Annotated in this window: 49 protein-coding genes (1 of these 49 only partly in view); 19 read left to right on the top strand and 30 right to left on the bottom strand. The window is 41.6% G+C overall.

The genetic code is table 11. The annotated features are described in order from the left end of the window. A protein-coding gene (locus QY309_03590) for an alkane 1-monooxygenase (protein ID WKZ60562.1) crosses the window boundary here: on the top strand, positions 1-891 show its 3' portion. The gene continues 207 nt to the left of window position 1, outside the view; only the last 891 of its 1098 coding nucleotides appear in the window; its start codon lies off the left edge, out of view; it ends in the stop codon at positions 889-891. Here QY309_03590 and QY309_03585 read toward each other — a convergent pair. Continuing rightward, positions 860-1984 carry an OmpA family protein gene (locus QY309_03585; GenBank protein ID WKZ60561.1) on the bottom strand — a complete coding sequence of 375 codons (1125 nt, stop codon included), beginning with the start codon at positions 1982-1984 and terminating at the stop codon, positions 860-862. The genes QY309_03590 and QY309_03585 overlap by 32 nt on opposite strands. Next, a complete protein-coding gene (locus QY309_03580; protein WKZ60560.1) occupies positions 1981-3009 on the bottom strand; it encodes a LysM peptidoglycan-binding domain-containing protein in 1029 nt (342 codons plus the stop codon). Before QY309_03580 ends, QY309_03585 begins: the two co-directional genes overlap by 4 nt. A gap of 203 nt (positions 3010-3212) precedes the next feature. Between QY309_03580 and QY309_03575 the strand changes: the two genes are divergently transcribed. After that, complete coding sequence (locus QY309_03575) at positions 3213-4538, top strand: NfeD family protein (GenBank protein WKZ60559.1); 1326 nt, start codon at positions 3213-3215, stop codon at positions 4536-4538. 53 nt (positions 4539-4591) lie between these two features. Here QY309_03575 and QY309_03570 read toward each other — a convergent pair whose 3' ends face one another. Continuing rightward, positions 4592-4996 carry a hypothetical protein gene (locus QY309_03570; GenBank protein WKZ60558.1) on the bottom strand — a complete coding sequence of 135 codons (405 nt, stop codon included), beginning with the start codon at positions 4994-4996 and terminating at the stop codon, positions 4592-4594. Positions 4997-5165: 169 nt separating this feature from the next. Here QY309_03570 and QY309_03565 point away from each other — a divergent pair, with 169 nt between their 5' ends. Next, on the top strand, positions 5166-5300 hold the full coding sequence (locus QY309_03565; protein ID WKZ60557.1) for a hypothetical protein: 135 nt from the start codon (positions 5166-5168) through the stop codon (positions 5298-5300). A gap of 2 nt (positions 5301-5302) precedes the next feature. On the opposite strand, the gene ftsZ is transcribed toward QY309_03565, so the two are convergent. From ftsZ to mraZ, 14 genes are all read right to left on the bottom strand, one after another. Beyond that, positions 5303-6895 carry a cell division protein FtsZ gene (gene ftsZ, locus QY309_03560; protein WKZ60556.1) on the bottom strand — a complete coding sequence of 531 codons (1593 nt, stop codon included), beginning with the start codon at positions 6893-6895 and terminating at the stop codon, positions 5303-5305. A gap of 37 nt (positions 6896-6932) precedes the next feature. After that, positions 6933-8240, bottom strand: a complete 1308-nt coding sequence (gene ftsA / locus QY309_03555) for a cell division protein FtsA (GenBank protein WKZ60555.1) — start codon at positions 8238-8240, stop codon at positions 6933-6935. Positions 8241-8292: 52 nt separating this feature from the next. Beyond that, on the bottom strand, positions 8293-9057 hold the full coding sequence (locus tag QY309_03550) for a cell division protein FtsQ/DivIB (protein WKZ60554.1): 765 nt from the start codon (positions 9055-9057) through the stop codon (positions 8293-8295). After that, entirely contained in the window at positions 9047-10447 is a 1401-nt protein-coding gene (gene murC, locus QY309_03545; protein ID WKZ60553.1) for a UDP-N-acetylmuramate--L-alanine ligase, read from the bottom strand. The genes QY309_03550 and murC overlap by 11 nt, the downstream gene beginning before the upstream one ends. A 4-nt stretch (positions 10448-10451) precedes the next feature. Next, positions 10452-11618, bottom strand: a complete 1167-nt coding sequence (gene murG / locus QY309_03540) for an undecaprenyldiphospho-muramoylpentapeptide beta-N-acetylglucosaminyltransferase (GenBank protein WKZ60552.1) — start codon at positions 11616-11618, stop codon at positions 10452-10454. A 39-nt stretch (positions 11619-11657) separates the two neighbouring features. Continuing rightward, on the bottom strand, positions 11658-12035 hold the full coding sequence (locus QY309_03535) for a four helix bundle protein (GenBank protein ID WKZ60551.1): 378 nt from the start codon (positions 12033-12035) through the stop codon (positions 11658-11660). A 63-nt stretch (positions 12036-12098) separates the two neighbouring features. Continuing rightward, positions 12099-13280, bottom strand: coding sequence for an FtsW/RodA/SpoVE family cell cycle protein (locus QY309_03530; GenBank protein WKZ60550.1), 1182 nt, complete (start codon positions 13278-13280; stop codon positions 12099-12101). Further along, positions 13277-14632 carry a UDP-N-acetylmuramoyl-L-alanine--D-glutamate ligase gene (murD, locus tag QY309_03525; protein ID WKZ60549.1) on the bottom strand — a complete coding sequence of 452 codons (1356 nt, stop codon included), beginning with the start codon at positions 14630-14632 and terminating at the stop codon, positions 13277-13279. Before murD ends, QY309_03530 begins: the two co-directional genes overlap by 4 nt. Then, positions 14629-15873, bottom strand: a complete 1245-nt coding sequence (gene mraY / locus QY309_03520; GenBank protein ID WKZ60548.1) for a phospho-N-acetylmuramoyl-pentapeptide-transferase — start codon at positions 15871-15873, stop codon at positions 14629-14631. The genes murD and mraY overlap by 4 nt, the downstream gene beginning before the upstream one ends. 2 nt (positions 15874-15875) lie before the next feature. Then, a complete protein-coding gene (locus QY309_03515; protein WKZ60547.1) occupies positions 15876-17339 on the bottom strand; it encodes a UDP-N-acetylmuramoyl-L-alanyl-D-glutamate--2,6-diaminopimelate ligase in 1464 nt (487 codons plus the stop codon). Further along, positions 17339-19426 (bottom strand): penicillin-binding protein, encoded by a 2088-nt coding sequence (locus tag QY309_03510; protein ID WKZ60546.1) that lies wholly within the window; start codon positions 19424-19426, stop codon positions 17339-17341. The genes QY309_03515 and QY309_03510 overlap by 1 nt, the downstream gene beginning before the upstream one ends. Beyond that, positions 19416-19802, bottom strand: a complete 387-nt coding sequence (locus tag QY309_03505) for an FtsL-like putative cell division protein (protein WKZ60545.1) — start codon at positions 19800-19802, stop codon at positions 19416-19418. The genes QY309_03510 and QY309_03505 overlap by 11 nt, the downstream gene beginning before the upstream one ends. A 39-nt stretch (positions 19803-19841) precedes the next feature. Then, positions 19842-20750 (bottom strand): 16S rRNA (cytosine(1402)-N(4))-methyltransferase RsmH, encoded by a 909-nt coding sequence (gene rsmH / locus QY309_03500; GenBank protein WKZ60544.1) that lies wholly within the window; start codon positions 20748-20750, stop codon positions 19842-19844. Positions 20751-20755: 5 nt separating this feature from the next. After that, entirely contained in the window at positions 20756-21196 is a 441-nt protein-coding gene (gene mraZ / locus QY309_03495; GenBank protein WKZ60543.1) for a division/cell wall cluster transcriptional repressor MraZ, read from the bottom strand. Positions 21197-21611: 415 nt separating this feature from the next. Between mraZ and QY309_03490 the strand changes: the two genes are divergently transcribed. From QY309_03490 to QY309_03480, 3 genes are all read left to right on the top strand, one after another. Further along, on the top strand, positions 21612-22403 hold the full coding sequence (locus tag QY309_03490; protein WKZ60542.1) for a type II CAAX endopeptidase family protein: 792 nt from the start codon (positions 21612-21614) through the stop codon (positions 22401-22403). A 46-nt stretch (positions 22404-22449) separates the two neighbouring features. Further along, the gene (locus QY309_03485; protein ID WKZ60541.1) at positions 22450-23550 is read left to right on the top strand and encodes a serine hydrolase; all 1101 of its coding nucleotides are present in this window, start codon (positions 22450-22452) and stop codon (positions 23548-23550) included. A 377-nt stretch (positions 23551-23927) separates the two neighbouring features. Next, entirely contained in the window at positions 23928-24551 is a 624-nt protein-coding gene (locus QY309_03480; protein WKZ60540.1) for a metallophosphatase domain-containing protein, read from the top strand. Between the two features lie 18 nt (positions 24552-24569). Here QY309_03480 and QY309_03475 read toward each other — a convergent pair whose 3' ends face one another. The 3 genes from QY309_03475 to QY309_03465 all read right to left on the bottom strand — a co-directional run bounded on the left by QY309_03475 (position 24570) and on the right by QY309_03465 (position 35949). Continuing rightward, on the bottom strand, positions 24570-25946 hold the full coding sequence (locus QY309_03475; GenBank protein WKZ60539.1) for a hypothetical protein: 1377 nt from the start codon (positions 25944-25946) through the stop codon (positions 24570-24572). A gap of 430 nt (positions 25947-26376) precedes the next feature. Beyond that, a complete protein-coding gene (locus QY309_03470; protein ID WKZ60538.1) occupies positions 26377-31704 on the bottom strand; it encodes a DUF6443 domain-containing protein in 5328 nt (1775 codons plus the stop codon). A gap of 288 nt (positions 31705-31992) precedes the next feature. Next, positions 31993-35949: a hypothetical protein gene (locus QY309_03465; GenBank protein ID WKZ60537.1), complete on the bottom strand. Its 3957-nt coding sequence runs from the start codon at positions 35947-35949 to the stop codon at positions 31993-31995. 275 nt (positions 35950-36224) lie between these two features. On the opposite strand from QY309_03465, the gene QY309_03460 reads away from it, so the two are divergent. After that, complete coding sequence (locus QY309_03460; GenBank protein ID WKZ60536.1) at positions 36225-36863, top strand: response regulator transcription factor; 639 nt, start codon at positions 36225-36227, stop codon at positions 36861-36863. Positions 36864-37409: 546 nt separating this feature from the next. On the opposite strand, the gene QY309_03455 is transcribed toward QY309_03460, so the two are convergent. The 4 genes from QY309_03455 to QY309_03440 are packed head-to-tail and all read right to left on the bottom strand — an operon-like array spanning position 37410 to position 40470. Further along, the gene (locus QY309_03455; GenBank protein WKZ60535.1) at positions 37410-38717 is read right to left on the bottom strand and encodes a hypothetical protein; all 1308 of its coding nucleotides are present in this window, start codon (positions 38715-38717) and stop codon (positions 37410-37412) included. Continuing rightward, a complete protein-coding gene (locus QY309_03450) occupies positions 38710-39156 on the bottom strand; it encodes a hypothetical protein (protein WKZ60534.1) in 447 nt (148 codons plus the stop codon). Before QY309_03450 ends, QY309_03455 begins: the two co-directional genes overlap by 8 nt. Further along, positions 39149-39856, bottom strand: a complete 708-nt coding sequence (locus QY309_03445; protein WKZ60533.1) for a hypothetical protein — start codon at positions 39854-39856, stop codon at positions 39149-39151. Before QY309_03445 ends, QY309_03450 begins: the two co-directional genes overlap by 8 nt. 23 nt (positions 39857-39879) lie before the next feature. Continuing rightward, positions 39880-40470 (bottom strand): hypothetical protein, encoded by a 591-nt coding sequence (locus tag QY309_03440; GenBank protein ID WKZ60532.1) that lies wholly within the window; start codon positions 40468-40470, stop codon positions 39880-39882. 223 nt (positions 40471-40693) lie between these two features. Here QY309_03440 and QY309_03435 point away from each other — a divergent pair, with 223 nt between their 5' ends. Both QY309_03435 and QY309_03430 read left to right on the top strand, forming a co-directional pair. Continuing rightward, a complete protein-coding gene (locus QY309_03435) occupies positions 40694-41272 on the top strand; it encodes a recombinase family protein (GenBank protein WKZ60531.1) in 579 nt (192 codons plus the stop codon). A gap of 255 nt (positions 41273-41527) precedes the next feature. Then, complete coding sequence (locus QY309_03430; GenBank protein WKZ60530.1) at positions 41528-41881, top strand: hypothetical protein; 354 nt, start codon at positions 41528-41530, stop codon at positions 41879-41881. Positions 41882-41912: 31 nt separating this feature from the next. Here the strand turns inward: QY309_03430 and QY309_03425 are convergent, their stop codons facing one another. The 6 genes from QY309_03425 to QY309_03400 form a co-directional block, all read right to left on the bottom strand. After that, positions 41913-42644, bottom strand: a complete 732-nt coding sequence (locus QY309_03425) for an ATP-binding protein (protein ID WKZ60529.1) — start codon at positions 42642-42644, stop codon at positions 41913-41915. A gap of 147 nt (positions 42645-42791) precedes the next feature. Beyond that, positions 42792-42953 carry a hypothetical protein gene (locus QY309_03420; GenBank protein ID WKZ60528.1) on the bottom strand — a complete coding sequence of 54 codons (162 nt, stop codon included), beginning with the start codon at positions 42951-42953 and terminating at the stop codon, positions 42792-42794. A 315-nt stretch (positions 42954-43268) separates the two neighbouring features. Next, a complete protein-coding gene (locus QY309_03415; protein WKZ60527.1) occupies positions 43269-44318 on the bottom strand; it encodes an IS481 family transposase in 1050 nt (349 codons plus the stop codon). A gap of 74 nt (positions 44319-44392) precedes the next feature. Continuing rightward, positions 44393-45004: a TniB family NTP-binding protein gene (locus tag QY309_03410; protein ID WKZ60526.1), complete on the bottom strand. Its 612-nt coding sequence runs from the start codon at positions 45002-45004 to the stop codon at positions 44393-44395. Further along, a complete protein-coding gene (locus tag QY309_03405; protein ID WKZ60525.1) occupies positions 44985-46883 on the bottom strand; it encodes a Mu transposase C-terminal domain-containing protein in 1899 nt (632 codons plus the stop codon). Before QY309_03405 ends, QY309_03410 begins: the two co-directional genes overlap by 20 nt. Before the next feature lie 2 nt (positions 46884-46885). Continuing rightward, the gene (locus QY309_03400) at positions 46886-47563 is read right to left on the bottom strand and encodes a TnsA endonuclease N-terminal domain-containing protein (GenBank protein WKZ60524.1); all 678 of its coding nucleotides are present in this window, start codon (positions 47561-47563) and stop codon (positions 46886-46888) included. 257 nt (positions 47564-47820) lie between these two features. Between QY309_03400 and QY309_03395 the strand changes: the two genes are divergently transcribed. The 10 genes from QY309_03395 to QY309_03350 all read left to right on the top strand — a co-directional run bounded on the left by QY309_03395 (position 47821) and on the right by QY309_03350 (position 57544). Beyond that, positions 47821-48360, top strand: coding sequence for a hypothetical protein (locus QY309_03395; GenBank protein WKZ60523.1), 540 nt, complete (start codon positions 47821-47823; stop codon positions 48358-48360). A gap of 15 nt (positions 48361-48375) precedes the next feature. Continuing rightward, complete coding sequence (locus tag QY309_03390; protein WKZ60522.1) at positions 48376-48771, top strand: hypothetical protein; 396 nt, start codon at positions 48376-48378, stop codon at positions 48769-48771. An 8-nt stretch (positions 48772-48779) separates the two neighbouring features. After that, positions 48780-49589 (top strand): ImmA/IrrE family metallo-endopeptidase, encoded by an 810-nt coding sequence (locus QY309_03385; GenBank protein WKZ60521.1) that lies wholly within the window; start codon positions 48780-48782, stop codon positions 49587-49589. Positions 49590-49889: 300 nt separating this feature from the next. Further along, the gene (locus tag QY309_03380; GenBank protein ID WKZ60520.1) at positions 49890-50399 is read left to right on the top strand and encodes a hypothetical protein; all 510 of its coding nucleotides are present in this window, start codon (positions 49890-49892) and stop codon (positions 50397-50399) included. A 74-nt stretch (positions 50400-50473) separates the two neighbouring features. Next, positions 50474-51523 carry an IS481 family transposase gene (locus QY309_03375; protein WKZ60519.1) on the top strand — a complete coding sequence of 350 codons (1050 nt, stop codon included), beginning with the start codon at positions 50474-50476 and terminating at the stop codon, positions 51521-51523. A gap of 291 nt (positions 51524-51814) precedes the next feature. Then, on the top strand, positions 51815-52366 hold the full coding sequence (locus QY309_03370; protein WKZ60518.1) for a hypothetical protein: 552 nt from the start codon (positions 51815-51817) through the stop codon (positions 52364-52366). 194 nt (positions 52367-52560) lie between these two features. After that, the gene (locus QY309_03365; GenBank protein ID WKZ60517.1) at positions 52561-53544 is read left to right on the top strand and encodes an ATP-binding protein; all 984 of its coding nucleotides are present in this window, start codon (positions 52561-52563) and stop codon (positions 53542-53544) included. Between the two features lie 346 nt (positions 53545-53890). Beyond that, on the top strand, positions 53891-55096 hold the full coding sequence (locus QY309_03360; protein WKZ60516.1) for a TlpA disulfide reductase family protein: 1206 nt from the start codon (positions 53891-53893) through the stop codon (positions 55094-55096). An 83-nt stretch (positions 55097-55179) separates the two neighbouring features. Continuing rightward, positions 55180-56355, top strand: a complete 1176-nt coding sequence (mnmA, locus tag QY309_03355; protein WKZ60515.1) for a tRNA 2-thiouridine(34) synthase MnmA — start codon at positions 55180-55182, stop codon at positions 56353-56355. Between the two features lie 112 nt (positions 56356-56467). After that, positions 56468-57544 carry a glycoside hydrolase family 130 protein gene (locus QY309_03350; GenBank protein ID WKZ60514.1) on the top strand — a complete coding sequence of 359 codons (1077 nt, stop codon included), beginning with the start codon at positions 56468-56470 and terminating at the stop codon, positions 57542-57544. Positions 57545-57671 lie beyond the last annotated feature (127 nt).

The following is a 57671-nucleotide window of genomic DNA, read 5'->3' as shown; positions in this document are numbered from 1 at the left end:
CGGTTTGTCACGTATGTGTGGACATACATTCAGGTTGCTTTTATAATCTGGGCTTGTTATGCAGTAACCACCGGAACCTTGCTATCACTTACCGAATGGTTTGGCTTTGTACTCAGCGTTGCACTTGTAACCGGAGGTATCGGTATAACCGTTGCACATGAACTCGGGCATAAGAAATCGGCATGGGAAAGATTTTACGCCAAACTTTTATTGATGACGGTGTCATACATGCACTTTTACGTGGAGCACAACCGCGGACATCACGTTTGGGTGGCCACACCACTTGATCCGGCCACAGCCAAAAAGGATGAAAACTTCTATCAATTCTGGGTTCGTTCCGTATTTGGTGGATACCGGCACGCATGGAAGCTGGAGAATGAGGTGATGAAGAAAAGAGGACTCCCTGTATATCACTGGAAAAACACCATGATTGCATTTACCCTCCTGCCCATCATTTTTTGTGTGGCGATTACAGGTGCATTTTCGCTATGGCTGGGTGAAGTCACCTTGACTATTCCTGTGTTTTTCTTTGCTCAAAGCTTTTTGGCTTTTACTCTTCTGGAGTTGGTGAACTATGTTGAACATTATGGAGTCAGCAGAAGAGAAGTTTCTCCTGGAAAGTATGAACGTGTAAATCCACTGCACTCATGGAATGCCAGTCATCTAATCAGTAATTTTTTCTTATTTCAACTGCAGCGCCATTCCGATCACCATGCTTATGCGGGAAAGCGATATCAGATTCTCAAGCATTATGATGAAAGTCCGCAGTTGCCGTATGGATATCCTACCATGATTTTGATGGCACTTGTTCCACCCCTTTGGTTTACTCAAATGAATAGTCGGCTGGAAGACTGGACAACTAAAACTTACCAACAGGCTCCGGTGCTGTAAACCGAATCTCTACCCTGCGGTTGATCATTCGTGCTTCGTCTGTTTTTTCAAATACAATTGGTCTTGTCTTTCCAAAACCAAACGACTGAATGCGTTCCGGTTTAATTCCTTTTGAAATAAAATAATCGGCAACACTTCGGGCACGATTACGCGACAGGGTAAGGTTATACTCATCGGAGCCAATAAAATCGGTATGCCCGGATAGCCGTACATTGAAGGTAGGATTGGTTTTCAGTATATCAACAACCATATCCAACTCTCTAAATGAAGATTTGAGTAACATATAGCTATCAAACTCAAATTGAATGTTCTTCAAAATGTAATCGCGATCCAGTTCAATATGCTCAGACGAAAATTCTGTACGCGACAGTGTAATTGGGGGCACTGAATCCAGCGGCTCAACGGAAACATCATCGATAAAATAATATGCACTATTCACCAACATGTTACTCTTACCAATTCGTTGTGGCAGTCGTGTTGATTTGGTTTGTGTATTATTGTAAAAATTGCCGATGGTCACGAAGCGCTCCCCACCGGTTGCCTTGAACTCCATAACCGCATGCTCCCACGAGCCCGTTTTGGAAGTTATTGCTGAATCAGTTTCAACAGAAAGAATCGGCACTACATCAATAAGCTGATCGTGATCGTACATAAGTTGCTCTGATGAAAGGTGTAAGCCAATACGGTTAGCCGCATACACGGCATAGGAGGCCAGCTTGTAATAAAACTCCACCCGGTAGCGTGTTCCACTTCGCAGGGGTTCTGCCAGTTCGCATTGAATGTATTCGCGGTAGTTGTTGTCATCGGTACGACTCATCCACACATAAATACCCACATATCCCTTTCCGGTTTTTGCATTTGATGATCCGGCCCAGTTATAGGGTACATCGGCTTCGCCCCAACTGCACGCGTGAAATTGATCGGGTGTGCCGCGCGTGGCAGAGACCCAGCCCGGAACGATGAAATCTTTGCGATCAGTGCTGAAGCTATGCGGACAACGAATAAGTTCTTCAAAGCTTGGATTAGGCACCAGGTTTTGTGCCCATGCTGAAAACGACATAAGCCATCCACCTAAAAGTGCCAGGCGAATCATTTGTAATAGGTAACTTCTACACGAAAGCGGGGATCAATCGCGCCTAACCTGTCGTAGGCTGATTTTGAAATTTTGATGACGAGCTTATCCGTTAATGCCGTATCCGGAAGTTTGCCGATTACCCGAACAAACACCTCACGGTTATTCATTTCATTGCGGATTTTCAAAATGGTTCCCACAGGTGCGGTGCGGTGCAACGCCAGGTACTTTCGGTTGCCTTCCGTTCCGTCAATCAATTCGGCCAGACCAGATTCCTTAATCTCGTCTTTATTGGTTACGGATTCAGATATGGTGACAACCGGTGCTTTTACCTGGGGTGTAACTTCCGTTTTTGTAACCGGTACTTCTGTGTTGACTGGAGTTGGTGTTGTTGTTTGTTGTGTTGTTTCAACAACCGGATTGGCTTGAGTTTGAGAAGTGCTATTGTAGATTGGCTGGGCCACAAAAAGAACCTGTCCGATACTTAATTCTTCTGAGGTCAGGTTATTCCAGGTTTTCAATTGATCTATTGTGGCACCATACTGACGTGAAATACTGAACAACGTTTCCTTTTGCGCCACGGTGTGAACGGTGCGGGCCGATTTCATTTCCATCGGCTGAGCTTGTGGCATACCGGGAATCGTGTTTGTGGCTTTAATCACCAACTCCTGACCAACTGAAAGCGAATTGTCGGGCAGGCTGTTCCATTGCTTAATCTCGTCAATGGTTACGTTGTATTGTCGCGAAATGGAAAACAGCGTTTCCTTTTCAGCAACCTTATGCACCGTGGCCCCTTTCGGAGTTTTCGGGCTGGGAATATAGGGTACTTTAAGAATCTGGCCAATTTCCAATCCCGCATCAGCGGTCTTGTTGAATTCCAAAATCTGCGTAACAGTTACACCATATCGCCTGGAGATACCATATAGGGTCTCCTTCTCTCCCACTTTATGGATGACAAATGTTTTTCCGTTGATGGTCTCAATCCCGATCGAATCTTGCGGGGGATTAAAAAATGAGAGACCAGTAATAATCAAAAATTTAATCATACTACTCAGTAACGAACCTCCCGGTTACTTATTTTGATACCAAATTACACAAACTTAAAGCCGTAAAAAAGGCTAAATCTGCTAAACCTTACCCATTCTGGTAACAAATAACCCGCCAAAAAAATGCCCCAATGCCGAATGCCTTTAAGGGTTGCTTAATGGCTATTTTTGTACGTATTTACCACACGATAAAGTCGAAATATATGAGGTTTCTTTTCTCCATGCTGTTTGTCATTTCGGTTGCTTCCATCGTTTACGCGCAGGAACCAACTGTTATGGTAATGGAAATCAAAAGCGAAATAGACCCCAGAACCAACCGGTATGTTGAATTGGCCCTTGATCATGCAAAGAAAATAAATGCCGACATTGTGATTATTGAAATGGATACCTACGGAGGTATTCTTACCGATGCCAAGGAAATTGTTGATCGCATCATGCAGTATAAAAAGCCGGTGTGGGTGTTCATCAATTCCGATGCCGCTTCAGCAGGTGCCCTGATCTCTATTGCTTGCGATAGTATTTACATGTCGCCAGCAGCGAGCATTGGGGCAGCGACTGTGGTAACCGGAACGGGTGAAAAAGCACCTGACAAATATCAATCGTATATGCGGGCTATTATGCGCACTACTGCAGAAGAAAACGGACGCGACCCGAGAATTGCCGAAGCCATGGTTGATGAGGACATTGCCATTGATAGTGTTACCGAAGCCGGGCAGATCGTAACGTTCTCAACTTCAGAAGCTATCAAATTTGGTTTTTGTGAAGCTAAGGTTGAATCCATTGAAGAAATCTTAGAGCGAAATAAAATTGAAAAGTACAACCTGGTTCGGTTTCAATTAAAAGCTACCGATAAAGTAATTGCCTTTTTTCTGAATCCGTTCATCAGTGGGCTACTTATTTTGATCATTATTGGAGGAATATATTTTGAACTTCAAACACCCGGTGTTGGCTTTCCACTTTTTGCTGCCGGGGTGGCGCTCATACTTTATCTGGTGCCTTACTACCTGAACGGTCTTGCCGAAAACTGGGAGATCATTGCTTTGTTTTGCGGCTTAGCATTAATTGCAGTGGAGATTTTTGTGCTTCCGGGATTTGGCGTTGCCGGTATTGCCGGCATTTCCCTCACGGTAATGTCGCTTATCCTGATCATGATTAACAACGATGCCTTTAATTTTGATTTCGTACCTGCGAATGAATTGCTGTATGCGGTAGCGGCAACCTTTGGCGGAATTTTAGGTGGGATCATTCTATTGTTTGTTGGTGGTTCGCGCTTGCATGAAACCCGATTCTTTAAACGCATTGCACTTACCGATACCCAGGAACGGGAAAAAGGATTTACCGTAAGTGCGGCTGCGCAATCCATGAAAGGAAAAACGGGAGTAGCCCATACGGTTTTACGTCCAGGTGGGAAAGTGATGATTGAAGGACAACTTTACGATGCCTATACCCGTGGAGAATACATTGAAAAAGGTGATGCCATTGTGGTTCTGGATGATGAGACAACTTCGCTACGCGTAAAGAAAGCATAAAAAAAGTCATGGGCACTAACGCCCATGACCTCACTTCTAACCTAACACGTGTATCAGTATTGCTTGTACGCTGTTGCTTCCAGAAAATCAGTTCGGGAGTTATTGTACAAATCCTTTACCCGATAGCTAAGCGAAATACTTGAGGCATATATGGTTCCCACGCCTTCTACTTCGTAACCATTCACTACCTGACGCGGGATAGTTAGTTTATCGTAATTGATGACGGCCCGGACGCTGATGTTCACTGCATAAAAATTGTCAATCCAAACCTCATCGGAATAATTATTCGACCGTTCGATCCACACGGAGAAGGAGGTATAATCATTAAACGTCTCACTATACTCCTCAACATCGTAACGTCCGATTACACGTTCACGAGAATCGTAAACAGGATCGTAATAGTAAAATTCGCAGCCCGATAATCCGATCAGCAAAGCGAAGAAAAGTAACCGTTTCATAACAATTGAAGTTGGTATACTGCCTGTATTGCAAGGATGGGGCCAATCTGAATACCAAAATTATGCAACCCTGAAACGTGGTTTTCCGTAGCGCTAAATCATAAAAAAAGCCCCGACCGTCTGTCGGGGCTTCTCAAAGGTAAAAAATGGTTCCCGTTAGCCGGGATTAATGAAAAGGCATACCGGTGCCGGCAAAAAATATTTACCACCAACAACCACTACGAATGGAGTAAAATACCAGTCGCACCGGAAATGCCATACCTTTGAAATCGTTGATCGGAATCGGATCATTTCTTCTACCTGAGATCAGTCCACATTATCATGCAGGAACTTGTTGTTCCCCAGAATATTGTTGTCGTCATTCAGGTTATACTTGCTTATAAACGACTCAGAAGAATGGGGAACATTATCCATCTTGATTCCTCTGCGTAAGTATGCCGGTAATGCCCACTTCTCGTTGAACTCCTCCTTGGTCATTTCCTGCTTACGCGCAGTCTTCAATTTCTCCTTACGTTCCTTGGCTTGCTGCTCCAGGCGCTGACGGGTATTGCGCAGTTCCATCATGCCTTCCTCATTAATGATCTGATCGCTGTACTTTTCATGTGTGCGATCAAACTCATCTTCGTCATCGGCAAACAAACCGGCATCACCATCATCCGTATCATCGTCATCATTAAATGTTGAATCGATGCGATTGAAAGGACCTGTAAAAACAACTTCGTCTTCATGTTTTTCAGGTTTTTCTTCTTTCGGCTCTTCCGATACTTTCAATTGTACTTCGCGAGGAGCACCGATGGCATTGTCCTGCTCGAACAACCAAATCTGGTTACGCTCCAAATCATGCACTTTTTTTTGCTCAGGCTCCTTTTTTGCAGGTTGTTTTTCAACAACCTCTTCATCCTCGTGTTCTTCTTCACGATCAAAACCGGTGGCAATTACAGTTACGCGTAAACGGTCACCCAGACCAGCATCAACACCGTGACCGAAAATAACTTCGGCATCCTGACCGGCTTGCTGTTGGATGTATTCGGTGATTTCCATCAGCTCGTCCATCTGCAACTCAGCTTCTGCACCGGAGATAATAGAGAGTAATATTTTCTTGGCTCCCATAATGTCGCAGTTGTCGAGTAGCGGAGATGCAAGTGCACCACTGGCCGCATTGCGGGCACGATTTTCACCGCGTGTTTCCGCAGTACCCATTACAGCAGGGCCGGCATTATACATGACGGTACGTACGTCCTGGAAGTCAACGTTAACATAACCCGTAAGCGTGATAATCTCGGCAATTCCTTTGGCCGCAGTAGTTAATACGTTATCGGCTTGTGCAAATGCTTTACCGATCGGCAGGTTTCCGTAAATCTCCCGGAGTTTATCATTTAAAATCACCAACACGGTATCACAACTTCTGCGAAGTGCTTTAATACCAATGTCAGCGAGATCTTTCTTTTTCTTTCCTTCAAAAGCAAAAGGCGCGGTAACAATACCAACTGTTAAAATGCCCATGCTCTTGGCTATTTTGGCGATAACCGGGGCAGCACCTGTTCCGGTTCCTCCGCCCATACCGGCAGTCACGAAAAGCATTTTGGTGCCTTCCAGAAACTCACGGATTTGTTCCTTGCTTTCAATGGCTGCGCCTTTACCTACTTTAGGATTGGCTCCACAGCCAAGTCCTTCGGTAAGTTCTTCACCAATTTGCAACTTCGTAGGAATAGGGCTGCTTTTCAGCGCCTGCAAATCAGTGTTACACACCACAAATTCTACGTCTTTAATGCCCTGACGATACATGTGGTTCACGGCATTGCTGCCTCCTCCCCCAACACCGATCACCTTAATGATCGAGCGAGGTGTACTCGCCTGATGCTTGGGAATGTCGAATTGGTAAGATCCGGATTCAATCATGATTGTATGGTTTTAGTGGTTGATTCATTTTTAAAACTTAGTATTCATTCTTTCCGTCCAGGTCATCAATCAACAAACTCTTGGTCTTGGTAAGAATTTCATTGAAGAAATTACGGGACGATACAGCTCGCTTCGCTTTAGGCGTAGCCTTAATTAGCTCACGCGCTTCACGATAACGATCTTGCCGCTCATCAAGCGAGCGGAAGCCCGCCAACACCAGGCCTACAGCCGTGGCGTACATCGGACTTTTTACAACCTCAACTTTTCCTTTGCCGAGGTGTTCATTCGGATAACCGATACGCGTATCCATACCGGTCATATATTCAACCAGTTGTTTCAGGTTGCTAAGTTGTGCACCACCACCCGTGATGACAATGCCACCGGCCAACCGGTTTTCAAATCCTGAGCTAATGATTTCTGCATGCGCCATTTCAATAATCTCTTCCATGCGCGCCTGAATAATGTTCGCCAGGTTTTTGGTTGAGATTTCTTTTGCTGAACGATTGCGAATACCAGGAATGGAAACAATTTCATTTGGGCTGGCCTCTTCTGAAATAGCTTTACCAAAACGGGTCTTCAATTGTTCAGCTTGCTGCGGAAGAACCATTAAGCCTTGTTTGATATCATTGGTGACGATGTTGCCACCGAATGGGATCACAGCGGAATGACGAATGATGTTATCATAGAAAATGGCAATATCGGTTGTACCACCACCGATGTCAATCAGACAAACACCTGCTTCCTTCTCTTCATCGCTAAGCACAGCCAGGCTTGAAGCAAGCGGTTCAAGAATCAAGTCTTCAATTTCCAAACCTGCCCTGCGCACACACTTGTTCACGTTGTTGATGGCATTGGTCTGTGCCGTAATGATGTGGAAGTCTGCTTCAAGGCGCACACCCGACATGCCAACAGGTTCTTTAATACCTTCTTCGTAGTCGACCATATAGTCTTGGGGCATTACATGTATGATCTGGCTGCCGGGAGGAACGACCATGCGGTACATATCCTGCGTGAGGCGTTCCACATCATCAATGGTAATTTCTTCTTCTTTGGCAGAGCGTGTAATGCCACCATGCTGAATAAAACTCTTGATGTGCTGACCGGCAATGCCCACGTTTACCACGCCAATATCAATGCCTGCCTGATCTCCGGCTTCTTTGATGGCGCGTTCAATGGCGTACACGGTTTTATCGATGTTGAAAACAATACCTTTTACAACGCCTTCCGATTCAGCCTTGCCCATGCCCAATACTTCGAGCTTGCCGAATTCATTTTTGCGCCCTACGATGGCACAAATTTTTGTTGTGCCTATATCGAGTCCGACTACTATTTTTTCGTGTTCCATATTGTACTGTGTTATAGTGGTTGTTAATTTTTTTGGTTTACGTTATTTCATTTTATTCCGCAACGATCTGGCCCGCATACTCCAGGCTAACCCGTTTGTATTTATTCCATCCCATTTGCGGTAATATTTCTTTATAAAAAATTTTAAGCTTCCTCAATTTGATGTTCAGATCTTCGGCCCTTCCAAACTCAATGGTTTGGCCTCCAACTTGCGGAATAATGTTGATCCTACCCTTGCTATCCATATCTAGCTGCGCGATCTGCGCCCGCCAGAAATCATCCTGTCCGATCGTATAAAGCATTTCCATTAACTCATCGCCATCTTCATGTTGCCGGATGTTTTCCAGCGTCATGAAGTTTTTCACATACGAACCACTAATCAGGACCACGCGCGCTGTAAACTTTTCCGATGTGGGCATGATCGTACCATCTTCACTGATGTACGCATCAGGTCCATCCGATCTGATGATTCTGGCAATGGGTCTTCGTAGTGTTGCCTTCACTACCAGGTTTCCTTTTACATCGCTATACAACTGCGCGTTTTCAATAAACCGATCGGCCTTGATGCGCTTTTCAATTTCTTTGAGGTTTAACCGACTCAGACTTGCTCCCTTCAGATTGGCGTAGTCAAGTTCCATCAGCTCAATAATATCCTGCTCATCGATAAAATGATTTTCACGAATGTTCTCAATTTTGATGACGATATCTTTCACAGCAACTTCACCGTGCTGGCCTTCACTAAACCCAATAAGCACGAACAGCACAACCATGGCCGCACCAATTTTTACTTTCTTACCGATGTTGAACTTAATTTTCATAACGCTTCACCAACAGGTTTTTAATCGGTTGAACAAACGTATCAATATCCCCGGCACCTACCGTGGCAATTACCTCTACTTCGTGGTCAGCCAGCTTTTGCATCAGATCAGCTTTTCCACACCGAATTTTCACAGCACTGGTAACATCCTCCATCAGCATATCCGAATCCACACCCGCAATCGGTAGTTCCCTTGCCGGGTAGATATCCATCAAAAACAGTTCATCCGCAAGGCTCAGGCTTTTTGAAAAGCCGGGAGCAAAGTCGCGGGTACGTGTAAACAAGTGCGGTTGAAATATTACCGTTAACTTCTTACGCGGGTACATGGACTTCACCGATTTCAAGAATGCCTCAATCTCCGTTGGGTGATGCGCATAATCATCAATGAAAATCACCTTATCGTTCTGATACACAAATTCAAATCTGCGCTTCACACCTTTAAAGGATTCCAGTGCAGTTTTGATTTCACCAACCGTAACACCGCAAACATGCGTGGCAATAGCAGCCGCTACTGCATTTTCAACATTATGAAAACCGGGGACACCGAGCCTGATTCGTTCACCCTGACCACCAAAACCAATCAGGTCGAACTCAAAAAATCCGCTATGCGCAGTAATGTTGCCGGCAAAAAATTGTCCCCGGCTCATGCTGTAAATGTATTTTGTCAGATGTGTTACATCACCTGCCAGTTTTTCTTCAATTGATTCATGAATAATCAATGATCCGCCAGGCTTAACCTGACGTATAAAATCTTTAAACGACTGAATCATGCTGTCGTGATCACCGTAAATGTCCAGGTGATCCGGATCAGCGGATGTAACCACCGCTACCTCAGGGAAAAGACGAAGGAACGAACGGTCAAATTCATCGGCTTCGGCCACGACCAGCGTATCCGCATTTACTTCTCCATGCATCACCAGGTTTGATTCGTAGTTCGTGGTGATGCCTCCTAAAAACCCAACCATGTTCTTTCCGGCAGATTTTAAAATATGCGCTACCATGGATGACGTGGTCGTTTTACCATGTGTACCGGCTACCGCGATTGTCTTGTAGTTGCGGGTAATCAATCCTAAAATTTCAGATCGCTTGATAATCGTATAGCCAGCCTTAAGCAGGTAATTGTATTCCTTATGATCTTTTGGTACAGCCGGAGTAAGCACCACCAGCGTTTCGCTCTTCCCTTGCAATACAACTTCCGGAATATTAGCAACAGAATCATCGTAATGAACCTGCATGCCTTCCGCCTCAAGCTGTTGCGTAAGCGTTGTTGATGTACGGTCATAGCCCGAAACTGAAAGTCCCTTCTTTTTAAACCAACGCGCCAACGCACTCATGCCAATGCCGCCAATGCCGAGGAAGTAAATGTTGCGATATGTATTCAGTTCGTTCATGTAATCAATTCATAACCACCGACAAGGTTTTCAGGTTGTCTGCGGATATTTTCTTTTCGCTTGCGCCTATCAGTGTTTCCACTTCATTCACGATGTCGCGTGTAGCGAATGGCTTAGCCAATTCCGTAATCCTTGCCTGAAGTTTTTTGGTGCGCTGATCATCAAACAACAGGCGTAAGGCTTCTTCCACCAGGCGTGAAGCAGCATCTTTATCGCTGATCAAAACAGCTGCTTCCTGATCAGCTAACGCTTTCGCATTTTTAGTCTGGTGATCCTCTGCCACGTTTGGCGAAGGAACCAGAATGCACGCCTTCCCGGTCACACACAATTCAGAAACTGCCAAGGCACCTGCACGCGAGATCACGACATCTGCTGCGGCATACGCCAAGTCCATCTCCTTCACAAAGTCATGCACCCGAATTCTTCTCAGATCATATTTAGCCACACCCGCCTTACACGTTTCGTAATATCCCTTTCCGGTTTGCCAGATTACCTGAACACCGGCATCAATTAATTTTTCAATGCCTGCCAGAATGCTTTCGTTAATGGTGCGTGCACCCAGGCTTCCACCAATGACCAGCAGCGTTTTGATGTTGGCCTCAAATCCGTATTTGTTCAATGCCTGTTCGCGCTTCCTGCTGATGTCCAGAATATCTTTCCGTACCGGGTTTCCAGTGAACACAATTTTTTCTTTAGGGAAGTATTTCTCCATACCCTGATAAGCCACGCAAACCTTACTCACTTTTTTAGCCACTTGCTTGTTCGCTAAACCGGCAAATGAATTCTGTTCCTGAACAATAGTGGGAATACCCAGGCGCGTTGCCGCCATCATAATCGGTCCGCTTGCATAACCGCCCGTTCCAATGACAACATTCGGTTTGAAGCGCTTCAGAATCACCATGGCTCGCAGGTAACTCGCAATCACCTTAACCGGGAACATGAGGTTTGAAATAGTAAACGATCGTTGCAAACCGCTGATCCAAAGTCCGATGATTTTATAACCCGCTTCAGGCACCCGCGTCATCTCCATTCTTCCTTTTGCACCAACAAAAAGAATTTCTGCGTCCGGATAACGCTCCCGAAATTCATTGGCAATGGCTACCGCAGGAAAGATGTGACCTCCTGTTCCGCCTCCGCTGATGATTAGTCGATATGGTTCTTTTTTGTTCAACAAATGAGTTATTAGTATTCAGTATTTAGCATATAGTATTTAGTCACCCTTGATCGATTTTATATAGCCTTCTAAAATTCTTCCAACTTCGTCAGCGTTGCTCTTTAAAGCTGATGTATCTGTATATTGAAGATCGTGAGCAAGCATGAGGAAGTATTCCGTTTCAGACAAAGAGCCTTGGCTAATATTTAGTATTCTCACCTTATCCTTGTCACTTCTCTTCTTAAATGCTTCTGCAATATTTGCTGCTACAGAAACTGAGGAACGTCTTATTTGAGAAGTCAATCCAAAGATTTCTTCTTTTGGAAAGCCTGAGCTTACCTTATAAACCGCTAGCGCCAATTGATGGGCCTTTTGCCATACAATCAAATCGCGAAACGATTTTGCAGGTTCCCTATGCTCTTTTTGCTTACTCATCTATAATTACAATCAAAAAAAATTCTATATCCTAAATCCTAAATACTAAATCCTAAATTCCCCCTATGCTGCTTTAGCCTCTATGTTCTTACTATCTTCTGTCCGCATTGTTTTCTGCGACCATGTTTCATCACGTTCGCCACGGCTTACGCTGAGTATAATCCCCAGTGAAAGACCGGTAAATACCATGGACGTTCCACCCATACTGATGAGTGGTAACGGCTGACCGGTAATTGGACCTAACCCCACCACAACACCCATGTTGATCATAGCCTGACAGACGATATCAAAACTTAATCCGGCAGATAACAAACCCGCAAAGGCTCGCTCACTGTTATATGCCGCTTTCATTCCACGATGCAGTAATACGAGGTAAAGCATCAACACCACAATGCCGCCCAGCATGCCGTACTCTTCAATCACAATGGCATACACGAAATCGGAATACGGGTGAGGCAAGATGTTCCGTTGATCACTGTTGCCCGGACCCTTTCCGGCAATTCCTCCTGTTGCGATGGCGATGTGCGCATGCTTCGCCTGGAAGGGTAGTTCCTTTTCTCCTTGCACGTATCCCACAAAATCATTCACGCGGTTCATTACTGTACCGCCACGAACACCAAACTTGAACGCCAACGCTCCAAAGAGAATACCTACAAACATGAGCATGGCCAGATATTTTGAAGGAACACGACCAATAAACATGATGAGCATACAGGTGAGCAACAACAATACTGCAGTCGACATGTTAGTTAAAGCGATCAACCCACAGATAATGCCGCACCAGAATAGAATAGGAATCAATGACTCCTTGATGTCGTCAATATTTTGTTGACGCTTGCTCAACATGCTAGCCAGGTTTACAATAAGTGCCAGGCTGGCAAAGTCGGAAGGCTGAAATGAGCCGAAGAACGGAACTTGAATCCAGCGTGAAGCTTCATTGATTTCTGTACCGTTCTTAAATGTGTAAATCAACAACGGAATACTGATCCATAAAGCAATGCGTGAAAGTTTAGAATAGTATCGGTAATCCACACGATGTGCAAACCACATGGCCGCTAAACCGATGATGACATGTAAGGTATGCGTGAACAAATATTTTTCAGGACTTACCGCACGCTTAAACGCCAGTGTTCCAATAGATGAATACACAACCAATATGCTGATCATGGATAAAATGAACACTACGGCCCAAATCACCCGATCGCCCTGCAGATTTTCATCTACCCATGTTTTTACTTTGTTCATGCCAATTGATTTTCTACTTCCTTCTTTAAATCCAAAACCGCCTTACGAAACTGATCACCCCTGTCTTCGTAATTCTTAAACAGATCAAAACTTGCGCAGGCAGGCGAAAGCAACACTACATCACCGGGTTGCGCTTCGCTAAGTGCCAATCGAACCAGTTCTGAAACCTGTTGGGTTTCCTGAATACGTTTCACGATTCCACCGAAAAAATTCTTCAGCTTATCATTCTCCATACCCAGGCAAATCAAGGCTTTCACCTTTTTGCTCACCTGATCTTTAACCAGGTTGTAGTCATTACCTTTATCAATACCACCCGCAATCCAGATCAACGGCTGATCATAACTACCGAGTGCATATACTACCGAATCAACATTGGTGGCTTTTGAATCATTGATGAAGTCAACTCCGTTGATGGTGGCAATGTATTCCAACCGATGCGGAGCATTCTTAAAGGTTTTCAGTCCTTCGCGAATCGCCTTCACCTTTGCACCAGCCAGGTAGGCTGCGGAAACAGCCGCCATCGTGTTGATCAGATTGTGCGGGCCTTTCAACGTAGTTTCTGATTGCGCAATCTCAAAAGCCTCATCAAATGAAAAACACATGTGCTTACCATCGAACTTCACCGCTGTGTCTGATTTCAGACTGATGTTTACCAAATGTGGGGTTGGTTTTTGTTTGCTTATTTCAGCATCAATGCGTTCATCATCGGCACAGTAAATGAAGTGATCAGCAGCATCCATGTTTTGAATAAGTTTGAACTTGGAGGCCACATAGTTTTCCATTTTATACTCATACCGATCAAGGTGATCGGGTGTGATGTTAAGCAGCACACCAATGGCAGGCTTGAATGTTTTTGTTCCGTCTAACTGGAAGCTGGAAATCTCCAGCACATACCAGTCGTGATTACCGTGGGCGATTTTACCAGCCAGACTTTCACCTACGTTGCCGGCCAGGGCCACACTGAATCCTGCACTCTTTAATAAATGATAGGTTAACAGCGTAGTAGTAGTTTTTCCATTTGTTCCGGTAATGGCAATCACCTTACCCTGAATAAATCGGAAGGCAAATTCAATCTCATCAATTACTTCAATGCCTTTTGCTTTCAGCTTTAAGATGATCTCTGCCTTATCCGGAATGCCCGGGCTCTTGATCACCAGAGACGCGTTCAAAACTTTCTCCTCAGTATGTCCGCCTTCTTCAAATGCTATTTTATTCCGGACAAGTTCATCGCGATACTTATCCTTCATAGTACCCTTATCCGATACAAAAACCTCGTATCCCTTAGCTTTTGCAAGTAAGGCTGCGCCTGTTCCGCTTTCACCTGCACCCAATATGACTATGCGTTTGCTCATCGTAGTTTCAAGGTTGCCAGACTGAGAATTGCCAACAGTATCCCCACAATCCAAAACCGGGTTACGATTTTGGCTTCATGTAAATTCTTTTTTTGATAATGATGGTGCAGCGGGGACATCAGGAATATCCTTCTGCCTTCACCATATTTCTTCTTGGTGTATTTGAAATACGACACCTGAAGAATCACAGAAAGGTTCTCAATGAGGAATATGCCGCAGATTACCGGTATCAATAATTCCTTGCGCACAGCCAATGCCAATACAGCAATGATTCCGCCAATGGTTAAACTACCCGTATCGCCCATAAACACTTGCGCGGGATATGCGTTGTACCACAAAAATCCAAGACATGCACCTACCAATGCGGTGGTGAAAATTACCAACTCGCTCAGGTTGGGTATGTACATGATGTTGAGGTAACTGGAAAAGTCGACACGACCGGAGAGGTACGCAAAGATGGCCAGCGTGAGCGCAATGATTCCGGATGTTCCAGCAGCAAGTCCATCAATACCGTCAGTAATATTCGCACCATTAGAAACTGCAGTTACTACTACAATCACTACGAGTACGTATGTAATCCAGGTAAAATCTGCTGGCAGGAAAGGAAGGAGATTTTTGTAATCCAGCTCGTTGTTTTTAAAGAATGGGATAGTCGTCCTGGTCGACTTCACATCTTTATATTTCAACAATGTTTCTGGCTCCTGTTCTTCTTCCTGGGTGAATGTGAGTGCACTGATGCTTGCCAAGGAATCGGGTTGTACTTCGCGTACTACCACTTCATCATGAAAATAAAGCGTGAGGCCAACGATCAAACCGAGCCCAACCTGACCTACAATTTTAAACCGACCTGCTAATCCTTCTTTATCCTTCTTGAATACCTTTATGTAATCATCCAAAAATCCGATCACACCCAACCACACGGTTGCCACGATCAATAGAATCACATAAATATTATCCAACCTGGCGAACAACAGTGTTGGAATTAAAATAGCCGCGATAATGATCAGCCCGCCCATAGTAGGTGTACCTTTCTTTTGAAGCTGACCTTCAAGACCCAAATCACGGATATCTTCACCCACTTGCTTTCTCCGCAAAAAGTTGATTAAGGTCTTTCCGAACGTAATGGTAATGAGCAACGAGAAAAATGCCGCCATACCTGCACGGAAAGAGATGTACTTGAACACTCCTGCTCCCATCAGGTCGAATTGCTTGTCCAGATAATCAAACAAGTAATACAGCATCGTTAATTCGCAACAAGTTTTAACATTCGTTCTACTACTTCGCGGTCATCAAAAGGATGTTTCACCCCTTTAATTTCCTGGTATGTTTCATGGCCTTTGCCAGCCACCAATACAATATCTTTTGGGTTGGCCATCATGCAGGCCGTTTTAATTGCTTCCTCCCGATCAGGAATTACCAACGTTTTTCTGGCATCACTCGGACCAATGCCAGACTGCATCTCGCGGATGATTTCCATCGGATCTTCATCGCGCGGATTGTCTGATGTCAACACCACTTTATCGCTAAAGCGAACTGCAATGCTGGCCATCAATGGCCGTTTGGTTTTATCGCGATTACCTCCACAGCCAACCACCGTAATCACCTGTTCATTTCCACTGCGGAACTGCTTAATCGTTTCCAATACATTTTTCAAGGCATCCGGTGTATGCGCATAATCCACGATGGCTGTGATCTTCGACCCACGACCAATGAGTTCAAACCGACCAACCGCTCCCTGCATGGAAGAAAGAACTGTTAATGTGCGATCAGAATCCTGATCCAACAACATAGCTGTGCCATATACCGCAAGAATATTGTATGCATTGAAATCACCGATCAGTTTAAACCAAACCGGTTTTTGCATCACCTCCATCTCCAATCCTTCAATGGTGTTGGAGAGCATCTTGCCTTTGAAATCGGTGAGCTTACGCAAACCGAAGGTGTACTTCGTGCCTTTTGTGTTTTGCAGCATCACCATGCCTCGTTTATCATCTGCATTCACCAGAGCAAATGCATCGCTGTTTAAGCCATCAAAAAATTTCTTCTTGGCCTTGATGTAATTTTCAAAGGTCTTGTGATAGTCAAGGTGATCGTGCGTGATGTTGGTAAAAATTGCTCCGGCAAACTGAAGCCCTGCAATCCGATCCTGATCGATGGCATGGGAACTTACCTCCATAAAGGCATAGTTGCATCCTGCATCAACCATATCCTTCAACAACTTGTTAAGTTGAACCGGATCAGGTGTGGTGTGTGTTGATGGCAGCACCTGATCAATAATCCGATACTCAACAGTAGAAATAAGTCCGCAGCGATGCCCCAACGTGCCAAACAACTTATAGAGCAATGTGGCTACTGTAGTTTTACCATTTGTACCGGTTACACCGACCAACTTTAGTTTTTGTGACGGGTTGCCAAAAAAGTTAGCAGCAATAATTCCCAGCGATTGCGCGCTATTTTTAACTGTGACGTAGGTTGCTTTTTCATATATGGTGTCAGGTAATTTTTCACAAACAATTGCGCTTGCCCCCAAATCCACCGCCTTTGAAATAAACTCGTGCCCATCCGACTGAGTACCCTTCACGGCCACAAACAGAAATCCCGGTTGTACGTTGCGCGAATCAAAGCACACGCCTTTCACCTCAACATCCATGTTGCCATAGGTTGAGGTTAGGGAAACTCTGTATAATATGTCTTTCAACTCAGCCATTAACCCAGTTGTATATAAATGCGATCTCCTTTTAAAACTTTTCTTCCTGCAGTAAGCGATTGGCTTACTACCCTTCCCTTTCCTTCGTATATCACGGTCAACCCGGATTGCTCCAATAAATAGAGTGCATCGCGGAATGTCATACCCTGCACATCGGGCACAATGCCCTGACCAATCGTATTCTTACGCCAGTTGATGGAATTGCCTTTGATTGAGGTTCGCACCCAATCTTCTTCCGAGGAAGAATGATTCGAGATACCCAACTCGTTGCACAGCATCGTTAACTCTTCCTGGTTACCCGCGCGTATTACCGGGAAGATTCCAGGCTCAACATATTTCTTCTCCATCGCCAGGTGCAGGTTGATGTCGCGCGAATAAATGTTGTCGGCAATTTCCTTGAACACCGGTGCGGCCACATTACTGCCATACTGGTGCCAGCCGCGTGGATTTTTAATCAGTACAATAGCCGAATATTTTGGCTCATGTGCCGGGAAGTAGCCTACGAATGAGGTAATGTATTTTTTCGTGTACCGACCATTCTCAAGTATCTGCGCAGTTCCGGTTTTACCCGCGATGCGATAATGTGTTCCACGGATGCCTTTTGCTGTTCCGTTTTCCACAACACCTTCCAGCATCATCTTCAATTTATTCAATGTCTTTCCGGAGCAGATTTTATTTACAATCACATCGGTTGAGAAATTCTCCTTTTCACTATCTGCACGTTTCACCGACTCAACAAATACCGGCTTGATCATTTTGCCGTTGTTGGCCACTGCATTGTACATGGTTAAGGTGTGCAGCGGAGTAATTTCAATGCCATAACCATACGCCATCCACGGCAAGCTGATGCCGCTCCAACCCTTCTGACCTGGCCACTTGAATTTCGGTTGCGGTTCACCAGAGATTTGAATACCTAGCGGCTGATGAAGTTTTAAACGCTCCACATGATCCATGAACTTTTGCGGACGTGTGCCAAAATTTTTATCGGCCAGCTTGGCCATAGCCACGTTAGAAGAATGTTCAAATGCTTCCCGAATGGTGATCTTGCCCAATCCACCTTCTTCATGATCGCGCACCCTGTTCTTATAGAACATGTGCTCTCCATTTCCGGTATCAATGCTGTCGGTTAGCTCGATGTTGCTGTCTTCCAGCAAGGCCATCATGGTGATCAGCTTAAATGTGGATCCGGGTTCAAACAAACCACCGGCCGCAAAATTGAATTTCTCGTAAAAGTTTCCGTTGCCATCGCTGCTCAGGTTCGCAATGGCCTTCACTGCACCGGTCTTCACCTCCATCACCACTACCAGACCGTCATCGGCATTGTGCTGGCGCATCGCTTTGTGCAAGGCAGTCTCAGCTACATCCTGAAGGTTAATATCAATAGTGGTTTGTAAATCCAAACCATTAGTAGCCTTAATATTTTCACGATCAAACACCGGCTTCCATACACCACCGGCAATTTTCTGGTAGTAGGCATATCCATCCTGACCGCTTAACTGATCATTGAAGCTGTATTCCAGTCCGGCCCCCTTTTCATTTTCATTTACAAAGCCGATGGTACGTCTGCTCAGGTTGGCAAACGGGCGATAGCGCACATCCACTTTTTCAAAGATCACCCCGCCACGCAAGCGCCATTCACGAAAAATGGGCCATTCGGCCATCATCTTCTTATCCTGATAACCAATTTGCTTGCGGTTGATGATGATGTATTGCTTGCCTGCTTTGCGTGCATCAATCAACATGCGCTTGTATTCCAGATAAGGCTTGTCTTTATAAAAGGCGGATAACTTACGTGCCAGTGAATCTACACCGGCATCAAATATTTTTTCATTCGGTAATGTGGCATCAAAGGCCACTTTATAAAATGGCAGGGATGTGGCCAGCAGGCTTCCGTTATCCGAATAGATGTTGCCACGGGTAGCTTTTACTTTTTTATAGTCAAAAGAAATCTGTTCACCCATTGTTACCCACTTTTCGCCTTGCACCATTTGAATGTGGTTGATTTTCACTACCACAGCAATGGCAAAGAGCAGCACAAACAAGAAGGCTACCCGAACACGCAGTAATATGGATTTTTTAATATTCACTTTTCTTCACAACAATTTTATAGGGCGGACGAAGCGTTTCCTTTAATCCATACGGACTCACCTTACGCGCCACTTCCGATTGCTTGCTGGCAAACATCAGATCAGCCTTCATGGTGGTGTAGTCGGCACGCAGGTCTTCCACTTCAGCCTGCACATCGTTTATTTTTCTAACGGTCTTTTCTGCGTAGTGTGTGTTGCTGATGTACAACAAGCCCAACACCATCACAAAAATCATTTTTGGCAAATGCTTAACCGGAAAGCCCTCTTCAAAATAATTTTCCAGTTTTAACTTCTTCTCCAATCCGGAAAACACACCACTGCCATTACTCGCAGAGCTTTTTACTTTTGGTTCGATTCTGAATTTATTATCAGCCATAACCTCACTCCAATCCTTCTCCTAAAAGGAGAGGAAGGTTTATAATTTTGTTGCTATTCTCAACTTTGCACTACGTGCTCTTTTGTTTTCGTTTACTTCATCTGCTGAAGCTTCAATCGGCTTTCGATTTACAGCTTCAAAGGGCTTCAGTACGTTTCCGTAAAAATCTTTCTCCACTTCACCGTACACTTTACCCTTGTTTATAAAATTTTTTACCATTCTGTCTTCCAGTGAGTGGTACGACATCACTACCAATCGTCCACCCGGCTCCATCACTTCGCCCGCCTGGTGCAAAAAATCTTCCAGCGCCTGCATCTCGTTATTCACTTCAATGCGCAACGCCTGAAACACCTGGGCGAAGTATTTATTTTCCTTTCCACGCGGAGCAAACCGACTTAACAACTGCTTTAAATCTTCGGTACGCGTAATCTTTTTTCCTATACGTTCCTGAACAATGGCCTTGGCAACCGTACGGGCATTTTTGATTTCGCCATACATGCCCAGAATTTTATGCAGCGCGGCTTCATCATACTCATTTACAACACCTGCTGCCGTCACCGAACTTTCTTTGTCCATCCGCATATCCAGTGGTCCCTCATACCGGGTAGAGAATCCGCGTGACGGCTCATCAATCTGATGTGAAGAAATTCCAAGATCGGCCAGTATGCCATTCACGTTGGTTACTCCATTCAACTTCAGGAACTTTTTCAGGTACCTGAAATTGGCGTGACAGAATGTGAAAGAACGGTGCGCGATTTTTTCTGCCTCGCGCCTGGCATCGTCATCCTGATCGAAAGCGATCAACCGACCGCCTTTTATGTGTTCCAACATAGCCAGGCTATGTCCACCACCACCGAAAGTCGCATCTACGTACGTTCCTTCGGGATGAATATTCAGCGCTTCGATACATTCGTGGAGCATGACCGGCTTGTGATAGTCCGATGCCATGTTCACTACACATCAAGGTATTTTTGCGCCAGTTTCGACAACTCACTTGGGTCTGCGATCAGGTGTTTCTCATAGAGCGTAGGGTTCCAGATCTCAACTTTGTTACCCATGCCTACCAGCATCACATCCTTTTCGAGTTGGGCATAGGTGAGCATGTTCTTCGGGAGTAAAAAACGACCGTTGTTGTCCAGCTCAACCGTGGCGGTGCCACTGAAAAAGTTGCGTTGAAGTGTACGGTACTCCTCGTTGAATTCGCTTAATCCGGAAATTTTGGAGAACACCTTCTTGAATTCCACCATGGGGTAGAGTATGAGGCAGCGCTCAAAGCCCCTGCGCAATACCAGCTCACTGTCCCCTTCGGGAAGTTGAGCCTTTACGCGCGCAGGCAGAACCAATCTGCCTTTGGCATCGAGCTTACTTTCATATTCACTGGTGAAAAAGGTCATGGACTGTAGTGGTTGTCTATTCCTTGATAACAAACATAAGTAATTTTATACCACTTTCAACCACTTTCACCCACTTTTTTACATTTTCAGGCAATTCCGCCCATAAACCCTCAAATTTTCAGCTAAATTGTCATTTCTCAGACTTAATGCGACTGATGCGTACTAAATGCGACTCATGACCTAAGTATTCGCGACTGAAATGCAAAAACCTTAAATCTGGCTTAAATTCGAAGTTTTCCTACCTTAAGGATTTTTCTGGTACTACTTCGATAGAATAAAGGAGATCCCCTCAAAGGATATAGATAGAGGTTTACAAAAAGGTTATGATTTAGAAATAAATTAGTAACCACTGGATTAAAGGGGCTCTCTATTATAATATGTAACTCGGCAGTTGGAGTAATAGGCATCAATTAACATGAAGAAAGTAGTCATATTTTTTATCCTGGCTTACATCATTAGTTGGGTTATTTGGTTGCCTTTGTATGGTCATCATTTAGGATTATCACAATTACCCATTTTACCCTTTCACCATGCTCTTGGGGGATTGGGACCTCTTCTTGCTGCTTTTATTACTTCATTTTTCTTTCATGGCTGGGAAGGTGTCGTTGAACTGGGGAAAAAGTGCGTTCAAACTCGGCCATTCTCCTATCTGGCCATTGCACTGTTTAGTCCATTCACAGTGATTCTAGTAGCCAGTATAATAAGCTACTTTTCTGGCGGTCAGACTATGGAGCTATCCGGTATGCTTATTAATAAGGAGTTTCCGGAATTCGGATTTTTCACCATTTTCCTTTACAACCTCATTTTTTTTGGTTTCGGGGAAGAAGTCGGGTGGCGGGGATTTGCTCTTCCGTATTTTCAAACCAAATTCAATGCGCTGACCTCGGCTATAATTATTAGTCTATTTTGGGCTCTTTGGCACTGGCCCCTTTTCCTGTATCGGGCGGGTTACACTTCTATGGAGGTTGCAGACATCCTCGGCTGGACACTCAGTCTGCTTACGGGTAGTATTCTTTTAACCTGGTTGTTTAATGCATCGAAGGGAAGTATTTTGATTTGTGCAGTATTTCATGCAACAGTCGATATTGCCTTTACTGCTGATATGTCCGATGAAAGGCTGATGAATTTCATGGGGTTCATAATTACCTTATGGGGAATTATAACTGTCATTATTTTCAAACCGAAAACACTAGCTCCGAGACCATAAGGGGATTAACTAATTCGTGTTTATCTTTCATCAAAGCAAATTACATATGAAGAATTTTCTCATTTTACCTATAGTCCTGATAGTCATCTCATCTTATTTAAAAGCGCAAGAACTTTCGGACCAAAGTTATGCTGACAGCATAATTAAAGCCAACCAGATTCCGGGTCTTAGCTACGCAGTGTTTACCAGTGATAGCATATTATCGATTGGTAGTACTGGTGTTAAGAAATATGGATCACCCGACCAACTTTCTATTAATCACATCATGGCGTTAGGATCATGTACAAAATCGGTAACGGGCTTGATTGCGGCAAAACTGGTTGATGAAAGACTCATTAAATGGGATACTGATTTTTACTCCTTATATCCTGAACTTAAAATAAAAAAGCCACCTTTTGATAAGCTTACCTTTTTAAATCTGTTGTCGCATCGTGCAGAGGTTCCACCGCTGACGGGACAGAACAAAGAAAAAATGCCCGATATAACTTTACTGACTGATACCACCATGCATAGCAGGATTCGTCTGGCTAAATGGATATTAAATCAGAAAAAAGTACCCTTGGTAAAAACGTATAACTACTCAAATGGTGGGTACCTGCTTGCGGCACTAATGATGGAGAAAGTAACTGGTTTAACTTGGGAAACACTTGTTCACAATTACATGGCTGAAGAAGGAATCGTTACATACTTTAAATTCCCCAATGAATTGGATATAAATAACGTCTGGCTTCATGATGAACGTGTTTATCCGGTAGCACCGGAAGCAAATGATGAAGCAGGAGTAAGAAAACCATTGGCTGCTGGAGGGCTTGTTTTTATGCCGTTTATTGATGCTGTTAAGTATGTTCAGTTAAATATGAGAGGGGGTAACGGTGATAGTCAATTTCTGCCCAAAGAAAAGTTCAGGTTTGTTCATTGTGGCTTACCAGAATATGCCTTGGGCTGGGGGTGTAAACAAGTGAATAATACCGATGTTATTTTACATAGGGGTAATATTGGAGGGCGTAGTTGGTGTTTATTTCAGTTTATACCCGCTGAAAATATTGGTATTGTAATTATGACCAATACCGGGGACGCTCAAACCGGAGTAGCAATTAATCATATGAGAGATCATTTCATCACTAAATATATAAATCGGACCAAGTGAAATTTTGAATAGCACTCCAATCGTCAGAATCAGTGATCCGCACACCCAGCTTCAGGAAAACTTGCTAATGTGTTTAGGTCAACGGCAGATCAGATTAGCGCTCCAATAACGGATTACTGATTTATAGAATTTGGTTTCGAAGTCAGTTTAAATCACTAACTTTATTTTAATTCTTTCCCGAATGTCGGGGGACAACAATTCGGGATGAAGATGAAAAGAAAGGGAGGTTCGCCTCCCCTTTTTTATGGCTTTGGTCTGTTGGAATGGATTTCGAGACTGACAAATCGGGGCTTTTTAGTGAACCATAAAAGATTCCTGAGGCAGGAAATAATTTTGCAAAATGGTGATTGCAAGTCTACCCAACCAAATTATTATTCATGAAAATTGTCTGTATTAGTGATACCCATGGCCGACACCGTGATGTTCAATTGCCTTTTGGTGACATGATCATTCATGCAGGAGATGTTTCCGCTGGGGGAACGGAATCCCAGGTAAAAGATTTTCTAATGTGGTTTAGCGAACAGGAATTCAGATACAAAATCTTCATTGCCGGAAACCATGACTTTCTATTTGAACATGACCTGGAAACGGCTAAAGGATTGATCCCGGAGAATGTCATTTACCTACAGGAATCTAGCATCACTATTGAAGGTCATAAGATATACGGAACTCCGATTACCCCATACTTTCTTAATTGGGCATTTAATCGCCATCCGGGTGAGGATATTGAAAAGCATATTAACAAAATTCCGTCAGACATAGACATCCTGATTTCTCATGGGCCACCTTATGGCATTCTGGATATCAACGTAAATGGTCAACATTGTGGATGTCCTGCACTATTATCCAAAGTTGAAGAGATAAAACCAAAACTATCAGTGTGCGGGCATATCCATGAAAATTATGGACAGATACAAAATGGGAAAACTACTTTTGTAAATGCCAGCTTGCTCAACGAAAAGTATCGACACCAAAATACACCCATTACTATCCAACTCTAGTTGAGTATTCAATAGCTGCTATCGTATTTTTTTTCGGTGAATAGAAATGTCAATTCCCATCCTTACATTTAATTTGTTCACATAGGGGCTTTTATGCTTAAAATCAAATATGTTATATAGAACCTGAATATTCCCTTGTAGGGATTTTGATATCCTATACTCCTTCTTCATTCCCACCATAGAAGTCCAAACCCATTGACGCTCCGAAAGGAGATTATCTGGCAATCTTTTCACAGGAGCGTTCAAATACTCAATTTCAAAATGTGGAACAAAACCCATTTTTAGGGAATAATCAAAAAATAATCTTGGGCCAAATACTCGTTCAGAATTAACCAATTCACGGCTTGAATGGTCAAATACGGCTCGCTGATTCCACCCTAATCCAACAAATATTGGTGAGAATACCTGATAGGCTATATATGGATTAAAGTCAAACCTGACTGCATTAGCCTTACTTAACTGAACAGTTATGCCAGGCCGAAATCGCTCAATTAGTGGCCTTTTCTGTTTAACAGTTTGCCTATTGCGGAGTAAAGTAACAACCTCATCAGTCTCTTTCAGTTTAGCCTTTAGCTTAGCAACTTTATCCATTGCGGATTTGAGCTCCTCCTCATGACCAGCAAAGTGATTGGTAGCAAGTACTTTGGCTTTATTTACAAGCTCTTCTTTAGCTACTTGAGGATCATACATTCGTTTTGCTTTCTCTGCTTCTAACTCAGCCTCATCGATCAACTCATTTACCTCACTTATCTCAGTTCTTTGCAAAAGTGAATTTTCGAGTTGGTCGCTATCTAAGTATTTTTGTATATCTGATTCAACTGATTCGAGTCCAATTTCAGGTAAACTATCTGGTAAGCTAAAGCTCTCAATAAGATTTAATGAATCGCTTAACAAAGGAGCTTTTCCATTCAAAACTGGAGACATCTCAGGCTCAACAAAGTTAAAATGATCTGGAACTTTTTCAATAAGGATAATATCACTATTATTTTTTGACTCAAAAAGGGGGTTATTTTTCGAATAAGGTATACCAAAGTCATTGTGAAACACTGTTGTTCTGATTGGCAAGTATTCATTCAGCTTAAACATTAGCTTTGATGCGCTATCGGAGTAGATTTCCGACTTGTTCTTTAAGGCGTGGTTGATTCTCTTAGAATTAATGCTATCGAGAGACCATTTCAAGCTAAAATCATAAATTTTAAAAGTATCGTTAATCTGATTTCTCCCAACATCCTTCATTTGCAATGAATCAAGACTTGCAATATTAAAAAGTGTATCAGAGGATATGTTAAATCTTTTGTTCTGTTTTAATTGTCTTCCATGAAGAATATTGTCTATTGATTGGGCATGACTATAGATTAGCTGAGTACACAATAAGATTTTAATCAATAACCTCATAATATGCCATCTATTTTTCTATATTCAGCACTAAGATCTTATATTATATCACTTTCATTCCAGTCATTACTTTTTTAATTCTAGGTGAGTCAATTTTTTACATTTAAATCTCCTTAACCGAACTTTTTCATGTAAGAGAGTTATCTCTATCGATCGTCCAACTTTATTTATCTCCATATTCTTATAATTAAAATAATTATCTAAAACTAAACCCGATTTAGTCTCAGTAAACCTTCCTTCAATTTTAAATGAACTTATTTCACTATGAAACTTTGATAGAACAGTCATTTCAAAAGTACTGTCGTTGTTTAAAATAAAATAGCATTCATCTCCTGTTTTAGCAGTTCCCTTAAAACACCTTTGGGCATAGGAGTCAGTAACGATGACCTTTAATAATAGAAGCAGTAACAAAATTCTTATCATAGAACTCTTATTTATACATTAAGTATCTGTTCAATTCAGTTTGATATTGACTAACCCGATATCCGAATTGAATATTAGACTGATAAGCTCTATATTCCAAATGGTTTTTGGTCGCTATATGTGCTAATGGAATGCTACGTAATTCAATGTACTTATTGATAAAATGCATCTTGACGTAACCAGTAAAATAATCTCTCACATGAACCATTTCATGACCAAAAGTAGAAGCCATCCCTTTTAGAGAATTACTTTTAATATATACATTCGATTTTGTGCCAGCCCCCCAGCCATCAAGTACATAAGTATTAAGATCAGACTCTACTCCATTAATTATTGGTCTGGTAACTCCATTTTCATCTGGCGCAAGATCTCCTCTTTTAGCCAAAATGACCTTGTTAAGACCCTGATTGTATGCATCAGAAGAACTAGCTAAATCATTTAAAAAGTTTTGCTTTCCATTTCTAGTAACATTCCCGAATAAAATATTCCTTTCATACTTTGATTCAGTAGCAGCAATACCACCGTAAATTCCACCAGTTATTGCACCTGCTATTGCACCATTAACAAAACCTTCTTTAAAACTACCGCCAGTTAATTCTGCAGTCAAACCACCAGCCAACCCACCGCTTGCGCCACCAGTAATGGCACCAGTTAAAATACCAGGAGCATTCATTCCTACGATGCTACCTATTCCTCCACCAAGTGCTCCTTGCCAAATTCCCGTACCAACATCACCGCCATTCAATAAAGCTCCTAACCCACCACTTACTGCACCGCCAGTTATTCCTCCAACCAAAGATGCTCCAAAGCCTACAGATGCGGTTCCAGCACCCACAGCAGTAAATGAAGTTCCTGCTGCCCAAGCAGTAGCTCCTATTCCTGCAGCGCCAGCTGCTGCACCAACAAGGGCGCCTCGCCAAAATCCGCCTAAAAAAGTTCCGCCATTGTTAGCAGCCATAATCCCCTGACTTGTTCCTCCAATTACAGCTCCTACTATAATTGGAACAAACCAAGCCAATTTTCCATCAGGATCGACAGTCATGTATGGGTTATTGAACCCAAATAAATACGGTGAAGCAAATTGTGACTTAGGATCCACTCCAAGCCATCTCCCGATCGAAGCATCATACTGCCTAGCATGGAAATCATACATTCCCGTACTATCATTAAGCTCTTTGCCTTGAAAGAGGTACTTATTCTCATTCTCACCCTCCCTTAACCATTGGAAAGAGGTCAACCCAAATGCATAGTAATCGCTGATTTGTATGACAGGACTTTCTTTATAAGTAATTTTCAGTTCATCAAACCAAACTTCAGGACCTGTGTCGTTATCATAGCTTAAGTATATAAACAGATATCCAGGTCTTGTAATGTTAATTGACGGCAGCAAGACTGCGTGCAGCTGACTAGGATTACTGCCAAGAGGAGCACTTTCAGCTGATATTGGTTCAAAATTTTGATCGAATAAAATATAGTTCAAAAATGCAGAAGGCTTTGAACTACCTTGATCTGGACTCAACAGGAAAGGAGAGCCAGTGCCAGAATTTGTATAGGAATAATTAATCCCATCCACCACCCCACTTGCACCACCTGACAGTGCACTTATGACGTACGAAGCCATGGCGGCTACAGGCGATTTAGTATAAGTGCCACTTACATAATAAGCCATTACACTGGCATCTATAATATCACCCGGCATAACCTTGAAGCTTCTGGAGGGGCCAATGCGGTACGTGGAATTCATCTTTAGTGCATTGAGACCACCTGCAGTGGCATTTGCTGCGCCAAATGCAATCTCATAACTGCTGTTAAGATTTAAAAACTGCTCGCTTTCCTTGTTGAAATTCGCAGTTTCCATAGTTGCCGTATAAGTATAAGTGTGAGGTTCAGTCTGAAGAACTACCCTTGAGCTACCGAGATGATCTTTCAAGAAGTACTGATATTCCCAATCAAGTTTGTAGACTGCAACGCGATTGATATACATCGTTGCACCATTTGTCGGACTACTCCAGAGCACACCAACTTTGATTTGGGTGATTCCATTTGGAATGGTGAACTCAGCAGTAACCCAAGTCTCATTCGCTTGACCTAATGGCAGTACTGGTCCTGTCCAGATTAAATCTCCGGTGTTACTCCACACGTATAAGTTAGCTGCATGTGAGGTATGCCTGTAACCGAGAACTTTGAAAGCATACCGCTCATTAGCCTTCACTGTAATGGTTTCACCGATAGGCCACACACCTGGTCTTCCGCTTGATTGATTGCTTACCACTCTAACGTGAGTCTCACCATTAGCCTGGGTATTGGTCAGCGATACACTTAAATTAGCTGCATAACCTTCCAACGTATTTGCCTCCCGGGTTGCTGTATTGGATATCAGATTTGTAAATGAGGGAGCAACCATACGGCCCTCCTCATGAAAGATTGTTTCTAGCTCGTCATTGACATATAGGTAGTTTCCTACATAATCAATTTTATTAACCAGGTTTTCACCGGCATCGTATACTTCTTGCGATAGCCGTGTTCCAATAGCATCATACTTGTATCGAATTTCGGACCCATCGCTTAACGTGACAATGGCTGGTTGATTGATTGCATTATATTCAATGCTTATTTGCTTATTCTCATCTCCAATTAGGTTTCCATCAACGTCATATGAGAAATCATTGTTTTGATTGGCCCCATCCTTAAATCCTAAGTCCTTAAATGCAACTGGGGCATTATCTGTTACTTTATAGAGCATATTGCCACCGGTTCCATAGTTGTATATTAGCTGATCTATTTGTTGGGCTGTTCCACCACTATTTCCAAATCGATTTAAGGATGTGATGTTTCCATTAAGGTCGTAGTTTAAATTTGACTCTGTCATTAAGCCGGAGTTGATCCAGGCGGATTCTTTGGTCTTATACTCTGCTGTTGTTAATGCCCCAAGATCATTGTAGCTGAAATTATACCCATGCTCCTGTTCGGAGAGATTATTCTTCCAAACAGCACCAGTGATCATTCCATCAAGTCGGTTACTATTTCCAGTTGGTAATACATTATCATACGCAAATTGCATTCCGAAGTAATCAACCGGTTCGCTGGTAGACAACGGGTAATTCAACTGCGTGAGCCAACCTTTGATACTATACCTATAATCAAGTTTTTGATGATAGGATACACCGTTATCTTTACTATGTAAATATTTTGCGATCACCTGATCTAATTCATTATACTCCGTTTTCAGCAGAATTACCTCGGGTTGATCATTGATACGATGACGAACTTGAATTAGTCTTCCTGACGGGTCATGCTCAAATCTCCGTCTAATGGTTTGGCCATCTAATGAAGACACTGTTTCAATTAAATCTCCTGAAAAATCATATAGCATTGATTCACGGTCTACATCACCACGGTGATTTATGTTAACAACCTGGATTGGTTGGTGGTACTTATTGTAGTACGTTACCGAGTGTAACCACTGTTCACTATCTAATATCTTTATACTAGCAGCCGTTGGTAAGTCAAGTAGACGATTGAATTTTTCAAATATCCCAGCCAGTGGAATACTTACCCAACTTTGAGCACTAAACGCTAGCTGAGAGTTTGCACAAGGTGGGCAATTATCATAGCTGTCATAATAACTCAACATCAATTCTTCAACGTTGGTAGTTGGAAATACTGTTGAATGATTTAAGGCAGACTCAGCGTTCTGATAACCTAAACCAGAACCAAGTGAGTTTACTGTGATTTGGATGTCAGCCCGGGTGATTGCAACGCCTGGCTTGTAGATACCACTAACCACAGGTCGGTTAAGATCATCGTACTTGGTATAGTTCCACTCATTCCTACCCCTCTCATTTCCATTTTGACTGAGAATCACCCTGTCCCTTCGGTCATAAACCAAATACTTCCACGAAACCCCAGGGGGTTTTGCTTCAATTAGACGATTATCAGAATCATAAATAAATTGGTATGCCCAATCGTCAATTTGCGTCTGTGTTGTTGCGAAATTTCCAGCGATTCTTAACAGTTCAATGAGTTGGGGTGTAAGAATGTACCGTAGGTTATTTTTACTATCATAAATATAATGCGTTTCAGCCCAGTTTGTTCCGTCATGCTTCACTCGTTCAACCAATTTTAAGCCTTCCCGGTTTGAGATAGTCTCTTGTTCTATTCGCTTAAGTGGTGAAGTGTTGACAGTTGAAATACTACGCGTAACATTTAAAGTATTTGATGGCCACGTTGTCAGCGATTGTGGTCCAGCCGCATTAATAGTCCAAAGTCGTATGTCAGTGCCATTAGATGTATAGATTACCTCCGTATCTGCATTTCCAGGCTGCCAGCTTGTGCCGATTGAACCTACTCGTTTAGGTCTCTTTAAGGGAGTTAATTCATATTCAGTTTTTGCAAACGGTTGTGGTTCATTCGGATAGTATTGGGACCCGGAATTATAAAAAATGTAATGAGGGCTGCCTATGTAATTATCCTCTCCAGAACTTCCGCTTAAAACATTCGACAAAGCCATTCCATTACTTTGAGATGCTATCATGGGAAGGAAGGACTTCGATGGCCGGTAAAGATCATCATAAACATTTGGTTTGATGATATCCGTACCGCCTACTGAAGCTTGTCGATGAACTTCCTGAAATTGCTTACCCTGATCGTCAAGATAGGTTATTGTTTGAGAAATATCACCTGATGGAATACTTAAAGCAAGTAATTGGCTTTCTGTGGTTACACCAGGAATATTGACCTTAGTTGTAGCTTGAAAATTGTAGTCATTTCCAGATGTAATACTTGCTGGAAGTGAGGTGTTTGTACAGTTGTTTACAGTATTTGTAACAGTATAAGTACCGGCTGATGTAACGCTAAGCGTTTCATTCGTCTTGCCAGCCAACGAATTTCCGTTTTTGTACCATTGATACGTTGTGCCATTAGAGGCTGTCAAAATTGATCCTCCTGGGGCTAACGGGTTAACACTAACCGAAATGGTTGGCCTAGTTGGCAAAGGGTTTACCGTAACATTCACTGTATTAGACGGACGAGTACATCCATTGATAGTAACAATCACAGAATAGGCTCCTGTTTGGTTTGCACTGTAAATATTTTGAGTCGCACCCGTAATATTTACTCCATCTTTTTTCCACTGATATTGATACCCTGCAGCGGTTGTCAACTGAAGACTAGAGCCTTGACAAATTGTTGTGGATCCACTATAGGATATGGAAGGATTACCTATACCGTATACGTAAAACGGATACGAGTTATAATAATAATCATAGCAGTTGAAAGAAAATTGCTCGATTTCACAAGGCTCAATAATACATCCTCCGCCACCGCTACAGTCCATATGCCAGGATGAAGCGGATAAGGAACCATTCTCAGTGTTCCAAGTTACGGTAACCGATGGACCATATGAAGGGCCAACAAATGTTCCTCCTACAACAGACCAATATACTGTACCCTGACCTGTGTATCCCGAAGTTGAATAACTATAAGTAGACCCTGAACAAATGGAGGTGGGGCCAACGATGTTAAAATAGTATTGGTACTGACCAAACGAATCAGTAAAACACCATATAGTAATCACTAAAACTAATACAATCTGTTTAGAGTAAGACTTTATTGGGGACATAACTTAGTTCTTAATGTTATAATAAGTGTGTAGAATAATATTCTCGTCTTGATCTCTGACCGCTTTGGGGCGATTAAAATCATCATACTCTTTGTAAGAGATTACATTATTAGGATCACACACCGTAATCAGGTTACCGAATTGGTCATATGAATAGGTTGTCATTCGTGCTTTTAACGGATGGAGTCTGACTTCATCAATAAGCATACCGCTACCGCCAATTGTCACATTTGATGAAGTTACTTGTTCAACCAACTCCCAGTCCGCAGTGCTCTTCTTCCAATATGTAAGTTTATAAATACCTGTAGCTGGAATATATACAGTCAATGAGGTTGTGCTGCTCTTCAAACCGCATTTAGCATCATTCGAAAAATCTGTTGTTGCTTCCTCAAAACCGTAATACCTAACCAGAAATGAAGATGAATTTGATACATCACCTAATACTAAATTTCCATTTGAATTAAGTACCTTGGCATTGGCTTGATCTCCATTACTTACTTCCTCAATTGGTACACCCGAATAGCTATGTCTTCGAGATACCTTACTTAAAAATCGCCAATCATCAGAAGGAGATTGAGCAACATCCCAAACTGTAAAAGTATGAGAACCAGTACCAAGCCAGCTATATGAATCCGCTGGCATCGGAACTTGGTGGCCATAATCATAATTCATCATCCAATTCTTCCAACGAGTTACGTAACTTTCGGTATATTGACTTCCGTTAATATCTCGTTTCACCTGAACAATTGGATTAAGAATATTCTTTGCAAGACAATCCGGGTACACCTGCCACGCATACGTATACTCATTATCTACGAGTTGGTTTTCGCCAGACGCATGCTTGTTTAAGACACGCTGATATGTCAATTGCTTTGTTGTGATATCATATCCATTAATGGTCTGAACTTCAATATTATCTCGTTTATCAATTGATTTATATACCCTAGGAATAAACATCCATTCAAGGCCTGTCGTACCATTATTTGCAACAATATAACTTACATTCCACATTGTGTTCGATTCTGCAACAAGAACACTAGTTGGATCGTATGCGCGTGTCCTGTAAGGACTTCCTGTAAGTAGTTTGTAATAAGCGTTTGCGTTTCCACTAGGTGACTCTTTCGGAAACGTGTCACCCAATTCCGTTTCTGATAAAAGATTAAAAAACGAGTTCTCAACCCAACCGTATGGCCTGAGCGTTGGATTGCTACTTCCTTCTACTGTAATTACTTTGTTGTATTGTGCATATCCGCCTTGAGGGTTCCATGTTGCATTACTCGCAACATAATCGAAACTGGTTGGTCTGCTTTTAATTCCATCGTTCACTTCAATTTTCACAACAGGATAGTCTTTCACAAATCCAGAAAATTTTTCATCCATAACCCTGTGAAGAGTCATACTTGTACAGCTTAAGAAGTTAAGGCTATTTGATGTTGTTACAAAGCTGTTATTACCTGCCAAAGGCATATACTTACTGTATGCATACAAAGAGTATCTGGGCGTAAAGGTTTTCGAATTAACCTCATGTAGTGTACTTAGTGAATTATTCTTAAAAAACTGCACGTAGAGTTTCCATGGAGTATCTCCTTCATATAGGAAGAAATTAGGCCCCATCCTCGTGCGTCCAGGCCATAATCTATCAGTTCCCGGTGTATAATATATATCACCACCATCAACCCAGCTACCATTTGGGTTTCTGAAATAATAGTCCTTAGAAAGTACATATACATTGTTACCCATTATGGAAGGATTCCAAACAACTGGATCATAGGTGAAACTGTAGTTCACATCAGATTTCCAGGTATTCATATTGGGGTTATATTCCTTTATATGACCAACGAGTGTTGGTGAAATACCATCAGATTCCCATTGGATTATATTCTCCCCAAATGAACATTTCATTTTATTGTAGAATGATTTATCTCCACCATCAATCCACGAGTTACCATTAAAACCTACCGAACGCATTGTTGTGCCATGAATGAATGACACTAGATATCCCCCACTTATATAAACATTTGAAGCTCTATGCATATCGAAATTCAAAGTGATCGGTGAAAGGCTGTAGTTTTCATTGATTTGGTAAATGCGCTCATATGCATTATCAGCCGTAAGTACAGCAAAGTTATTGCCTGCATGCCAATAGGAGTCTTCCGGCCCAGAATTAAACTGGTTAGAAGCATAGTATTGCCAATTACGTAACTCGTCTAAATAGTGAATTTCGACAAAATCTGTGAGATATTCACCCCTTGTATCATGGTGAATGATGTAATTGCTTCCCGATGTCGTATAATGTTTGTGTGTCGAAGAGGATGTTACTACGCTACTATTCCAAGAGTACCCATTCCAAACGTATCTGAACAATTTCCCTTTTCCATTACTCACTGCCACAAAATTATCTCCAACGAGTAATTTCTCCTTTTCATCATCATGGGAATCGAGATTTATATTGTAAGAATTTACGAGCCATTCCCCGGGTACTCTTTCATCCTTGTGATATATATATAGCATATAACTTGTTGATCCGTATACTGGACGTAGAAGTGCGAAGTGATTCTTACTAGTAGCAACCTGAAAATCCTGTTCTTCATAGTCTAACATCTTTACATTTCCCACTGATCCTAACGGCTTTTCTTTCCAGCCCCCATCCCATTGGTATACATAAGTCTGAACCGGGCGGGGATTATTATCGTGACTGGTCCCATTTAACTGTCGCCATGTCACAACCGTATAATCATCTTCAACGAAAACCCTAGGTTCCTTATAGCCACTTGGAGCTGTTACATTACGATCCAATCTGCTTTTTGCAATATCTAATCCTGTTGGGTGATAGGTAAAATTTACTGAGCCACCAGTTGGAAGAGTGATTGAATTTAAAATACCCTTTACAAATCCAGTTGTAACATAGGAAAATGAAGGGCCTGAAATAGCATTACCCAAATGACTTATTTTAGTTATTGACGTCAGTAGCCTCTTGGTCAGGTTACCAGCTCCTAACAAGTTAATCGCATATCCCAATTGGATTTCATAAGCAAAAACTCCATAGGTGGTTACTTTTAGTTTTTCAAGAAACCTCTTTTCATATCGCTCTTGGTAAGCATCAGGCTCAACAGCTTCAGTGTGGGGTTCGACAAACTCACCAGCGGCTTTATTCCCATAAATCAGTTCAACCTCGTTACCCCAACTATCTTCAATAAATCTCAAGTAAGATGCTTCGGTATGAAATAGTCCTGATGAACCCACCCGATTCTCGACATTTTCATATGTAAAATCAATTCTATCACCTATCAGATTAACAATTTCAGATATGCTCCAAACCAGGCCTTGTCGCTGTTGTCCTGTGCTCAAAGCACTATTGCCAATCCAATTGCCCCATTTAACAATCCATTGTACGGTATTTCTTCCACTGGCTTGATCGCCAAAGATATATTTTACACCATCATCCTTTATAATTTCCCATTTTTCCTGACCTGCAGTATATGTAATTATCCAGTTTTGAAAAGTCTCTACTTTATAACTTCTAGTGCCACCATTTATTCCTACACATATTAGTTTACTGGAGGCCCCGCCATCAACAAAGTAGTATTCATCGTCTTCCCTAGTTCCAGTCATTTTATTATCGACTACAATTTGACTTGTAGGGAGCGACCAACCCAACCCTAGCACACCTGTTGGTGCTTCGAGATTATGTATATCTACTTGATTTCTGACATTTGAGTTATAAAATATGGATACATCTATACTGAGTCCGTTTTTACTAGGTAAAGAAGCTAGATTCATTGGCAAGTTTACACTTCCTGTAAAAAGATTGACCGCATTAGCCACAGCGCCTAAGTTGTCAGCCGATAGATTAAATGCATTGATATTAGGTGCTACTGTAGGGTCAGCCTGACCAAAAACCATGAAATTATTGATCAAAATACCTGCAAGGCACATGAAAAGGATGCGTAGGACTCTCATTAAAGATTTAAATTTTGTTTGAAATTAACTTGAAGGATATGATTCAGTTAAATCATATCCACTCGTAGGGCAAAAATTAAAAATTTAAGAAAAATGAGAGTAATATGATCGTTAAGCTTTCTTACACTTAAAAAGTGTCGTAGAAATACGACACGAACCCTGAATCCAGATTCCTTTCAAAGGAAAATTTTTGATTTTCTTGAATAGTAGAACAAATCTTACTTCTTTATTACCTTGGCATTAAAAAATAAGGCAAAATTTAACGTCCCCCGAATATGCCTGTACGTACTTCAATTCTCGTAGCCGATGACCATGCGCTGGTCAGAAAAGGCGTCATCACATTTTTGAAAGTCACCAAGGTTGCCTCTAAATTTTATGAGGCAGCGAATGGTAATGAAGTGATTAACCTGGCAAAAAAGTACCCGATAGATTTGTTTCTCCTTGACATTTCCATGCCTGAGCTAAATGGCTATGAAACAGCCAAAATTCTTTTAGAACAAAATAAGCACACCCGGATTATCGTAAACACCATGTTTGACGGTCATGCCCTGGTGAATGGCCTTGTTCAGCTTGGTGTTAAAGGATTTGTTACTAAAGGCGATGATCCAGAAACGCTTGTTAAGGCCATTCAGGCAGTAATGAAGGGACGAACTTATATCTGCCCTAAAATGCGAGAGCATATCAATCTCAAAAATGAAGGCGCTTTGGATTTTGACTTTTCCGAGACTGAGTTAAGACTGGTCGAACTCCTCAGTCAAGGGTATTCAAGTGAAGAAATTGCTGAAGAATTGGAAATTTCTGTCCGTACAGCTGAAACCTACCGGCACCGTCTAATCAAGAGGCTCAATGTTTCGAATTCAATTGAGCTGGTGGAGTATTTTCATAGGAATGGGTTGTTGAGGGTGGAGTCGTAATCCGATCAATTCTAATTAATTATTACTAATTTCAAACAAATCGGCAATCCCTACTTCAGGGCTTCTCGTTGAGGCCAGGTTACCTACTAAATTCAGGTGGGAAGAGGTTATGTTTTTAATTTGATATCAAAATATTCTTTAAGCAGCAAACCGTACAAACTGAACTCGTTTTACCTTTATTGAAATATTAACTATTGAACCTCGAAAAACACCAGGCAACAAGTAATGTTTATGAAAACCATTTTCACTATACTAAACCGAGGTTCCTCCTGATATAACCAATGGCTCCGAATCATTCTCAAGAAAATTTCGGCTAATTGTTTCAAATAGTCAATTCCGTGATGTCCTTGAGCTTTCTTCCATTCAATACGCATTGAATAGCTTCGGACTGGCAGATTACTTCTTCTCTTTATTTCATGTTGTCCAAAAAGTCAACACCGAAATCCAAAATAGTGAATATAGTATATATTACATTCACTTGTGGATAGAGATGAGAAAGCAGTCAATACTGTACTTATAACACATGCCAGTTTGACTAATAAAAATTCATTTGTTCATATCCTCGAAAGCTGATTTCCATGCTTTCATTGCTTCAAAGGTCACTATTGGTCGATCTTCATACTTAGTTTCAGAAATTTTATATTTACGAGTGATCGCATCAATTCCTTTATTCAAATCTAATATGTAGTCGAGGTAATGAACGATATCATTAAGGTTTTCGAAACCTGAAACCAGTTTTTTTTCTTTTTCACGATTAAGTAAAAAATGAATTTCAGCCAGTTCCTCTTCTTTAAGGAACCTGGTGATATTTTCAATGTCACCTCTCATGACCTTTTTGCATACCGGGCAGTCACACACCAAGTCCTGACGAACACGCAGGATGGTTAGCGCGTTTTCGATTGTAACGAACTGATGCAACATGGGAATATAGTATCGCACAGGCGCAGCTCCACTCGACTGCCGAACCATAGAGAACATAGACTTTGACTCTGAATAGGCTATTCCATGGGAAATACCTGTCAAGCCGAACTTAAAAAACAGCATGCTAAAAAAGCCACCATACATGATCAACGTCTGTTTCCCATCTCGAGCTAAAAGTTTAATAAGGTTGCCTAAAGAAATTATTTCATTTTTTCTGGCATCCCGTTCATCAAAATTATCAATCCAAATGCAATGACCTTTGAAATTATACTTCGTTACCTCAGTTCGGATATGCTCAACGAACTCATCATTAAGGTTTTTACGCTCTGCGAATATAACCGGAAACAAATCAAGTTTTTTCCATCTTTCATGACTAGCAACATACTCCAATATTTTCGCGTTCAACTTTGCAGCTCCGTCACCCGCGCTGTAAGCAAAGTATGGTGGGGCCAAAAATGCAGGTCTTACATCAGGTTCAACTCCTTCAGGTAGTAAATCTTTTGATTTGGAAATTGTACTTTGAACAAGAGACCATTGAAACTCAAGGCAGTTATCAACAAAGGGAGATAATCTTTTCTCGTTCTTGGTCAGATATTCAACAAGTGTTCGGTAGTCGGTGCTTAGAAAAAATTCAGGGTTCTCGCCATAACCGGTAACAAGTTTAGCAAAGGAAGGTTTAAACTTTTGACTACCCTTTGCTATTCGCTTCTTAAAATCACTTAACGGATGAGCAAATAAGAATGACATTGGGTCAACGGCAAATGGTTGGCCGGTGGTGTAAATTACAGCAGGTGTTCCTTTATATTGATAGAGAAGAATATTTGCCGGAATAATCAAACCATCATAAGTGGGTTTCATGTCCTTAAGCAGATCTTTCTTCCTGGAAAGTCCATAACGCAAGAATAATTGAAGTTCCTTACTTTGCTTAAGCATATATGGTGTGAGCGTGCTTGGATGAAATTTCCTGGTAGAGCATTTTTTTTAAATTCCTATTCAATTGCGTACTTCTTATAGGGGCAGCTTCGTAATGAAGCTTAACTTCAGTAGGAGATAGCTCTTCATAAAAAATGATACCTATCCCCTCATGAATAAATGAAGTTAGGTCAATTTTCTCTTTCGACCAAATTGGTACCATCACGACTGAATAGTGACAATATAACTTACCCCTCAATGCTTGTTGAAACAAGCGTTCCCATCGATTCTTTTTTATTTCTATATTAGTGAGCTCCAATGTCCGGGGGTCAAATAAAACGATATCTAATTCAGCAGGATTTAATCTTACCCTAGTTAAAACTTTAAACCCTGCTTTAACTAAGCTTTGAGAAACCAAATCGTTCACAGCATTTTCTGAAAGAACCTTTCGCTCATTCATTGCCGTAGATCTGTTTGAACTCCCATTCATCACTTAATTTATTTTTTGCATGTAGTGTTACGGCCAAAAAAACCAAAGTTGTAACAACAACCAAAATACTGATCAAAAGCCATATGAGCATAATTTTTTCATCAGTCATTTTACCAGCTTGCAGAAATATTCCAATCAACATAAGTAAACACGATGCAAGGGTGCCTGCTCCCACCAGCCTGCAAAACATAATCATTCGCTTATATCGTGAGTTGATCTTTCGTTTACCTTCATAAAGACTATCTAGCGTTGCAAAGAAACTCTGGCCCTCAATTGAGTAAGGAAACTTCTTCGATTCATCATCAATTTTAGTGTTTTCAGCAACTAGCCCATCATGTAGTTCGGTTAGAGCCTCCTTGATCTTTTCATTTGGCAACAATTCATTTTCCCCGGTAGCATCATTCGTCTGATAAATGAAGCCTTTTAAAAAATCAACTCCCCACCGGAACCCACCTTTGTAAACTTCGTAGTATAATTTTTGAATCCTTGGTTCTATGCTTGCCTTGCGAAAATGGTTGTTCAAATCTCTTACCTTTTGCCAATTGTCATCACGCAATGTTTTTTCAAACTCAATTAATTTCCAAAAAGCCTGTGCGAAAAAGAGGAAAATAGCAAAGAGGGCAGCAATGACGGTAAGATTTGTGCCAAAAGCTTCTAGGAACTGACTCATGGTTTAGAGGTTAGGTAATACGTTTACCAGTCGATACCTAAAGCATCCTTGATTTCTGATTCCGTGGCGTATTGTGGATACTTTTGATATACATAGCGAAGAAATTGTTTAAGGTTCATTGTATTGAATCTCCTCTTCAGATCAACAATGTTATCTTTTTCTTCCTGACTCAAACGATTCCATATATTCAGTGCTTTATTTTTGCCTTCAACTGTCAGACTAAAGACTTCAGTTCCCTTATCCATTCCAAAGTCGGTCTTTTGATATTTGGTAAGGATCGTGTTTGAAATAAGTTCTTCAACATAGGCCTGATCAGCCGGGTTCGCTTCCTTACTGGCATCATCCTTTTTAGTTACCAGTCCTAATGATTCGAGAAAGTCAATCTCATCGTACACTTCGTTTGTCCAAGGCCCCATCCGGAATGGGTAAAAATGAAAATCATCCTCATCGGATACATTTTTCAGGAAGCCCCCCTCCATCTTGAGCAGGAAAAGCAACTTTTCCAATCGGGTTATACCCTCAACTGGCTGAGACTTCTGATTCTGTGAATTATCCATCCCCGCATAAAGCAATGCAAGCATCAGCTCAGCTTTGTTATTTACACCCATATCCATAAGCATTACTATTTACAAAATTCAACATCCTAAGGCGAATATTCAAACGAGAGTCGCTGAATAATATTAAATAAATTCCCTGAAAATCAACGCCAACCGAACTTTAAACACTTCATTTAAAAGTCTACGTAAGATAGTTTTTTTATATCATTTATTTAAACGTTTTTTGATTAATTTTTTGATATCAATTTATTGAACATTGGCTTTGGTAAAATATGCGCTTTTGAGATCAGCAGCTGGGGTCATGGATTCACTCAACCAGAGAAAATTGATCTCAACATATGCTTCAGCCAAGCACATTTCTGTCACAGAATGGATTGAGGATTCTCCGGGGGGAAAACGGCACTTTCCAAAAGCAAACATTGAAGCGATAAAAGCTATAAAAGCGGGTTCTATGCTAATCCTGTCCGACATTTCTGTATTGGGACCTTCATTTACCATTGTCTCTGATGCTCTTCAGAGGCTTCTCCACAAGAATATACGAACTTATGCAATCAAAGAGGATATCCTGTTAGACGGCAAAAAAACACCACAGCTCAAAGCCTGCCTACTTCTTTGTCAGAAAGTTGAAAAATCACTTATATCTCAAAGGGTTGCCAATGGTCGTATCAAGCGAGAGGCTAATGGAAAAAGTGTAGGAAGACCAAAGGGTAAAAAATCAGTTAAAATAAAATTGACCGGACGGGAAAATGAAATACGTGAATATCGTAAACGGGGTTTCAGCCTCTCTACTATCGGAAATTTAGTCAAAGCTAACAGGGCAACAGTCAAAACTTTTATGACCTTAAATAAGATAAAGTAATATTACTTGGAGCCATCAACTCTTAAAGTATCCTCGAAGTTCGATTCCTGAAAGCACTGATGCAGCAAATAAGTAATAAGATTTCTCTAAAAATCTAATGAAGGCCAAGCGTTGGCAAGCCTTATCTTTATCCAGATCATGATCGAATTCATTCAGGACAGTTACTCGTCCTAAGCGGATAATGTAGCGGGGAGTATCTTCATTATTTTTTACCGCGTTTATTCAATAAGGATATGGTAGTTAATACATACTATCATGCTAACAATCCTTAGAGCAAACAGAAGAGAAAAATACATCGGTGTAATTGGTGGCTACATGGAAGAGGTCTTGTACCATGATAAGATTCTGGTAAAGGTTTTAGAGAAAGTTAAAAGGACCATTAATCCCCCTCCGGTTGGATCCAGGCTTAGCGGCACGAGCAAATTCATGATACTTAGAGCATTCTCTAACGATGCGCTGATCGTTATCGCTACCCGAAAAATGAACAATCCCAAAAATACCAAGTGTAAATTGGTAATGCTGGTAAACAAGTCTGAGGTCCCTACACCTAAACTTCTCGCAGAGGCCAGATTACTAGCTAAATTCAGATGGGATGATGTCATGTTTTAGATATCGATAATGAGCAAACCTCAATCTGCAATTAAGCGGCCAATTGAGCAAATTCAACACGTTTAATCCTTACAGAAAGATTAATTATTGAGCCCCTAAAAATACCCGGTAGTGGGTTCACTATATGAGAACGATCATCACCGTAGTAAACTGCTGTGCCACCGGAAATAACCAGTAACTCACCTTCATTTTCATAACAATACCTGCCGATACCTTCAAGTGATCGATTCTTTCCTACGCCAATGTTACCCCCATTTAAGGCATATTGAATAGCATCAGACTCACATACGACTTCTTCTTTTACTTTCAGGGTAGATAGAAAGCCAACTCCGCAATCTACAATGGTAAATCGAAGAAATTCACCATCAAAACCCGATGAAATAAATATCGGATTGTTAGAGTGTGAATGCTTGCTTGCGTTTCGATAGAGTTCACGGAGCATTTGCTTAAACTCAGTTATATAGTGATACGGCACTACTTTTTTCCAGCTCTGTGTGAATGCATCATAAAAAAGATAATCATTGAATCGCTCGTATTCATGAGGATCAAAGGTATACACCTTTGATCCTGTAGTCATACATACCTTGTTCAACAAATGCTCCCAGCCCCCAAAATAGCCGAACATATCCTTCGTAATGGAAACCCGGACCGAACAAGCATTTTCCGGCCAGATTGTAAGGTTATTGGCTGACTTGTTAAGCATATAATTAATGGCCGCATAAACACTTAACAGATTTGAGTCAGCATGTACAACCCCTTTCATGCTGAACACGAATTTTGAGCAATAATGGCTGTTGGCTATCTGTATAATCCTGGAAATCAGATAATAGCTTTTGTAATCGGTCTTCAAGACTGGATTGTCTGCTTTATGAATAATTCGCAAAGTATTTTTGAATTTTAGATGTAAAATTTAGATAAACACATCACCGGCCGATTCAAATTCGACCTGATCAATAATTGCTGGAGTTATTCTTTCCAAGCCACTCTTGAGCGCAAGCTTTGCTGCATCTCTGATTAATGTATTAATTTCACCTATAGTGCCATTTGTACGGTGGTAAATTTTACTGGCCATATCTTTTTGAGATAAACCTGATGGTTCTTTTAAGGGAATCAGTTGCTCAAAACTTGTCAGCAGGCGCAGATAATTGTCGTCAGGTTCCCATTTGGGAAGAACGACTTTCTTAAACCTGTTATGTGTAATAGCTAAGACTTGATCTGACAGTCAGGTAGGCATTCCTTCCTCAAAGGCAAAGGTAGCCACCGCTCCAAAGAAGTCAAGGGCTGCGCGAGTGGCCGCGCAAAATCCTACACACAGCCAAAGCCACCCTTGACTTCTTTTCCGCTTGCGGCTGTTTGCGGCCTATGAGGAAGCAATGCGGACGAGTGATCATGCTGATTCATAATTTTGATCAACCATCTTCTGGATAGCAAGCTCTTTGGAAGCCAGGAACGTTTCCCAGGGAGTTCTTCCAAAGCAATACTTTCCTGAGTGCGTTCTTTGCTCGTTGTATTCTTTGATCCACACATCAAGATCTGCCTGAAGTTCTTCCAGTGACTGATACAACTTTTTCCGGAAGGCCACCGCATAGAATTCATCCTGGATGGTCCGATGGAAGCGTTCGCAGATTCCGTTGCTCTGAGGACTTTTTACCTTCGTTTTTGAGTGTTCGATGTTTTCGATTCGTAGATAGAGCTCATATTCATGATACTCTGCTTTTCCGCAATATTCGGTGCCACGATCGGTAAGGACACGCAGCAATGGAATTTCCTGCTCCTCGAAGAATGGAACGACTTTGTCGTTTACCATATCTGCTGCGGTGATAGCGTTCTTACGATCATACAGCTTGGCAAAAGCAACTTTCGAATACGTATCAATGAAGGTCTGCTGATAGATTCTGCCTACCCCTTTGATATTGCCAACGTAGTAAGTATCCTGTGCGCCAAGATAGCCCGGATGTTCAGTCTCAATCTCTCCGAGGGCTTCGCGTTTTTCTCGCTTACGCTCCATGGCGATCATTTGTGCTTCGGTGAGAATGATTCCTTCCTGAGCAACCTTTGCTTCAAGCGCAGCTAGCCGTTTAGCGAAAGTCTCCATGTCGTGGCGCTGCCAAACGCAGCGCACGCCAGCAGGAGACACAAATACACCGCGCTTGCGAAGTTCATTGGCCACGCGCACCTGCCCTAGAGCGGGTTGATCGATAGCCATCCGGACAACGGCTTGCTCAACTTCTGGCTCGACACGATTCTTTGGAATAGCTTTCCTGCGACTGACCTCTTTCAAAGCCAGTTCACCACCTGTATCATAAAGCTCTTTGATTCTGTAGAAGCTGTCGCGGGAGTAACCCATCATCCGACATGCCTGGCTGACATTACCCAAATGTTCAGCTAAATTGATAAGACCTAATTTCGTTTTGATTAACTTCGTTTCTGTTCTCATTTTCTGACAGTTTAAAGGGTTTAACTTGATTGTTTGCACTTCTAAGTTAACCCAACTGTCAGATTAAGTCGAAACTACTTCATGTTATGTAGCTGTATGTCTGAGGCGAAGATATTCAGCGCCTCATTCGGACCAAACGCTAATATGGGAAGTGATAGTTCCGATGAGAGATGTTTAATGGCATCCAGAATAATTCGTTGACGTCTGTTTGCCAATCGCTCTATATGCTGTACTTCATCAATCATCAATAACCTAACCCCATAATCACGCATATGCATGATAAGACTTCTCAATACGAAATCCCTTTTACTGGATACGTGTATGGGATGAAGCATAGCCGAAAAAATGGAATTATAAAATCCTCGTTCATCGGGATTAGGGGGCATTTGAAGACTCACTACCTTTATCTGACTTTTACCGTTTTCGCATGCCCGGCTTTCATTCAGGCTTTCAATTCGCTTTCGTATGGTGGTCTTACCATTATCAGAAGATCCGATTACCAACATGCAATGCATCCTGGTCACACGTGGACGGTCAATCATATCTTTTGCTTTATCAATAATCGACTTCGCCTTTTCATAACCGATCCACGTTTCGTGGTCAATTAAACGTATTCGCTTTTGAACATCCTCATTACCTTTCTGTAAGAGATATTCTTCAACTGATTTAGCTAAATGAGCGTACATAGGGATTTATTTCAATTTCATCAAATGGTTTAATTTCCTTGTTTTCAGAATCAACAATTGGAGGTAATTCTGGAACGGTCGATTCTGATTCAGCTTTCACCGAGATCACCGGATCTTTTTTCATTCTTGATTCACGTTCCAGACGCTTTTTCGTCTCAGCAGTCTTTTTTATCGAAAGTTGCTCCAGTTTCCTTAAGTCCTGGAATGTTGCATAAATGGAATTCTGGTCGATCTTTCTGTGACTCTCCTTCAGTTTCTTTACACTTTGGCGATAATCCCATATGCTCATAATATCGGGTTTAATATTGAGCACACTTCGTACTTCCCTGTATTGGGAATCGATAGGATCTAGAAATAGAATCGAACTGATGTTCCTTGGGTCATATCGAAATGTGAATTTTCGTTTAGGTTTACTTTTTCCAGCAATCGTTTCATTCTTAGCACCTATCCATCGTTTCAATGCGTCTGAGTAGTACCGAAGCTTTAGATAATGAACACCGGTACGTTGAATCGTCCGTTCAAAACGAGGCAAAAAATCTAGCATGAGTTTCTTCTCATCTGTATAGATGTGAGGCCTACCAATACCGGGATATCCTTCACCGCCTTTAAGTCCGGCTTCCCACATGGATAGCGGACTAATCCCGTGAAGACCTTCGTGTCCCTTTTGGTGATAGACTTTGGTCACCCATAGGGCAAACCATTGCTCAAATTCCGATATCGTGAAGGAAGCTGTTTTTTCCGGCTTAAAATTCTTACGCATTTCAGGGCTCACTTTCGTAGTACCGGTAAGATCCTTTAACTGTCCACTAATGGTGCCCATCAGCCTTTCAATATGTCCCCCATACTCTGGTCTTATTGGTGGTCTGTATTTCAATGTGATTTTATAATTCGCACAATTCTCCTTCATCATGGCCCCGCGAAATTCCTTTGCATTATCACAATGAATTCGTACCATTTTCCCATAACAAGGCCATTCAACATTTTCAAGCCCAATAGACTTCATATAATTGTCTTTCAATAATATCGCACGCGCTATTGCTCTACCCACTGCAAAAGCGCCTGGTGGGTCAAAAGAGATATAAAAACCAAGTATCACCCTGGAGAATACATCAATCAGAATGGTTATCCACGGTCGCTTAAATGCTTTTCGTTCAACTTCATCGACCATAATAATATCAAGCTGCGTATGATCGATTTGAACTAAGGATAATGGAGCATTAGCACCTGGGGTTGAGCCAGGTTTTGGATCGTATTGCTGTGCGGCTGTTCTTGGACCTAGACGCTTTGCATTTCTTTCTTTTTCAGATATCAATTTTATTCGTCTACGAACTGTATTGGGGTGAGGAACTTCCAGGCCTAGTTCTGAAAACTGATTTACGATTTGTTCAAATGTCTTGTTGAAAGACGAACCCTTTAAATACACCTCTTCAATGACATCAGCAATCAGATCTTCCTGAACCTTATCCAACCTACTTTTTCCTTTTCCTCCTTTACCTTCATCATCAACCAAACACCTTATATCTTCAAACGTACGATAATTCTTAAGCCATCTGTAAAGTGTTGAAGGACTTAGATCATGGGCTTTAGCCATCTTTATTAATGCGGCTTTATCACCACGTAATTCATTAAGAAATGGCTTAATGATATTATAGCGCATTTCAGCACGTTGAAGCCTCTTTTCGGGAATGGCTTCAATCGGAATATCCGGGTCATAAATAATTTCTTCTACGGGCTTTTCCTGTAGTTCAGCAATTTTGGCAATTTGATACCTACCCGTTTTCTTATTGCAGACCAAGACGCTTGTCTGACCTGAAGCTTTGTTGATTACACAAGCTGATCCTTGGTAATAGACTGTTTCACCTGCTTTGAGCTTTATCATAATTATTTGTATGGAAATCTTAAAAAATTTGAACCTGCATTTGCCTTAACAGAAACCCGTGTATTCATAAGCAGTTTCTTTTTCAGATTACACGTAACACGATCTTTGCTGACCAATACCCACAGGCATGAGAGGATGTCTAACATTTCTTCATCGGAAGTACCAAGCTCGAGCACCAGCTGGGGTGTCCATTTTTCAGGCTTGGAAAGAGTATTAAGAAGCCTGTTTATCATTATGAGGGTTGGCTCATTGGTCTGAAACCCCAACAGAAATGATAAATTTTTAACATACTGCGTTAAGATTTTCTTGTCTGTTATGACGTAAAAATCCCAACCCTTTTCCTTGGCAAATTCAATTGCCGCATCATATCGGGTTTTAAGTTCCTTCTTATGCTTTCGAAGGTATTCCCGTGTTTTAACCTCAAACAAGACGGGTTTTCTATTCGTGAAGTGCACCAGAAAATCAGGGGTATACCAGGATGATTTCCCATCAGTATTGGTATACGGTATTTTGATGGGCTGATCCTTGATGGTTACCACATCCGGGTCAAAATTCAAGATGAGAATAAAGCCTTCTTCCAAAGAGGATTCGAATTGAACGTTTTGGGCTTTAGCCGTAGACACTTCACCAACAACGGTAAAGCCATTACTTCGGACTTTTCTTACTGGGCCATGCTTCATAGGATAGATTTTGTTGAACAATACGGACTACTGAATTCGGCAGGTTATGATTTTCATGCCTACAGATACCTATTGCTAACAAGACCCATGAATGTTGCCATGTCGCCTTAAAAGTTTTAAAAAATCTCACCTTTATGGTTTGAATAAGAAAATTTTCAAATATTTTTCAATCTAGATGGTAATATTTGACCTGCTGGTTAGCATTATACTATAGTAAGATGGATCGAATTCAATTTGATACTTCAGATGGAGCCAGAATGCTTCGTAATTTACATGCCTATGCATATAGTCAATATAACATTCTGTACAGGCGGGAGATAAATGAACGGGGCAAAAGCTATGATGACTATGTTATCGATGCTATCGAGAAATATCTCCGTGCAAAAGATCAGATTTATGGCACTACATTTGAAATTGAGATGTACTTGAGAAGTCTAATCAAACAAGCCATTTACAATGACTTAATGCCTTATCAAAGAAGAGAAAGGAAAGCATTTAAGGAGCCATTAGAAGAAAGTTACCTGATTGAGATGCCACCAAATCATCCTGAACAGATATTGCGTAATTTTCCGGTCAATGACTCCTCCGAAATCGATAGGGATATCATCCTTAAGAGTATTGAAAATGCGATTAAAGACGATGAGGTAGTTAAAAAGATTTTTACCGCTGTCTGCATTCATGATTTCAGCCTCTCCAATCGAATAGGCATCTGTAAGGAATTCGGCATCAGTATTGATGATTTTAACAATGGCAGCAGAAGGTTTATGAGAATAGTCAAGAAAATACTTAAGAAATAGTAATCAAGAAAGAATATGAAAAGCACGGATGAAAAACTGATTAGATTAATTGATGAATACAGTATGTATCATTCCTCAGACCAGGAATCTGAAAATACACTTCGCGAGGCTGGACTTGACCCCGATCAAGTAGTTAATGAAACCTTACTACACATTAAAAGAATCAAGATGAAGCTTGAGGCTGAGTCTACCCAGAAGAATTTCCTTGAACTTCGAAAAACTCTTCTTCAACGGGCAAAATCAGAAGTTGAAAAACTCTTGAGCACCGAGTTTAATTTTGGTCACTTTCTCAAAACCAATAACATCAACCTCGCCTACCGAAATTTTGAAACAATGAATGAATCTGAAATACGGGAATTTCTGGAGCGGTATTTCCTTCTTAAATATGAAAACGAACAAAATGAAGGCTAGCTCACATTATGCTTCCATCGAAAGCTGAAGCCACAGCAAAAAAAATACTTGCCGAATTTGGCCTTAATGAAATCACGGCCCTGACATCTACAGATTTACAAACTATTATTCAGGCAAGGGGTGCTTACTATGAAGAGGTAGCCCTCAACGGCATGGATGGTAGAATTGTTACCTTCAATGGAAAATCAGTCATCTCCATTAATCAAAACATTGTCGGGACAGGAAAAAAGCGATTCACTGCAGCACATGAACTTGGGCATTTTGAATTACATAAAAACGTCCAACCACCTGCAGATACTCCATATGAACTTTGCAATTGGTATCAACTGGGTAGCCACGAAAAGGAAGCGAACGACTTTGCTTCGGAACTGTTAATGCCCACGAATTTATTCGTACAACAGTGTAAGGGAAAAAAGTTTGGGCCACAGCTTATCAAGCAATTAGCGGAAACCTTTCAGGTTACACAAATAGCAGTTATCCTGAAAATACTGAAAGCTAACGTCCACCCGGTGTGTGTGATCGCTGCGAAGAACAATAAAATAAAATGGTGGAAACTGTCACAGAGTATGGAGTCTGCTGACCACGATTTTGTTGCTGGCTGGACAAAATATAGACTCCGGATAACTTCTAATCTCCCACCACCTCCTGATTCGGTGATGGGCCAATTTTTTAAGTCAAATAAGTCAATTGAAACTCTTCAGGAGATTGACAAATCTACCTGGTTTTCAACCCACCCGAAGGACAATCCTGTAATGCTTGAATATTGCAATTATATTCGTGATTATGACTTTGGCTTAAGTGTAGTTTGGGAGGATTGAGAATCGTAACTGTCAATCCATAACCAATGAAGCTTTCATCGACCAAAATTTTAATATTCATTCGTTATGGATCAGCAATTATGAGCAGAGCTTCACAAAACGAAAAGTAGGTATTTTAACCACACTAAATCTAGGAGTTAGTCCTATACTAGCATGATTTTGAAATAAATAATTAAGACAATTCGCTATAATAAGGATGAATTGAGCTAAATTTTGAATGTTTTATAAAGCAAGTATTTACAATTGAATATATTCGATTGTTGTGCCCCATTACAAATGAGACAACCTAACCTAATAAATATGAGAGCGATATTATTCTTAATAGGACTTTGCTTTACGTTTATAGCAAACGGACAAGAACAAATAAAACAGACTCAGTTTGAAATTGAAGGGCTAAGAAAAATGATGCTCGAAAGAATCAAACAAGTCAGCGACCTAATTGACCAAAACAAGTATGATGAGGCCAAAAAGTCTTTAAGTGAGTCATTTGACCGCGTTAATGGAGTCACTTTAGTCTACGATATTGAAGTGCAAAAACAAATCAATGAGTTGCAGGAAAAGATTTCAAAGTTGCATGGTCAATTAGGCAATAAGGAATCTGAGATCAAAGGACTTAAGGACGAAGTAATTGGTTTAAAGAAGTCAATCGAAACGCTAACTGTGGTGAGTAAAAATGCAAAAGAAGACCAGACCAAGCAGATTGTTGAAATAATGAAGTTAAACAGTCAACAAGCTGTTGAATATGAAAAACTGAAATCAACAATTGAAGAACTAAAAGGGGCAAACAAGAAATTAGTTGATGTGAAGTAGTTTCGACTTAATCTGACAGTTGGGTTAACTTAGAAGTGCAAACAATCAAGTTAAACCCTTTAAACTGTCAGAAAATGAGAACAGAAACGAAGTTAATCAAAACGAAATTAGGTCTTATCAATTTAGCTGAACATTTGGGTAATGTCAGCCAGGCATGTCGGATGATGGGTTACTCCCGCGACAGCTTCTACAGAATCAAAGAGCTTTATGATACAGGTGGTGAACTGGCTTTGAAAGAGGTCAGTCGCAGGAAAGCTATTCCAAAGAATCGTGTCGAGCCAGAAGTTGAGCAAGCCGTTGTCCGGATGGCTATCGATCAACCCGCTCTAGGGCAGGTGCGCGTGGCCAATGAACTTCGCAAGCGCGGTGTATTTGTGTCTCCTGCTGGCGTGCGCTGCGTTTGGCAGCGCCACGACATGGAGACTTTCGCTAAACGGCTAGCTGCGCTTGAAGCAAAGGTTGCTCAGGAAGGAATCATTCTCACCGAAGCACAAATGATCGCCATGGAGCGTAAGCGAGAAAAACGCGAAGCCCTCGGAGAGATTGAGACTGAACATCCGGGCTATCTTGGCGCACAGGATACTTACTACGTTGGCAATATCAAAGGGGTAGGCAGAATCTATCAGCAGACCTTCATTGATACGTATTCGAAAGTTGCTTTTGCCAAGCTGTATGATCGTAAGAACGCTATCACCGCAGCAGATATGGTAAACGACAAAGTCGTTCCATTCTTCGAGGAGCAGGAAATTCCATTGCTGCGTGTCCTTACCGATCGTGGCACCGAATATTGCGGAAAAGCAGAGTATCATGAATATGAGCTCTATCTACGAATCGAAAACATCGAACACTCAAAAACGAAGGTAAAAAGTCCTCAGAGCAACGGAATCTGCGAACGCTTCCATCGGACCATCCAGGATGAATTCTATGCGGTGGCCTTCCGGAAAAAGTTGTATCAGTCACTGGAAGAACTTCAGGCAGATCTTGATGTGTGGATCAAAGAATACAACGAGCAAAGAACGCACTCAGGAAAGTATTGCTTTGGAAGAACTCCCTGGGAAACGTTCCTGGCTTCCAAAGAGCTTGCTATCCAGAAGATGGTTGATCAAAATTATGAATCAGCATGATCACTCGTCCGCATTGCTTCCTCATAGGCCGCAAACAGCCGCAAGCGGAAAAGAAGTCAAGGGTGGCTTTGGCTGTGTGTAGGATTTTGCGCGGCCACTCGCGCAGCCCTTGACTTCTTTGGAGCGGTGGCTACCTTTGCCTTTGAGGAAGGAATGCCTACCTGACTGTCAGATCAAGTCTTAGCTATTACAGTTGATGATAAGGCGCTTTTACTTAATCGTGTTAACATTGACAGCTTAAGCTTGATAAAAACTCACGAATCCTTTAATACCGTACTTAATCAGGCAAGTGTGATTTATCGTGACTCAATTGAAAAGTTAAATGAATCACTAATAAAATTTGAAAGTCCACTCCAATTTGGTTTAAGCCTAGGTTATAATGTTACATTTGCAAGTCCGGCAGTGTACCAAATTCAAAGGGACAGTACAACAATCAAGACAGGTAGCAAAAGTCTGAGTACAGGAATGTTGTCTGTAGTTGTACTCATTCCAGTCGGACGAAAACAAGAATGGAATTTCGTTGCAAATTTACCTCTGACATCTTTCAATGGAAACATCGGATTGTTCAATGAAGCTGTTGCATTTGGTGGTGGAATAGCTTGGCGACTTCCAAAAAATAAGAATAGCTTATTTACCTTTATTGCTAATGTTACCCCATACAGATTGCCAATTGAAAGCACTCTCAATTCAAAGTACCCATATTCTCCAGGGACCGAGTTAACTAGGGACAATTGCAATTGTGCAACGGAACAGACATCGAACTGGAGTTTTAGTATTGGATATATTCTAAGAATTACAAGTCCAGAGAACTATGGAGCATTTCCGTTTTCCAAGAAGAAATAGAGAATGCAACTGTGCATAACACAATGTTTCTACAGTTGTTCCGGGACGAGTTAATTTAAAGTTTTATCTTCGTTCAAAGTTTTTGGTTCGTGGGACAGGACGCGGCTTCGAAAAGTCACTACTGCAGAAACACAAACGTTGACCGCCATATTATGGACTATTGTATATCACATTTCGGAAAATCACTTAATGACTTGACAATTCAAGACATTGAGACCTTTTTTCAAATCGAAAGAACAGAAACGGACCAAATTGAATTTAAATCTATTCATCCAAGCGGGAGTTTAGACGACAAATTCAAAGGAATACATAAAAGCGTCTGTGCGATGTTAAACTCAAGTGGTGGACTAATTATTTGGGGAGCACCAATCGGACAAAAGGTAGAAGGAAGGAAAGAAAAGGTTTTTACTGGTGAACTGACACTGTTTCAAGAAGTATTAGAGAAGGATTTTGTTATAAGCAAAATTTCTGACAGCATAATCCCCTTACCATCTGCTATCAGAATTAAAATTCTAAACAAAGATTCAAATTCTCTTGTGATAATTGAAGTTGACAAAAGTGAATATTCACCTCATCAAACATATGATACCTACTACATGAGGATTGATGGACAAAGTAAACCAGCTCCACATCACTATATTGAAGCATTATTCAAACGAATTAAGTACCCAAATATTGAAGTTCTTTTTAAAATAACAGGGACAGACATTCATAATGATAGTCTATATAGAGTTGACTTTGATATGTACTTTTTTAACTGGACACCATTACAAAATGAAGAAGACCTATCATTTAGAGTGCTTGTTGACAACGGACATTTTTCGAATCATCAAATTCCTGGTCATCAACATATGTATAGACTAAATGGACAAGAGTTTTATAAGGATTGTACAAAAGAAATTTTCTACTTTGGCGAACCTGTAAGGGAGTCTGACATAATTCTATTCAATCCCTACAAAGTTGAAAAAAACGGTAATAAAGCTAATATTATAATTTCATTTGGCGGACGTTTTTCGCCCCGTAAGACATCAGAGTATATATTAGACTTCTCAAAATTCCTTTCATCTAAACCAAATGAATTAATTATAGAGAGAAAAGAAAATAGACTGACGAAAGATGTTCAAGATGAGAAGGGAGTTAATAAAGAATCAATAATTAAAACATTGATGGAGAAATAATACGACAGCCAACATCGGGATTTCTATGTTTAATGAGCGGGCCGCATCTTTTGTAGCTAGAATTCCTCCAAGCCCAACCAAATCGATTAGCTCATAGTTTGATTGTTGTTTATTGGTATTGAATGGTTGACCCAATTAAATTTTCGGTCTCATTTACTTCTGTGAATCTGCTTTCCAGTCTCATTTACTTAGAAAATAGTCGCAAATTCTTTAGGAAAACCACGCTTTTTAGGCTGCCCGAGTCCAAATTCTAAAGAGAAATGACATAAATCGAAAGGATTTTGGGTTCTTTGCAAACGAACATTTTCAGGCAAATGCCTGTTTTCAACCTTTAACCTTACGTTCTATGCGCTTTTTACCGGTTATTTTACTCCTCCTAATGGCTTGTTCTGGTTCAGATAAAACGTTGATTTCCACCGGCACCTGGCGGGCCGTGCTCGAATTACAAGGTCAGGAGTTGCCTTTCACATTCGACCTGGATAAAAAGGGTGATCAGTATGTGGCCTGGATCAGAAACGGGCAGGAACGACTCTATTTAGACGAGGTTGAAGTAACTGCCGATTCCATCACCATGAACGTCCATATTTTTGATGCCGTGTTCAAAGCCGCTATCAAGGACGGGGAAATGGAAGGGCTTTTTATCATCCAATACGCTGATAATTACCGTGTTCCGTTCAGAGCCACGCACGGAAAGGACTACCGGTTTGCTCCAATCGATACCACGACCACTGTCGCAGATTTCTCAGGAAAATATGCCGTTCAGTTTTTCAATGAAAACAATACCGTTGATGCACTGGGCATCATCACCCAAAAAGGAAACTACGCGGAAGGCACATTTTTAACCCCCACCGGGGATTACCGCTACCTGGAAGGCAATGTGGTGAACGATACGCTTTGGCTCAGCGGGTTTGATGGAAACCATCTCTATATTTTTAATGCAGTCAAATCCGGTGATACCCTTGCGGGGATACACTGGCTGGGAAAATCGCGCTACCGAAAATGGAAAGGCGTGAAGGACGATCAGGCCAAACCACCTGTTTCCGAATCGCTTACATTTCTAAAGGATGGATACTCAACCCTGGAATTCACCTTTCCGGATATAAATGGAAAACCCGTTTCGCTTCAGGATGAACGTTTTAAAGATAAGGTTGTGGTGGTACAGATTTTAGGATCGTGGTGCCCGAATTGTATGGACGAAACCCGCTTTTTAACCGATTGGTATCTAAAAAATAAAGATCGCGGAGTGGAAATCATCGGGTTGGCATACGAACAAAAAGCTGAATTTGATTACGCCAGTGGAAGGGTTAAGAAAATGAAAGAAAAACTAAACGTTCCATATGACATTTTGATTGCAGGAACCAACGCCAATGCCAGCGAAACGCTTCCCGCACTCAATCGGGTAATTGCTTTCCCAACCACTATCTTTGTGGGGAAAGATGGACAAGTGAAACACATCCACACTGGTTTTTCAGGACCGGGAACAGGTGTGTACTATGAACAACAGCAGGAACGGTTTAATGAAATTGTGAATCAGTTATTAAATAGCTATTAGTCGCTAGCTTCTAGCTGCAAGCCTAAGCCAACAACTTATAGGCTAGCAGCTGGAGGCTAGTAGCTTGCAGCCTAAAGCCTAGTATGAAAAAAAGAGTTGTAGTCGGTTTATCAGGAGGCGTTGATTCCAGCGTGGCAGCTTATTTATTAAAAGAGCAAGGCTACGAGGTAATCGGCATGTTCATGAAAAATTGGCATGACGACTCCGTAACCATTTCCAACGAATGTCCGTGGCTTGACGACAGTAACGATGCCATGATTGTAGCCCAACATCTCGGCATTCCCTTTCAAGCCATTGACCTGAGTAGGGAATACAAAGAGCGCATTGTCGATTATATGTTTGCTGAATATCAGGCTGGACGCACACCGAATCCAGATGTACTCTGCAATCGTGAAATCAAATTTGATATATTTTTAAAAGCTGCCCTTAAGCTTGGCGCTGATTATGTGGCCACCGGACATTATGCCCGCAGAAATGAAATTGAGGTAAACGGAAAAAAAATTTATCAGTTGCTGGCAGGAAAAGATCCGAATAAAGATCAAAGTTATTTTTTATGTCAGCTTACGCAGGCGCAACTTTCAAAAGCACTTTTTCCTGTGGGCGAATTACTGAAACCTGAGGTACGTGAAATCGCTTCGAAAGCCGGACTGACCACTGCAAACAAAAAAGATTCACAAGGGTTGTGCTTCGTGGGCAAAGTGCACCTTCCCGATTTTTTGCAGCAGCGTTTACAATCCAAAAAAGGAAAAGCAATTGTTATCCCCGAAACCGCTAAACCATACAGCAACGGCCAGTCGATGGACGATTTGATTTCAATGACAAAACCGTATGTCTATCAACAAAGCGAAGGTGAAGTGGTGGGCGAACATAACGGGGCGCATTTCTATACCATCGGTCAGCGTAAAGGTTTGAATATTGGTGGACAGCCAAAGCCGTTGTTCGTGATCGGCACCGATACCGAACATAACATTTTATACATGGGCATGGGTGAAGATCACCCGGGTTTGTACCGCAAAGGGTTGTTTGTACCCAATGAAGATGAACATTGGATTCGTGAAGATTTGAAACTCCAGGTTGGTGAATCGAAAAATTACATGGCACGCATTCGCTACCGCCAGCCGCTTGAGCCGTGCACCCTCCATAAAAAAGAAGAAGGGTTGTACATTATTTTTGAACGACCACAAAAAGCCATTACGCCCGGGCAGTTTGCTGCATGGTATGGGGGCGATGAGTTGATTGGCTCAGGGGTGATCAGCTAACTGACGATACGGGCCTTGCGCCTTTGTATTTTGCTTTAATCTTTTCAATTGAAATGGCATTAAGAAAATCGTTAAGGTCAACGAGTGCTCATTTTGTTTTATCTTAGATTTTATGAAACAACTGACACCATTCTTTGCATTGCTCCTATTCGCGGCCTGTACACCAAAAACCGATCAGGAAGAAAACACATCCTGGCAACTCGGACCGTTTGTAAAAACGGATTCGCTCAATCCGGTGCTGGAGCCACTAACGCACACCACTTTTTATTGTCCGGTAAGAAAAGACACGGTTCGTTGGGAAGAGAAAGATGTGTTTAACCCCAGCGCTGTAGTGCGCGATGGAAAAGTATACCTCCTCTACCGTGCGGAAGATACGGTTGGGAAACATGCAGGTACCTCGCGCCTCGGACTGGCGGTTAGCGATGATGGGTTGCATTTTGAACGCATGCCCAAACCCGTATTTTACCCGGATGAGGACAGCATGAAAGTTTATGAGTGGGAAGGCGGTGTCGAAGACCCAAGATTGGTAGAAGACGAAAACGGAAGGTATATTCTTACCTACACTTCGTATGATGGAAACCTGGCGCGGTTATGCGTGGCGAGTTCTACCGATTTGATTCATTGGACAAAACATGGGCTTGCCTTTAAAGATCATTCGGAACTGTGGTCGAAGTCAGGAGCGATTATAACCACACAACAACAGAATCAATTTGTTGCCACGAAAATCAATACACAATACTATATGTATTGGGGTGATACAGATATTTTTCTGGCCACATCCGATAACCTGGTGGATTGGACACCAGTGTATGATGGCGATGCGCTGGTAAAAGTATTTAGTCCGCGGCCCGGTAAATTCGATAGCGACCTGGTAGAACCTGGCCCGCACGCCACGATACAAGAAGATGGAATTTTATTGATTTATAACAGTCGGAATAAATTGGAGAAGGGAGATAAAAATTTACCCGATGGAAATTATGCAGCGGGGCAAATATTATTGAACAAAGTGAATCCTGCAGAAGTGTTGAAGCGGTCTGAGAATTATTTCATCACACCCGATAAAGATTATGAAATTACCGGTCAGGTGAACAACGTTTGTTTTGTGGAAGGATTAGTTCAATTCAAAAACCGTTGGTTCCTGTATTACGGCACAGCCGATTCAAAAATCGCGGTGGCGGTAACAGAATGATTTTAAACGAGATGATAAGCTTTACACAACTGCCCTTCTGTCAAAGGAGGGGCCAGGGGGTCTTAATTTTCTGCTTGTATCTTGAATAAGATGCCGCTCCTACGGAGCTCAAAACACAATTATATTT

Source organism: Cyclobacteriaceae bacterium (genome assembly GCA_030584025.1).
GTDB lineage: Bacteria > Bacteroidota > Bacteroidia > Cytophagales > Cyclobacteriaceae > UBA2336.
Note: the sequence above shows the minus strand (reverse complement) of the source record. Positions and strands in the feature narration are given on the sequence as shown.

Excerpts from the sequence above, each read along its gene's own strand:
- QY309_03375 (WKZ60519.1), top strand. The coding sequence starts at position 50,474 with ATGAGAACAGAAACGAAGTTAATCAAAACGAAATTAGGTCTTATCAAT.
- QY309_03470 (WKZ60538.1), bottom strand. The coding sequence starts at position 31,704 with ATGGACTGTAGCGGTGGCGGAGGATGTATTATTGAGCCTTGTGAAATC.
- QY309_03570 (WKZ60558.1), bottom strand. The coding sequence starts at position 4,996 with ATGAAACGGTTACTTTTCTTCGCTTTGCTGATCGGATTATCGGGCTGC.
- QY309_03425 (WKZ60529.1), bottom strand. The coding sequence starts at position 42,644 with ATGAAAGGGGTTGTACATGCTGACTCAAATCTGTTAAGTGTTTATGCG.
- QY309_03485 (WKZ60541.1), top strand. The coding sequence starts at position 22,450 with ATGAAGAATTTTCTCATTTTACCTATAGTCCTGATAGTCATCTCATCT.
- QY309_03440 (WKZ60532.1), bottom strand. The coding sequence starts at position 40,470 with ATGGATATGGGTGTAAATAACAAAGCTGAGCTGATGCTTGCATTGCTT.
- murD (WKZ60549.1), bottom strand. The coding sequence starts at position 14,632 with ATGAGCAAACGCATAGTCATATTGGGTGCAGGTGAAAGCGGAACAGGC.
- QY309_03505 (WKZ60545.1), bottom strand. The coding sequence starts at position 19,802 with ATGGCTGATAATAAATTCAGAATCGAACCAAAAGTAAAAAGCTCTGCG.
- QY309_03580 (WKZ60560.1), bottom strand. The coding sequence starts at position 3,009 with ATGATTAAATTTTTGATTATTACTGGTCTCTCATTTTTTAATCCCCCG.
- ftsA (WKZ60555.1), bottom strand. The coding sequence starts at position 8,240 with ATGGAACACGAAAAAATAGTAGTCGGACTCGATATAGGCACAACAAAA.
- mraZ (WKZ60543.1), bottom strand. The coding sequence starts at position 21,196 with ATGACCTTTTTCACCAGTGAATATGAAAGTAAGCTCGATGCCAAAGGC.
- mraY (WKZ60548.1), bottom strand. The coding sequence starts at position 15,873 with ATGCTGTATTACTTGTTTGATTATCTGGACAAGCAATTCGACCTGATG.
- QY309_03460 (WKZ60536.1), top strand. The coding sequence starts at position 36,225 with ATGCCTGTACGTACTTCAATTCTCGTAGCCGATGACCATGCGCTGGTC.
- QY309_03575 (WKZ60559.1), top strand. The coding sequence starts at position 3,213 with ATGAGGTTTCTTTTCTCCATGCTGTTTGTCATTTCGGTTGCTTCCATC.
- QY309_03405 (WKZ60525.1), bottom strand. The coding sequence starts at position 46,883 with ATGATAAAGCTCAAAGCAGGTGAAACAGTCTATTACCAAGGATCAGCT.
- QY309_03490 (WKZ60542.1), top strand. The coding sequence starts at position 21,612 with ATGAAGAAAGTAGTCATATTTTTTATCCTGGCTTACATCATTAGTTGG.
- QY309_03480 (WKZ60540.1), top strand. The coding sequence starts at position 23,928 with ATGAAAATTGTCTGTATTAGTGATACCCATGGCCGACACCGTGATGTT.
- QY309_03550 (WKZ60554.1), bottom strand. The coding sequence starts at position 9,057 with ATGAAAATTAAGTTCAACATCGGTAAGAAAGTAAAAATTGGTGCGGCC.
- ftsZ (WKZ60556.1), bottom strand. The coding sequence starts at position 6,895 with ATGATTGAATCCGGATCTTACCAATTCGACATTCCCAAGCATCAGGCG.
- QY309_03385 (WKZ60521.1), top strand. The coding sequence starts at position 48,780 with ATGCTTCCATCGAAAGCTGAAGCCACAGCAAAAAAAATACTTGCCGAA.
- mnmA (WKZ60515.1), top strand. The coding sequence starts at position 55,180 with ATGAAAAAAAGAGTTGTAGTCGGTTTATCAGGAGGCGTTGATTCCAGC.
- QY309_03465 (WKZ60537.1), bottom strand. The coding sequence starts at position 35,949 with ATGAGAGTCCTACGCATCCTTTTCATGTGCCTTGCAGGTATTTTGATC.
- QY309_03450 (WKZ60534.1), bottom strand. The coding sequence starts at position 39,156 with ATGAATGAGCGAAAGGTTCTTTCAGAAAATGCTGTGAACGATTTGGTT.
- QY309_03585 (WKZ60561.1), bottom strand. The coding sequence starts at position 1,984 with ATGATTCGCCTGGCACTTTTAGGTGGATGGCTTATGTCGTTTTCAGCA.
- murC (WKZ60553.1), bottom strand. The coding sequence starts at position 10,447 with ATGAACGAACTGAATACATATCGCAACATTTACTTCCTCGGCATTGGC.
- QY309_03360 (WKZ60516.1), top strand. The coding sequence starts at position 53,891 with ATGCGCTTTTTACCGGTTATTTTACTCCTCCTAATGGCTTGTTCTGGT.
- QY309_03445 (WKZ60533.1), bottom strand. The coding sequence starts at position 39,856 with ATGAGTCAGTTCCTAGAAGCTTTTGGCACAAATCTTACCGTCATTGCT.
- QY309_03420 (WKZ60528.1), bottom strand. The coding sequence starts at position 42,953 with ATGGCCAGTAAAATTTACCACCGTACAAATGGCACTATAGGTGAAATT.
- QY309_03530 (WKZ60550.1), bottom strand. The coding sequence starts at position 13,280 with ATGAACAAAGTAAAAACATGGGTAGATGAAAATCTGCAGGGCGATCGG.
- QY309_03380 (WKZ60520.1), top strand. The coding sequence starts at position 49,890 with ATGAGAGCGATATTATTCTTAATAGGACTTTGCTTTACGTTTATAGCA.
- QY309_03430 (WKZ60530.1), top strand. The coding sequence starts at position 41,528 with ATGCTAACAATCCTTAGAGCAAACAGAAGAGAAAAATACATCGGTGTA.
- QY309_03400 (WKZ60524.1), bottom strand. The coding sequence starts at position 47,563 with ATGAAGCATGGCCCAGTAAGAAAAGTCCGAAGTAATGGCTTTACCGTT.
- QY309_03455 (WKZ60535.1), bottom strand. The coding sequence starts at position 38,717 with ATGCTTAAGCAAAGTAAGGAACTTCAATTATTCTTGCGTTATGGACTT.
- rsmH (WKZ60544.1), bottom strand. The coding sequence starts at position 20,750 with ATGGCATCGGACTATCACAAGCCGGTCATGCTCCACGAATGTATCGAA.
- QY309_03565 (WKZ60557.1), top strand. The coding sequence starts at position 5,166 with ATGAAAAGGCATACCGGTGCCGGCAAAAAATATTTACCACCAACAACC.
- QY309_03475 (WKZ60539.1), bottom strand. The coding sequence starts at position 25,946 with ATGAGGTTATTGATTAAAATCTTATTGTGTACTCAGCTAATCTATAGT.
- QY309_03535 (WKZ60551.1), bottom strand. The coding sequence starts at position 12,035 with ATGAGTAAGCAAAAAGAGCATAGGGAACCTGCAAAATCGTTTCGCGAT.
- QY309_03390 (WKZ60522.1), top strand. The coding sequence starts at position 48,376 with ATGAAAAGCACGGATGAAAAACTGATTAGATTAATTGATGAATACAGT.
- QY309_03515 (WKZ60547.1), bottom strand. The coding sequence starts at position 17,339 with ATGGCTGAGTTGAAAGACATATTATACAGAGTTTCCCTAACCTCAACC.
- QY309_03410 (WKZ60526.1), bottom strand. The coding sequence starts at position 45,004 with ATGTACGCTCATTTAGCTAAATCAGTTGAAGAATATCTCTTACAGAAA.
- QY309_03395 (WKZ60523.1), top strand. The coding sequence starts at position 47,821 with ATGCTTCGTAATTTACATGCCTATGCATATAGTCAATATAACATTCTG.
- QY309_03350 (WKZ60514.1), top strand. The coding sequence starts at position 56,468 with ATGAAACAACTGACACCATTCTTTGCATTGCTCCTATTCGCGGCCTGT.
- QY309_03415 (WKZ60527.1), bottom strand. The coding sequence starts at position 44,318 with ATGAGAACAGAAACGAAGTTAATCAAAACGAAATTAGGTCTTATCAAT.